The sequence below is a fragment of the Leifsonia sp. Root1293 genome (assembly GCF_001425325.1).
Taxonomy (GTDB): Bacteria; Actinomycetota; Actinomycetes; order Actinomycetales; family Microbacteriaceae; genus Orlajensenia.
Genome location: NZ_LMEH01000001.1, coordinates 1,485,534 through 1,541,064 on the forward strand (window position 1 = coordinate 1,485,534; position 55,531 = coordinate 1,541,064).

At 69.2% G+C, this 55,531-nt stretch carries 54 protein-coding genes, 1 tRNA gene, 2 pseudogenes and 1 riboswitch (2 of these 58 only partly in view); of the genes and pseudogenes, 20 read left to right on the top strand and 37 right to left on the bottom strand.

Going from position 1 to position 55,531, the window contains the following annotated elements; translation table 11 throughout:
* Positions 1-353: the start of an APC family permease gene (locus ASC59_RS06925; protein ID WP_235492601.1), read on the bottom strand. It extends 904 nt beyond the left edge of the window; the window shows 353 of its 1,257 coding nt (coding positions 1-353); it begins with the start codon at positions 351-353; its stop codon lies beyond the left edge, outside the window.
* 47 nt (positions 354-400) lie between these two features.
* Here ASC59_RS06925 and ASC59_RS06930 point away from each other — a divergent pair, with 47 nt between their 5' ends.
* A complete protein-coding gene (locus ASC59_RS06930) occupies positions 401-760 on the top strand; it encodes a hypothetical protein (protein ID WP_082513452.1) in 360 nt (119 codons plus the stop codon).
* Between the two features lie 57 nt (positions 761-817).
* On the opposite strand, the gene ASC59_RS06935 is transcribed toward ASC59_RS06930, so the two are convergent.
* A complete protein-coding gene (locus ASC59_RS06935) occupies positions 818-2,512 on the bottom strand; it encodes a long-chain-fatty-acid--CoA ligase (protein ID WP_235492699.1) in 1,695 nt (564 codons plus the stop codon).
* A gap of 142 nt (positions 2,513-2,654) precedes the next feature.
* Between ASC59_RS06935 and ASC59_RS06940 the strand changes: the two genes are divergently transcribed.
* A complete protein-coding gene (locus tag ASC59_RS06940) occupies positions 2,655-3,296 on the top strand; it encodes a hypothetical protein (protein ID WP_055820006.1) in 642 nt (213 codons plus the stop codon).
* 13 nt (positions 3,297-3,309) lie between these two features.
* On the opposite strand, the gene ASC59_RS06945 is transcribed toward ASC59_RS06940, so the two are convergent.
* The 3 genes from ASC59_RS06945 to ASC59_RS06955 all read right to left on the bottom strand — a co-directional run bounded on the left by ASC59_RS06945 (position 3,310) and on the right by ASC59_RS06955 (position 5,859).
* Positions 3,310-4,329 carry a ribose-phosphate diphosphokinase gene (locus ASC59_RS06945; RefSeq protein ID WP_442915074.1) on the bottom strand — a complete coding sequence of 340 codons (1,020 nt, stop codon included), beginning with the start codon at positions 4,327-4,329 and terminating at the stop codon, positions 3,310-3,312.
* A complete protein-coding gene (glmU, locus tag ASC59_RS06950) occupies positions 4,326-5,759 on the bottom strand; it encodes a bifunctional UDP-N-acetylglucosamine diphosphorylase/glucosamine-1-phosphate N-acetyltransferase GlmU (RefSeq protein WP_055820011.1) in 1,434 nt (477 codons plus the stop codon). Before glmU ends, ASC59_RS06945 begins: the two co-directional genes overlap by 4 nt.
* Positions 5,760-5,787: 28 nt before the next feature.
* Positions 5,788-5,859: transfer RNA gene (locus ASC59_RS06955), tRNA-Gln, on the bottom strand.
* 97 nt (positions 5,860-5,956) lie between these two features.
* Between ASC59_RS06955 and ASC59_RS06960 the strand changes: the two genes are divergently transcribed.
* Positions 5,957-6,448, top strand: coding sequence for a MarR family winged helix-turn-helix transcriptional regulator (locus ASC59_RS06960; protein WP_055820013.1), 492 nt, complete (start codon positions 5,957-5,959; stop codon positions 6,446-6,448).
* Here the strand turns inward: ASC59_RS06960 and ASC59_RS06965 are convergent.
* The gene (locus ASC59_RS06965; protein WP_235492602.1) at positions 6,429-7,214 is read right to left on the bottom strand and encodes a TMEM175 family protein; all 786 of its coding nucleotides are present in this window, start codon (positions 7,212-7,214) and stop codon (positions 6,429-6,431) included. The genes ASC59_RS06960 and ASC59_RS06965 overlap by 20 nt on opposite strands.
* Before the next feature lie 26 nt (positions 7,215-7,240).
* Here ASC59_RS06965 and ASC59_RS06970 point away from each other — a divergent pair, with 26 nt between their 5' ends.
* A complete protein-coding gene (locus tag ASC59_RS06970) occupies positions 7,241-7,759 on the top strand; it encodes a pyridoxine/pyridoxamine 5'-phosphate oxidase (protein WP_055822983.1) in 519 nt (172 codons plus the stop codon).
* A gap of 38 nt (positions 7,760-7,797) precedes the next feature.
* Here ASC59_RS06970 and ASC59_RS06975 read toward each other — a convergent pair whose 3' ends face one another.
* The 9 genes from ASC59_RS06975 to metG form a co-directional block, all read right to left on the bottom strand.
* On the bottom strand, positions 7,798-8,457 hold the full coding sequence (locus ASC59_RS06975) for a methionine ABC transporter permease (RefSeq protein ID WP_055820016.1): 660 nt from the start codon (positions 8,455-8,457) through the stop codon (positions 7,798-7,800).
* Positions 8,457-9,485, bottom strand: coding sequence for a methionine ABC transporter ATP-binding protein (locus ASC59_RS06980; protein WP_055820019.1), 1,029 nt, complete (start codon positions 9,483-9,485; stop codon positions 8,457-8,459). The genes ASC59_RS06975 and ASC59_RS06980 overlap by 1 nt, the downstream gene beginning before the upstream one ends.
* Positions 9,486-9,494: 9 nt before the next feature.
* A complete protein-coding gene (locus ASC59_RS06985; protein ID WP_157487944.1) occupies positions 9,495-10,403 on the bottom strand; it encodes a MetQ/NlpA family ABC transporter substrate-binding protein in 909 nt (302 codons plus the stop codon).
* Between the two features lie 91 nt (positions 10,404-10,494).
* Complete coding sequence (locus ASC59_RS06990) at positions 10,495-12,303, bottom strand: ABC-F family ATP-binding cassette domain-containing protein (RefSeq protein WP_055820025.1); 1,809 nt, start codon at positions 12,301-12,303, stop codon at positions 10,495-10,497.
* Between the two features lie 138 nt (positions 12,304-12,441).
* Positions 12,442-13,380, bottom strand: coding sequence for a hypothetical protein (locus ASC59_RS06995; RefSeq protein WP_055820027.1), 939 nt, complete (start codon positions 13,378-13,380; stop codon positions 12,442-12,444).
* A gap of 305 nt (positions 13,381-13,685) precedes the next feature.
* Entirely contained in the window at positions 13,686-14,621 is a 936-nt protein-coding gene (locus tag ASC59_RS07000) for a 4-(cytidine 5'-diphospho)-2-C-methyl-D-erythritol kinase (protein WP_055820031.1), read from the bottom strand.
* A gap of 32 nt (positions 14,622-14,653) precedes the next feature.
* A complete protein-coding gene (gene rsmA, locus ASC59_RS07005; RefSeq protein WP_055820033.1) occupies positions 14,654-15,523 on the bottom strand; it encodes a 16S rRNA (adenine(1518)-N(6)/adenine(1519)-N(6))-dimethyltransferase RsmA in 870 nt (289 codons plus the stop codon).
* On the bottom strand, positions 15,520-16,419 hold the full coding sequence (locus ASC59_RS07010; RefSeq protein WP_055822986.1) for a TatD family hydrolase: 900 nt from the start codon (positions 16,417-16,419) through the stop codon (positions 15,520-15,522). The genes rsmA and ASC59_RS07010 overlap by 4 nt, the downstream gene beginning before the upstream one ends.
* On the bottom strand, positions 16,412-17,974 hold the full coding sequence (gene metG / locus ASC59_RS07015; RefSeq protein WP_055822989.1) for a methionine--tRNA ligase: 1,563 nt from the start codon (positions 17,972-17,974) through the stop codon (positions 16,412-16,414). The genes ASC59_RS07010 and metG overlap by 8 nt, the downstream gene beginning before the upstream one ends.
* Positions 17,975-18,036: 62 nt before the next feature.
* Here metG and ASC59_RS07020 point away from each other — a divergent pair, with 62 nt between their 5' ends.
* The gene (locus tag ASC59_RS07020) at positions 18,037-19,173 is read left to right on the top strand and encodes an AI-2E family transporter (RefSeq protein ID WP_082513454.1); all 1,137 of its coding nucleotides are present in this window, start codon (positions 18,037-18,039) and stop codon (positions 19,171-19,173) included.
* A gap of 61 nt (positions 19,174-19,234) precedes the next feature.
* Here ASC59_RS07020 and ASC59_RS17595 read toward each other — a convergent pair.
* A pseudogene (locus ASC59_RS17595) lies at positions 19,235-20,122 on the bottom strand (NADP-dependent oxidoreductase); the annotation flags it as partial.
* A gap of 84 nt (positions 20,123-20,206) precedes the next feature.
* Positions 20,207-21,022, bottom strand: coding sequence for a 16S rRNA (cytidine(1402)-2'-O)-methyltransferase (gene rsmI / locus ASC59_RS07030; RefSeq protein ID WP_055820035.1), 816 nt, complete (start codon positions 21,020-21,022; stop codon positions 20,207-20,209).
* A 61-nt stretch (positions 21,023-21,083) separates the two neighbouring features.
* Between rsmI and ASC59_RS07035 the strand changes: the two genes are divergently transcribed.
* The 3 genes from ASC59_RS07035 to ASC59_RS07045 all read left to right on the top strand — a co-directional run bounded on the left by ASC59_RS07035 (position 21,084) and on the right by ASC59_RS07045 (position 25,072).
* Positions 21,084-22,787 carry a dolichyl-phosphate-mannose--protein mannosyltransferase gene (locus tag ASC59_RS07035; protein ID WP_200942347.1) on the top strand — a complete coding sequence of 568 codons (1,704 nt, stop codon included), beginning with the start codon at positions 21,084-21,086 and terminating at the stop codon, positions 22,785-22,787.
* A gap of 1 nt (position 22,788) precedes the next feature.
* Complete coding sequence (locus ASC59_RS07040; RefSeq protein ID WP_055820038.1) at positions 22,789-23,775, top strand: YeiH family protein; 987 nt, start codon at positions 22,789-22,791, stop codon at positions 23,773-23,775.
* Positions 23,776-23,965: 190 nt separating this feature from the next.
* A complete protein-coding gene (locus ASC59_RS07045; protein WP_235492603.1) occupies positions 23,966-25,072 on the top strand; it encodes a fatty acid desaturase family protein in 1,107 nt (368 codons plus the stop codon).
* 122 nt (positions 25,073-25,194) lie between these two features.
* On the opposite strand, the gene ASC59_RS07050 is transcribed toward ASC59_RS07045, so the two are convergent.
* From ASC59_RS07050 to ASC59_RS07065, 4 genes are all read right to left on the bottom strand, one after another.
* A complete protein-coding gene (locus tag ASC59_RS07050; RefSeq protein WP_055820043.1) occupies positions 25,195-25,512 on the bottom strand; it encodes a DMT family transporter in 318 nt (105 codons plus the stop codon).
* A gap of 14 nt (positions 25,513-25,526) precedes the next feature.
* A riboswitch (guanidine-III (ykkC-III) riboswitch) is annotated at positions 25,527-25,593 on the bottom strand.
* Between the two features lie 23 nt (positions 25,594-25,616).
* Positions 25,617-25,913 carry an antibiotic biosynthesis monooxygenase family protein gene (locus ASC59_RS07055; protein WP_055820046.1) on the bottom strand — a complete coding sequence of 99 codons (297 nt, stop codon included), beginning with the start codon at positions 25,911-25,913 and terminating at the stop codon, positions 25,617-25,619.
* Positions 25,910-26,221 carry a rhodanese-like domain-containing protein gene (locus tag ASC59_RS07060; RefSeq protein WP_055820048.1) on the bottom strand — a complete coding sequence of 104 codons (312 nt, stop codon included), beginning with the start codon at positions 26,219-26,221 and terminating at the stop codon, positions 25,910-25,912. The genes ASC59_RS07055 and ASC59_RS07060 overlap by 4 nt, the downstream gene beginning before the upstream one ends.
* A 67-nt stretch (positions 26,222-26,288) precedes the next feature.
* Entirely contained in the window at positions 26,289-27,638 is a 1,350-nt protein-coding gene (locus ASC59_RS07065) for an MFS transporter (protein ID WP_235492604.1), read from the bottom strand.
* A gap of 76 nt (positions 27,639-27,714) precedes the next feature.
* Here ASC59_RS07065 and ASC59_RS07070 point away from each other — a divergent pair, with 76 nt between their 5' ends.
* Genes ASC59_RS07070 through ASC59_RS07080 form a run of 3 tightly spaced genes read left to right on the top strand, consistent with a single transcriptional unit; the run spans position 27,715 to position 32,866 of the window.
* On the top strand, positions 27,715-29,007 hold the full coding sequence (locus tag ASC59_RS07070; RefSeq protein WP_055820052.1) for an O-acetylhomoserine aminocarboxypropyltransferase/cysteine synthase family protein: 1,293 nt from the start codon (positions 27,715-27,717) through the stop codon (positions 29,005-29,007).
* On the top strand, positions 29,007-29,606 hold the full coding sequence (locus ASC59_RS07075; protein WP_055820054.1) for a CoA-binding protein: 600 nt from the start codon (positions 29,007-29,009) through the stop codon (positions 29,604-29,606). Before ASC59_RS07070 ends, ASC59_RS07075 begins: the two co-directional genes overlap by 1 nt.
* A 26-nt stretch (positions 29,607-29,632) precedes the next feature.
* Positions 29,633-32,866: an ATP-binding protein gene (locus tag ASC59_RS07080; RefSeq protein WP_055820056.1), complete on the top strand. Its 3,234-nt coding sequence runs from the start codon at positions 29,633-29,635 to the stop codon at positions 32,864-32,866.
* A 103-nt stretch (positions 32,867-32,969) separates the two neighbouring features.
* On the opposite strand, the gene ASC59_RS07085 is transcribed toward ASC59_RS07080, so the two are convergent.
* Positions 32,970-33,815 (bottom strand): ABC transporter permease, encoded by an 846-nt coding sequence (locus ASC59_RS07085; protein WP_055820058.1) that lies wholly within the window; start codon positions 33,813-33,815, stop codon positions 32,970-32,972.
* Positions 33,812-34,822, bottom strand: a complete 1,011-nt coding sequence (locus tag ASC59_RS07090) for an ATP-binding cassette domain-containing protein (RefSeq protein ID WP_055820060.1) — start codon at positions 34,820-34,822, stop codon at positions 33,812-33,814. Before ASC59_RS07090 ends, ASC59_RS07085 begins: the two co-directional genes overlap by 4 nt.
* A gap of 116 nt (positions 34,823-34,938) precedes the next feature.
* Between ASC59_RS07090 and ASC59_RS07095 the strand changes: the two genes are divergently transcribed.
* Positions 34,939-36,312 (top strand): L-serine ammonia-lyase, encoded by a 1,374-nt coding sequence (locus ASC59_RS07095; RefSeq protein WP_055820065.1) that lies wholly within the window; start codon positions 34,939-34,941, stop codon positions 36,310-36,312.
* 22 nt (positions 36,313-36,334) lie between these two features.
* Positions 36,335-37,210 carry an aminoglycoside phosphotransferase family protein gene (locus ASC59_RS07100; protein ID WP_055820068.1) on the top strand — a complete coding sequence of 292 codons (876 nt, stop codon included), beginning with the start codon at positions 36,335-36,337 and terminating at the stop codon, positions 37,208-37,210.
* Here the strand turns inward: ASC59_RS07100 and ASC59_RS07105 are convergent.
* On the bottom strand, positions 37,202-37,513 hold the full coding sequence (locus tag ASC59_RS07105) for a hypothetical protein (RefSeq protein ID WP_157487945.1): 312 nt from the start codon (positions 37,511-37,513) through the stop codon (positions 37,202-37,204). The two genes, ASC59_RS07100 and ASC59_RS07105, sit on opposite strands and share 9 nt — an antisense overlap.
* 79 nt (positions 37,514-37,592) lie before the next feature.
* Here ASC59_RS07105 and ASC59_RS07110 point away from each other — a divergent pair, with 79 nt between their 5' ends.
* Entirely contained in the window at positions 37,593-38,486 is an 894-nt protein-coding gene (locus ASC59_RS07110; RefSeq protein ID WP_055820074.1) for a sulfurtransferase, read from the top strand.
* A 122-nt stretch (positions 38,487-38,608) separates the two neighbouring features.
* Here the strand turns inward: ASC59_RS07110 and ASC59_RS07115 are convergent, their stop codons facing one another.
* The 4 genes from ASC59_RS07115 to ASC59_RS07130 form a co-directional block, all read right to left on the bottom strand.
* Entirely contained in the window at positions 38,609-39,727 is a 1,119-nt protein-coding gene (locus ASC59_RS07115; RefSeq protein WP_055820076.1) for an FAD-dependent oxidoreductase, read from the bottom strand.
* Positions 39,720-40,433: a class I SAM-dependent methyltransferase gene (locus ASC59_RS07120; protein ID WP_235492605.1), complete on the bottom strand. Its 714-nt coding sequence runs from the start codon at positions 40,431-40,433 to the stop codon at positions 39,720-39,722. Before ASC59_RS07120 ends, ASC59_RS07115 begins: the two co-directional genes overlap by 8 nt.
* A 2-nt stretch (positions 40,434-40,435) precedes the next feature.
* Positions 40,436-41,563 (bottom strand): type III polyketide synthase, encoded by a 1,128-nt coding sequence (locus ASC59_RS07125; protein ID WP_055820078.1) that lies wholly within the window; start codon positions 41,561-41,563, stop codon positions 40,436-40,438.
* Positions 41,564-41,649: 86 nt separating this feature from the next.
* Entirely contained in the window at positions 41,650-42,126 is a 477-nt protein-coding gene (locus tag ASC59_RS07130) for a rhodanese-like domain-containing protein (protein ID WP_055820081.1), read from the bottom strand.
* A 145-nt stretch (positions 42,127-42,271) separates the two neighbouring features.
* Here ASC59_RS07130 and ASC59_RS07135 point away from each other — a divergent pair, with 145 nt between their 5' ends.
* Complete coding sequence (locus ASC59_RS07135) at positions 42,272-42,565, top strand: acylphosphatase (protein ID WP_235492606.1); 294 nt, start codon at positions 42,272-42,274, stop codon at positions 42,563-42,565.
* A gap of 153 nt (positions 42,566-42,718) precedes the next feature.
* Positions 42,719-43,141 (top strand): hypothetical protein, encoded by a 423-nt coding sequence (locus ASC59_RS07140; RefSeq protein ID WP_235492607.1) that lies wholly within the window; start codon positions 42,719-42,721, stop codon positions 43,139-43,141.
* Positions 43,142-43,156: 15 nt separating this feature from the next.
* On the opposite strand, the gene ASC59_RS07145 is transcribed toward ASC59_RS07140, so the two are convergent.
* The 3 genes from ASC59_RS07145 to ASC59_RS07155 form a co-directional block, all read right to left on the bottom strand.
* Entirely contained in the window at positions 43,157-43,453 is a 297-nt protein-coding gene (locus ASC59_RS07145; protein ID WP_157487946.1) for a hypothetical protein, read from the bottom strand.
* Between the two features lie 285 nt (positions 43,454-43,738).
* Entirely contained in the window at positions 43,739-45,046 is a 1,308-nt protein-coding gene (locus tag ASC59_RS07150) for a M18 family aminopeptidase (protein ID WP_055820093.1), read from the bottom strand.
* Between the two features lie 166 nt (positions 45,047-45,212).
* On the bottom strand, positions 45,213-45,881 hold the full coding sequence (locus ASC59_RS07155) for a pyridoxamine 5'-phosphate oxidase family protein (protein WP_055820096.1): 669 nt from the start codon (positions 45,879-45,881) through the stop codon (positions 45,213-45,215).
* A gap of 78 nt (positions 45,882-45,959) precedes the next feature.
* Here ASC59_RS07155 and pdxR point away from each other — a divergent pair, with 78 nt between their 5' ends.
* The gene (gene pdxR, locus ASC59_RS07160) at positions 45,960-47,444 is read left to right on the top strand and encodes a MocR-like pyridoxine biosynthesis transcription factor PdxR (RefSeq protein WP_055820099.1); all 1,485 of its coding nucleotides are present in this window, start codon (positions 45,960-45,962) and stop codon (positions 47,442-47,444) included.
* A gap of 42 nt (positions 47,445-47,486) precedes the next feature.
* Positions 47,487-47,915, top strand: coding sequence for a DUF1761 domain-containing protein (locus ASC59_RS07165; RefSeq protein ID WP_055820102.1), 429 nt, complete (start codon positions 47,487-47,489; stop codon positions 47,913-47,915).
* A gap of 118 nt (positions 47,916-48,033) precedes the next feature.
* Here ASC59_RS07165 and ASC59_RS07170 read toward each other — a convergent pair whose 3' ends face one another.
* Together ASC59_RS07170 and ASC59_RS07175 are read right to left on the bottom strand one after the other, a co-directional pair.
* Entirely contained in the window at positions 48,034-48,963 is a 930-nt protein-coding gene (locus tag ASC59_RS07170; protein ID WP_055820105.1) for a J domain-containing protein, read from the bottom strand.
* An 18-nt stretch (positions 48,964-48,981) separates the two neighbouring features.
* Positions 48,982-49,398: a hypothetical protein gene (locus tag ASC59_RS07175; RefSeq protein ID WP_055820108.1), complete on the bottom strand. Its 417-nt coding sequence runs from the start codon at positions 49,396-49,398 to the stop codon at positions 48,982-48,984.
* A 147-nt stretch (positions 49,399-49,545) separates the two neighbouring features.
* On the opposite strand from ASC59_RS07175, the gene ASC59_RS07180 reads away from it, so the two are divergent.
* Entirely contained in the window at positions 49,546-50,013 is a 468-nt protein-coding gene (locus ASC59_RS07180) for a LysM peptidoglycan-binding domain-containing protein (protein WP_056010112.1), read from the top strand.
* On the opposite strand, the pseudogene ASC59_RS07185 reads toward ASC59_RS07180, so the two are convergent.
* Both ASC59_RS07185 and ASC59_RS07190 read right to left on the bottom strand, forming a co-directional pair.
* A pseudogene (locus ASC59_RS07185) lies at positions 49,985-51,502 on the bottom strand (DUF7059 domain-containing protein); the annotation flags it as partial. The gene ASC59_RS07180 and the pseudogene ASC59_RS07185 sit on opposite strands and share 29 nt — an antisense overlap.
* A 33-nt stretch (positions 51,503-51,535) precedes the next feature.
* A complete protein-coding gene (locus tag ASC59_RS07190) occupies positions 51,536-51,754 on the bottom strand; it encodes a hypothetical protein (RefSeq protein WP_055820114.1) in 219 nt (72 codons plus the stop codon).
* A gap of 157 nt (positions 51,755-51,911) precedes the next feature.
* Here ASC59_RS07190 and ASC59_RS07195 point away from each other — a divergent pair, with 157 nt between their 5' ends.
* The gene (locus ASC59_RS07195; protein ID WP_055820117.1) at positions 51,912-52,862 is read left to right on the top strand and encodes a phosphodiesterase; all 951 of its coding nucleotides are present in this window, start codon (positions 51,912-51,914) and stop codon (positions 52,860-52,862) included.
* Here ASC59_RS07195 and ASC59_RS07200 read toward each other — a convergent pair.
* Positions 52,792-54,495, bottom strand: a complete 1,704-nt coding sequence (locus tag ASC59_RS07200; protein ID WP_082513462.1) for a stealth family protein — start codon at positions 54,493-54,495, stop codon at positions 52,792-52,794. The two genes, ASC59_RS07195 and ASC59_RS07200, sit on opposite strands and share 71 nt — an antisense overlap.
* A gap of 35 nt (positions 54,496-54,530) precedes the next feature.
* A protein-coding gene (locus ASC59_RS07205) for a helix-turn-helix transcriptional regulator (RefSeq protein WP_235492608.1) crosses the window boundary here: on the bottom strand, positions 54,531-55,531 show its final stretch. It continues 1,915 nt past the right edge of the window; 1,001 of the gene's 2,916 nt are visible here — the last part of the coding sequence; its start codon lies beyond the right edge, outside the window; it ends in the stop codon at positions 54,531-54,533.

Sequence of the window (55,531 nt, forward strand, 5' to 3'; positions counted from 1 at the left end):
GCCCTCGCCTGCGCCGGCCAGAGGTAGCTCCCGGCGATGAGCGCGATGGCCCCGGCCGACGCCGTCTTGCCCCAGACGAAGAGCCAGCCGGCGGTGAACCCCGTCCACGGCCCGATGGTGGCGCGGCCGAAGGCGTAGGCGCCGCCGGACACGGGGTGCGCCATGGCCAACTGCGCCGTGCTCAGCGCATTCAGCGAGGCGACGATGCCCGCGATCACGAGGCCGACGAGCAGTGCTCCCCCGGCTGCAGCGGCGGCGGGCGCCCAGACGTAGAAGACGCCGGCGCCGACCATCGAGGCAAGGCCGATCCCGACGGCCAGCCCCGTGCTGATTCGACGTTCCAGAACGCTCACCCGAGTGACCTTAGCGATCCCACGTGAACCTTTGTTATGGTCGCCCCATGACGACGCATCCGGAGCTGCTGGGCTCCGACGAGGACGACGACTCCGCGCGCCCGCTCCTCGGCGCCCGGCGCAGCCCCATGCTGCGCGCCGTGGTCTGGATCGGGATCGTCGCACTCGTGCTGCCGGGCATCCTGGTGACGTGGGGCGTCGCGCAGGGCACGGCGTCGCGGGCATGCGCCAGTTACGCCGCGTACCTGCGCCCCGATGCCGGCGGCTCCTCGGTCGGCTTCGAGCTGTTCGCCGCCGGCGGAGCCGGGTGGCAGTGCTACGCGGTGAGCACGAGCGGACCGAGGGAGTACCTCGGCTCGCTCGGCCTCATCCCGTCGGCTCCCCACGTCCGGCAACAGACCGCCTGACCGGCCAACCGGCATCCGCGCGGCCGACCGTGGCCGGAGCTGCATCGCGCTCGAGGGTCAGCCGTTCAGAAGTCGGTCGCGCACCTGGCGCCTGATGACCTTGCCGATGAGGGACTTGGGCAGTTCGTCGACGGCCACGACCCGCTTCGGAACCTTGTAGGCGGCCAACTCGGCGCGAGCCTGGTCGCGGATCGACTGCTCGTCGAGTTCGGCGCCCTCCCTCAGCACGACGGCGGCGACGACCTTCTCACCGCTGTGCTCGTCCGGCAGGCCGACGACGGCGGCGTCGAGCACGTCGGGGTGCATCCGCAGCGCCTCCTCGACCTCGCTCGGGGCCACGTTGAAGCCTCCGGTGATGATGAGCTCCTTGATGCGATCGACGATGCGCACGAAGCCGTCGGAGTCGAGCGCCACGATGTCGCCGGTGCGGAACCAGTCGGAGCCGCCGTCCGTGGCAGGAACGAACACGGCAGCGCTCTCGTCGGGCTTCTTCCAGTAGCCCGAGAAGACCTGAGGACCGCGCACGATCAGTTCGCCCTCCTCGTCGGTCCCCCTGTCCTGCGTCGGATCCTCCGGGTCGACGACCCGCACCTCGGTCGAGGAGAGCGGGAGGCCGACGGTTCCGGCCTTGCGGGTCGGCGCGACGGGATTGGCCATGAGCACGGGCGAGGTCTCCGAGAGTCCGTACCCCTCCACGAGGTAGCCGCCGGTGAGTGCCTCCCATGGTTCGACGACCTCGGCGGAGAGCGGCATCGCACCCGAGATGGCGATCTCGATGCCGGCGAGCGAGACGCCCTCGCTCTCGGCCGCCTTGCGCAGCCGTTCGTAGATCGGCGGCACGGCGGGGAGGAAGGTCGCCGGATGCTTCTTCATCACGGCCAGCACCAGGTCGGGGTCGAACTTCGGGAACAGCACCAGGCGGGACCCCATGCTCATGGCGAAGGTCAGGCAGAGCGTGAGCCCGTAGGCGTGGAACATCGGCAGCACGGCGTAGACCACGCTGGTGCCGCGCGCGATGGTGGGCACCCAGGCCCGCGACTGCGCGGCGTTCGCGGCCAGGTTGAGGTGCGTGAGGGTCGCCCCCTTCGGGCTTCCGGTGGTGCCGCTGGTGTACTGGATGAGGGCGACATCGCCGACGGATGGCGCCACGATGTGCTCGTCGATGGGCGCTGCCTTCAGCAGGTCCTCCCATGACGTCGTGCCGCGCACCTTCGTGGTCAGGGCGGCGCGTGACTCGCGCGCCCGGGCGACCGGCAGCTTGAGGGCCGTGCGGGTGAGGAACGGCATGGCCCGCGTCACGTCGATGGAGATGATGGTCTCGACAGCGACGTCCGACGGGAAGTCCTGGATGGTGGCGACGACCTTGTTCCAGGCGATGACGACCGTGGCACCGTGATCCTCGAACTGGTGCCGCAGTTCCCGCGGAGTGTAGAGCGGGTTGTGCTCGATGACGATGGCGCCGAGGCGCAGCACGGCATAGAAGGCGGCCACGTGCTGCGGGCAGTTCGGAAGCACGAGGGCGACGGTGTCGCCCTTCTGCACGCCGAGCAGGCGCAGCCCCTCGGCCGCCCGGTCGACCTGGGCACCGAGTTCGGCGTAGGTGGTCGTCCGCCCGAAGAACTCGAGGGCCACGTTGTCCGGATACTGGGTTACGGAAGCCGCGAGCATGTCGTACAGCGAGCCGTCCGGCAGATCGATGTCATGGGGCACGCCCTCGGCGTACGAGTCGAGCCAGGGGCGCGGGGTCGTGATCACCCCTTTACAGTAGCCGGGGACGCGCTCAGGCTGCCCTGCTACCCTCACCAGAAGGCCTATGACCCCCGAACGCATCCGTCCTCGTCCCTCGTCGCGGCACACCGCGACGAGACGTGCTGCGCCCGTTCGGGCCGAGCGGATGCATCACCGCAATCGCCTCGCGATTCCGGCCGCCCTGGCCGTCGTCGCCTGGGGCGCCGCCATGATGATGGCTCCCCCACCGCTGCCGAGCGCCGCCGAGACGGCTCGGACGACGGCGCAGTCGACCGCGGCGAAGCTGCCGGAGCAGTCGCTCACCGTCGACGGGACCGTTCCCGACATCTCCGTGGTGCGCGACGGCTACTCCGCCACCGACGGAGCGCAGACCCTCGCGGCCAACGGCACCAATCACGACTGGGCGAAACTCGTGCTCGTGTTCGCCGGGTGGCCGACCACCGAGAGCAACATCACCGTCATCACCCGCTGGATGCGCCAGGAGAACGGCGTGGACAACTGGTGGAACCGCAACAACCCTCTGAACAACGGCTGGGGCTCCGGCGGCGGCAGCGGCCTCGGCAGCTACGACTCCCTCGTGACGGCCGCTGAGAACTGCGCCGACGCCCTGCACCGCAACTCGGGCTACACGGCCATCGCAGCCGGCTTGGCGGCCTCGGCCCCGACGGGCGAGATCGAGGCTGCCATCTGGGCGTCGCCGTGGGCGTCGAGCCATTACGCGAACGGATCGCACTGGAGTTCGCGGCCGGTCGACGTCGTCAAGGCGCCGGCCGACGCCTGGGGCTGAGCGGACTCGCGGCCTAGGCTGCGCCGTCGAACATCGACGTGACCGACTCGTCGTTGAAGACGGCGTCGATCGCCTGAGCGAGAAGCGGCGCGATCGGGAGGATCGTGAGCTTGTCGAAGCGCTTGGCCTCCGGCACGGGCAGGGTGTCCGTGACGACGACCTCGTCGACGGCGTCGCTCTGCAGGATCTGCGTTGCGGGGTCGCTGAAGACGGCGTGGGTCGCGGCGACCACGACGCCGATGGCTCCAGCGGCCTTCAGGGCCTCGGCCGCCTTGACGATGGTGCGTCCGGTGTCGATCAGGTCGTCGACCAGCAGGCAGACGCGGCCGTTGACCTCACCGACGATCTCGTGCACCGAGACCTGGTTCGGCACCAGCGGGTCGCGGCGCTTGTGGATGATGGCGAGCGGAACGCCCAGCTTGTCGCTCCAGATGTCGGCGACGCGCACGCGGCCCATATCGGGCGAGACGACGGTGAGGGTCGCCGGGTCGAGCTTGGACTGGAAGTGCTCGAGCAGGACGGGCATGGCGAAGAGGTGGTCCACAGGCCCGTCGAAGAAGCCCTGGATCTGGGCGGCGTGCAGGTCGACGCTCATGATGCGGTCGGCGCCGGCTGCCTTGTACAGGTCGGCGACGAGCCTGGCGCTGATCGGCTCGCGGCCGCGGCCCTTCTTGTCCTGGCGGGCGTAGGGGTAGAACGGAGACACGACGGTGATGCGCTTCGCCGAGGCGCGCTTCAGGGCGTCCACCATGATGAGCTGCTCCATGAGCCACTCGTTGATGGGCGACGTGTGCGACTGGATGACGAAGGCGTCGCAGCCGCGCACGCTCTCGTCGAAGCGCGCGTAGATCTCGCCGTTGGCGAAGGTGCGGGCATCCGTCGGAATGAGTTCACTGCCCAGCTCCGCCGCGATGTCCTTCGCGAGCTGCGGGTGCGCTCGCCCCGACACCAGGACGAGGTGCTTCTGGCCGGTGATATTGATTCCGGACACTCGGACTCCGCTCTGTTCGACGGTACGGTGACCGCTGGTCATTCTGACCCCGGGTTGGCGGCCTGGGCCGCCGCATCGGCGGCCGTTCCGGGACGCTTCCGACTGACCCAGCCATCGAGGTTGCGCTGCTGCGCGACCGAGATGGCGAGGGCTCCGGGCGGGACGTCCTTGCGGACGACGGTTCCTGCGCCGGTGTACGCTCCGTCACCAATCCTAACGGGGGCGACGAAGACGCCGTGCGACCCGGTGCGAACGTGCGATCCCACTTCGGAGCGGTTCTTCTCGACGCCGTCGTAGTTGGCGAAGATCGAGCCGGCGCCGATGTTCGAGCCCTCTCCGATCGTGGCGTCGCCGACGTAGGAGAGGTGCGGCACCTTGCTGCCGACGCCGATGTTCGCGTTCTTGGTCTCGACGAAGGCGCCGATCTTGCCGTCGGCGCCGAGGATGGTGCCGGGGCGCAGGTAGGAGAACGGACCCACCGTGGCACCGGCCTCGATCACGCTGAGGGTCGCATCCGTTCGCTTGACCGTCGCACCCTCGCCCACCTCGGTGTCGACGAGGGTGGTGTCCGGGCCGATCACGGCCCCGGTGGCGATGACGGATGCTCCGAGGATCTGCGTTCCGGGCTTCACCGTGACGTCGGGCGCGAGCGTCGCCGTGACGTCGATCCACGTGGTCGCCGGGTCCTGGATGGTGACGCCGGCCAGCTGCCAGCCGCGCACGATGAGAGCGTTCAGCTGCAGGGCGGCCTCGGAGAGCTGGGCGCGATCGTTGATGCCGGCCACCAGCCAGGCGTCGTCGACGGGAACGGCCGCCACCTCGCTGCCTGCTGCGCGCAGGAGCCCGATCACGTCGGTCAGGTACTTCTCGCCCTGGGCGTTGTCCGTGGTCACGTTCGCGAGCTGGTCGCGCAGCTGGTTCACGCCGAAGACGTAGATGCCGGCGTTGGCCTCTCCGATGGCGCGCTCGGTCTCGCTGGCGTCCTTCTGCTCGACGATGCGGTCGAAGGCGCCGTCGTGCGTGCGCACGATGCGGCCGTAGCCGGTGACGTCGTGCGGGAACAGCGACATGACGCTCGCCGCGGCGGCGGCGGCCCTGTGTGCGGCGATGAAGCGGCCGAGGGTGTCGGCGTCGAGCAGCGGAACGTCTCCGTTCACGACGAGCACCTCGCCGGTGAATCCGTCGGGAAGGGCCTCGATCGCAAGCTCGACCGCACGCCCGGTGCCCGCCACCTCGTCCTGGTCGACGATCACGCTCTCGGGCATGTCGGCGCCGATCACGGCTGCGACGCGGTCGCGCTCGTAGCGCACGACGCTGATCACGTGGGCCGCATCGAGCTTGCGTGCCGTTGCGAGCACATGCGAGACGATCGGCATGCCGCCGAGCGGATGCAGCAGCTTCGGCAGCGACGATTTCATGCGCGTGCCCTGGCCGGCGGCGAGCACGACGATCGCAAGGTTCTGGTCGGTCATGGTGTCTCCCCTGGTGTGTTTCGAAGGGCTCCGCCGCCAGGACTCGAACCTGGACCTAACAGCTCCAAAGGCTGTCGTGCTGCCATTACACCACGGCGGACCACGCCTGACCGCAGGTCGAACGCGCCCTCCAGTCTGCCAGAACGCATGCCGTGGCCGTGACGCGACCGGCGGCATCCGAACGGGATAATGGAGCCATGCCGAGCAATGACGAGGTCGACCGCATCGTGGATGCGTGGGGACGCGAACGCCCCGATCTCGATTTCTCCCCCCTTCAGGTGCTCTCGCGTGTCGGCAGGCTCGCGAAGCACCTCGACCGGGAGCGTCGCAGCGCCTTCTCGCGCGCCGGTCTCGAGTCGTGGGAGTTCGACGTGCTCTCGGCGCTGCGCCGGGCCGGAGCGCCGTACCAGCTCTCCCCGAAGCAACTGCTGCAGCAGACGCTGGTCTCCAGCGGCACGATGACCAACCGCATCGACAGGCTCGTGGACCTCGGGCTCGTGACGCGTCAGACCGACCCGCGCGACGGCAGGGGCGTGCTCGTGGTGATGACCGCCGCCGGCCTCGATCAGGTCGACGCCGCCATCACGCAGCTCGTCGAAGCCGAGGCCGACCTCCTCGACACCCTGAGCGCATCGGACCAGGATCGGCTCGCCGGCCTGCTCCGCAAGCTCAGTCTCGACTTCGACTGAGTGCCGCTGCGGCTTCGACGGCCGCGATGGCGAGGTCCTCCTCCTCGATCCGTTCGTTCTCCGCCGTGCGCGCCTCGACCCTGATGGCCACGAGCCGCTCGCTCCGTCGCTGGTTGGGCAGAGGCAGCCGGGCCGTGATGACCGCGAGCGGGACGATGAGGATCCAGAAGTACATCGCCCACACGGGGTCGACGAACAATGCCACCGGGATCGACACCAGGAAGATCGCAGGCACGGGGAACTGGTTCCGCACGCTCAGGGCGTAGACGTCGAAGTCGACGTCGTCGCGGATGAGATCGTGCCGCCAGGCGTAGACCCAGATCCACAGCTGCACCAAGCTGATGCCGGCCACGTCGAGCGCGTACAGCGCGACGACGACGGGCAGTTGGTACATGGTCAGTGCGATGGTCGCGACCGGGAGCACGGCGATGAGGAACAGGAAGACCAGGTTGATGCGCAGCAGCGGGGTGTCGTAGCGATCGATGACGCTGAACTTGCGGTGATGGGTGATCCAGTTCACGCCGATGATGGTGAAGCTCAGCGCGTAGGCGCCGAAGACGCCGACGTTCTCCACCAGCACCCGCCCGATCTCGTCATCGGCCACCTCGGGGATGTGGATCTCCAGTACGAGCAGGGTCATCGCGATGGCCATGACGGCGTCGCTGAAGAACACCAGGCGCTCGGTGTTCGTGCCCTGCATGAGCAGGCGCCGGTAGCGGCTCTCCGCTCCGGTTCGGCGTGCGACGCGCTCGGTCCGATCAGCCATGGGCCGAGCATATTAGGGTGGCGAGCGTGAGTGAATCCGTCAGGAGAATGCTGCGAGCCCTTCCGGACTTCCCCGACGAGCTCCCCGAGTTCGATCCTGAGACGGCGCCGTCGGACCCCGTCGAACTGTTCATCGACTGGCTCGAAGCCGCTGTGGTCCGCGGCATCCGTCAGCCCCATGCCTTCTCGCTGGCGACGACGGATGCCTCCGGCCGGGTGTCGTCGCGCATGCTCATCCTCAAGGACATCGACGACGGCGGCTGGTGCTTCGCCACCTCCAGGCTGTCGCGGAAGGGTCGCGAACTGGTGGAGAACAGGGCGGTCGCCCTGAACTTCTTCTGGGCCGAACTGGGCCGCCAGGTGCGGGTCACCGGTGATGCCGTCGAGCTGTCAGCCGAGGTGTCGGCAGCGGACTGGGCGGCCCGACCCAGCGCCGACGGCGCCCCGAACCCCACGTGGCAGGTGTACTCGGTGCGTCCCCGTGAGATCGAGTTCTGGCAGGCCCGCCACGACCGCAACCACATCCGTCACCGCTACGACTTCTAGGCGAAGGCCGAGGCGCCCTGCGGCCGAACCGTGTCGGCTCAACGCCGCAGGGCCACCCGCGCGAGCTTGTTTCCGACGAACTGGGCGATCTGCACGAACACGACGATCAGCAGGACCGCGGCCCAGGTGACGACCGGCTCGAACTGCCGGTAGCCGTAGAGCTGGGCGAAGTAGCCGAGTCCGCCTCCGCCGATCAGACCGGCCACGGCCGACATGTCGACGATCGCCACGAAGATGAAGGTGTAGCCGAGGATGAGCGGCCCGAGGGCCTCGGGGATCACGATGGTCCCGAGGATGCGGTAGGGGCCGGCTCCCATGGAGCGGGCGGCCTCGATCACGCCCGGCGAGACCGTCACGAGATTCTGTTCCACGATGCGGGCGATGGCGAACGACGCCGCCAGCGACAGCGCGAAGATGACGGCGTTGATGCCGATGCCGGTGCCGATGATCATGCGGGACAGCGGCTGCACGGCGGCGATGAAGATGATGAACGGGATGGGCCGGAAGAAGTTGATGACCACGTTCAAAACCACGAAGATCGCCTTGTTGGGCAGCAGGCTTCCTGCGCGGGTGGCGTACAGGATGAGACCCATCAGCAGTCCGGCCGCACCACCGATGAGCAGGGTGATCGAGACCATGTAGAGGGTCTCGCCCGCCGCCTTCCAGAATTCGTCCTGGAGCTCGATGAGCGCATCCATCAGCGCACCTCCGTCACGTGCGTGCTCATGGCGATGCGGGCGATGGCGGAGTCGATCGCAGCATCGTCGCCGCGCAGGGCGAGGGTGAGGTGACCGAACGCCCGGCCCTGGATGTCGTTGATGCCGCCGTAGACCAGCTCGAAGGCCACTCCGGCGTTCACGATCTCGAGGAAGACCGCAGCCTGGTCGGCGTTGCCGTCTCTGAACGAGATCGTGACGATGCGTCCGACGTGCCGCTCCTGCAGCACGGACAGCTCGGCCGGCGACGGGATGCCTTTGATCACCGTCGACACGAAGCGTCGCGATGATGCGTTCTGCGGGTTCGAGAAGACGTCGAACACGTCGCCCTTCTCGATCACGCGACCGCCGTCCATGACCGCCACCTTGGTGGCGATCGACTGGATCACGTCCATCTCGTGGGTGATCACCACGATGGTGACCCCGAACTCGGTGTTCACGCGCTTCAGGAGCGCGAGCACCTCCTGCGTGGTCTCCGGATCGAGGGCGCTGGTCGCCTCGTCGGCCAGCAGGATGCGCGGCTCGGTCGCGAGTGCCCTGGCGACTCCGACACGCTGCTTCTGGCCGCCCGAGAGCTGGTCGGGATAGCTGCGCGCCTTCTCGCCGAGGCCCACGAAGTCGAGCAGCTCGTCGACCCTGGCCGCGATGCGGTCCTTGGGCCATCCGGCGACCCGCAGCGGGTAGGCGACGTTGTTCCACACGTTCTTGGCGTTGAAGAGGTTGAACTGCTGGAAGATCATGCCGATCCCGAGGCGGACGGAGCGCAGTTCACGCTCCGGCCGCCCCGAGATCTCCTCGCCGTCGATGACGACACTGCCCTCGGTCACGGGCTCCAGGGCGTTGATGAGACGCACGAGCGTGCTCTTGCCCGCCCCGGAGTACCCGATGATGCCGTAGACGTCGCCGGCCTCGATGTCGAGGGAGACGTCGTCGATGGCGACGATCCGTTCACCGCCCTTGTCGGGCGACGGATAGGTCTTGGTGACGTTGCGCAGACTGACGAGGCTCACGCGGTGAGCTCAGCCGTTCTTCCGGGTGTCGGCCTCGACGGTCTTGAGGGAGGCCTCGAGGTCGGCGACGGGGGTCTTCAGCGGAACAGCGGTTCCGCCGGACGCCTCGAGCAGGCCGTCCTGAACGGCCTGGGTGTCCTGGAAGATCTCGACCAGCTTGGCGTACGTCTTGTTGTCCTTGTCCTCGGCCTTGGCCGCGAAGATGTTGACGTATGGCAGCGCGGAGGCGTCGGCCGGGTCGTCCTGTGCGATCGCGTCGGACGCCTTCAGACCGGCATCCTCGACGTAGTCGTTGTTGATGATCGCCGCGGCGACGTCGGGCAGCGACGAGGGCGTGAGCGAGGCCTCGAGGGTCGTGACCTTCACCTTGGACTTGTCGGTGTCGATGTCGTTCAGGCCCGAGTAGATGCTGCCCCCGCCCTTCAGGCTGACGAGGCCGGCCGACTGCAGCACGAGCAGGCCGCGTGCGAGGTTGGCGTCGTCATCCGGGATCGCGACGGTGTCACCCTTCTTGATGTCCTCGACGGAGTCGTACTTCGTCGAGTACAGGCCGAGCGGGTAGATGGCCGTCGAGCCGATCGGTACCAGGTCCTCATCGGCCGACACGTTGTATCCCGCGAGGTAGACGATGTGCTGGAACTGGTTGAGGTCGAGCTCGCCCTCGGTGAGTGCCGGGTTGGGCTGCGCGTAGTCCGCGAAGTCGACGAGTTCGACGGTGATGCCCTCGTCTTCGGCCGCCTCGACGAAGGGCGCCCACTGCGGGTCGCTCTTGCCGACGACGCCGATGGTGACCGTCGTGTCGGCGTCGTCACCCGACGCGTTCGCGGATCCGGTGGCGCACCCCGAGAGGGCGAAGACGAGGGGGACGGCGGCGAGCGCCGCAACGATGGACAGTGACTTCTTGCTGCTGCGTGACATGTCTTCGACGTTAACCAGCGTGCTGGTCACAGGCGGAATCGGCTGGTCACACTTCGTCACGCCGACCGGCGGATCCCGATGCGTGCGGGCTTCAGCCCTCCAGAAGCTCCGAGACCTCGAGCCAGCGCACCTCGAGGTCGGCCACCGTCGACTCGAGCTTCTGCAGCTCGGCGGTGATGGCTCCGAGCCCGGAGTAGTCGCTCTGGTCGTGCACGGCGAGCTTCTCGTGCGCCGCCGCGATCTCGCCCTGGTACTTCTTGAGGCGCCGGTCGAGGGAGGAGAGCTCCTTCTCGGCGTTGCGCTTGTCGGCTCCGCCGAGGGCGGGCTTTCCCGACGTCGCCGCGGAGCCCGCTCCGGATGCCGCCGGCTTGCGGGCGGCATCCGCCGAGGCATCCGTCACTCCACGACGCAGCTCGAGGTACTGCTCGACGCCGCGGGGCAGGTGCCGGAAATGGCCGTCCATCACGGCGTACTGCTGGTCGGTCACGCGCTCGATCAGGTAGCGATCGTGACTCACGACGAGCAGCGTGCCCGGCCAGGAGTCGAGGAGGTCCTCGATGGCCGCCAGCATGTCGGTGTCGAGGTCGTTCGTCGGCTCGTCGAGGATGAGCACGTTCGGCTCGTCGAGCAGGATCAGCAGCAGTTGCAGACGACGCTTCTGGCCACCCGAGAGGTCCTTGATGGGCGTGGCCAGCTGCGCGCTCGTGAAGCCGAGACGTTCGAGCAGTTGCCCGGGGGTGAGCTCCTTGCCCCCGGCGACGTAGCTCGAGCGCTGGCGGCCGATGATCGTCGACACGCGCTCGTGCTGCACGTCCTTGAGCTCGGCGAGCTCCTGCGTGAGGCTCGCGATGCGCACGGTGGTGCCGCGCTTGACCTTGCCGCTGGTGGGCTTGACCGTGCCGGTGACGAGGCCGAGCAGGGTGGACTTTCCCGCGCCGTTGACGCCGAGGACGCCGGTGCGCTCCCCCGGCGCGATGCGCCACTCGATGTCCTTGAGGATCGTGCGGCCGTCGTAGACCACGCCGGCGTCGAGGATGTCGACGACGTCCTTGCCCAGGCGCGACGTCGCCATCTGCTTGAGCTCGACGGTGTCGCGGGGCGGCGGCTCGTTCTCGATCAGCTCGTTGGCCGCGTCGATGCGGAACTTGGGCTTCGCCGTGCGCGCAGGAGCACCGCGGCGCAGCCAGGCGAGCTCCTTGCGCATCAGGTTCTGGCGCTTGGCCTCGCTGGCCGCCGACATGCGGTCGCGTTCGACGCGCTGCAGGATGTAGGCCGCATAGCCGCCCTCGAACGGCTCGATGATCTGGTCGTGCACCTCCCAGGTGTAGTTGCACACCTCGTCGAGGAACCACCGATCGTGGGTGACGACGATGAGCCCGCCGGAGTTCTGGGCCCAGCGCTTGCGGAGGTGGCCGGCCAGCCAGGCGATGCCCTCGACGTCGAGGTGGTTGGTCGGCTCGTCGAGGAAGATCACGTCGTGGTCGGCGACCAGCAGGGCCGCGAGGCCGACACGGCGGCGCTGCCCGCCCGACAGGGTGCCGACGACGGCGTCCCACGGAACGTCGCCGAGGAGTCCGCCGATGACGTCGCGTGCCTGGGCGTCTCCGGCCCAGACATGCTCGTCGATGCCGCCGACGACAGCCTGGGCGACGGTGAGCGTCGGGTCGACGGTGTCGGACTGGTCGAGCATGCCGATGTCGACACCGCGTCGACGCGTGACACGGCCGTCGTCTGGCTCGATGCGGCCGGCGAGCAGGCGCAGCAGCGTCGACTTGCCGTCGCCGTTCTTTCCGACGACGCCGACGCGATCGCCCTCATTGAGGCCGACGGTGACGCCGTCGAAGATCACGCGGGTGGGGAATTCGAGTCGCAGCTTCTCGCCGCCGAGCAGGTGTGCCATATCCGCTCAACCCTACCCGCGTGGGCTGAGCGCTGATCGCCGACGACGGAGTTCGCGCAGGTGACCGTCACCGAACACGAAGATGTGGTGGGTCTCGGTCGCCACACACCCACATGAACTCCGTTCTCGACGCTGTTGTCAGCGCGTGGAGTCGGCTACGGGGTGCGCGCGCTGCAGGTGCAGCTGCACGCGGGCGAGGAACTCGGGCCACCCACGCGCGCTCAGGTCGTGCGCGGTCACCCGGATCACCGTCCAGCCCAGCTCGGCCAGCCGCTCACGGCGAAGGATGTCGTCCTCGAACTTCGCTCGATCGGTGCGGTGGTAGTCGCCTTCGTACTCGAACGCCAGCTTCAACCCGGGGTAGGCCAGGTCGACCATGATCCACCGCCCGGTGCTCGGGAGGAAGATCGGGAAGTTGATCGCGGGCTCGGGATGACCCTCCAGGACCAGGCCGACGCGCAGAAGGGATTCGGGCCGTGACAGGGGTCCCCACCGCACCAGCTCGACAGCCTGACGGAGACGACGGATGCCGCGGGTCGGCCCGAGTCGTGCAACCGCTGCCGCCAGCTCGTCGACCCCGCAGAGAGGCTGTGTCCGGGAGATGGGCTCGTCACCGGTGACGAGGAAGTCGCCGACGGCGACGAGGTCGCCGACGCTCAGCAGCGAGCCGAGCTGGCAGTACGCCACCGACGGCGATGCCACGCGCAGACCTCCGACGGAGGTCCACGCGAGCGGGGCTGTCGCCTCGTGCCACACCACTCCAGCGCGACGCGACGCTCGGTTCGGACGGCCGACCGTCACATGCAGGGGGCCGGACTCGACGGCTGCGGGCAGCGGTGCGCCGTGGATGGCCGCAGCGGTGGTGTGGCTGAACACCGCCGTGTCGGGAAGGACAGCGTGAAGCGCGGTCGCCCGCTCGCGCACCGTGGTCGCCGGGGTGCTGGAACGAACTCCACGGAACGGCTGCGAGAGGTCGGCGGACCGGAGCCGCGATGGTGACACCCCGCTCCTCAGCGCCTCGGCCGTGCTGAACGCACGAGCAGCGAACGATTCGGGGAGCGGGGAGCGGCGAGTCATCCGGCGATCATCGCCGCACGGCCGCGGCCGACAGCATCGCGAGCCCGATCGGTGCACCCGCCCGACCGTGTGGTTGCTGGGGAGGACGCACGTCACTCGTCGAGAGCGCAGCCCTAGTGGGTGCGTCGCACCAGCACAAACGTCAATCTCGGGTGCGACTTATCAGCCGAGAGCGCAGTTCTTGTGGGTGTCAGCGCTGGCTCACCCGCAACGACTCCGTACTCGGCGGGAGGGATGCGCGCGAACTCCGTTCTCGGCGCCGAGCGGGCGCGCGTGAACGGGCTCAGCGGGAGCGGTGCGACAGCTCAGTCGTGCAGCAGGCGCGCCCCGTGCACCGGCGCCGTCGCGCGCACGGCGGTGAGCCGGGCGGCCGAGAGAGCGACCTGCAACTCGAGGGCCGAGTCCGCGTCCTGGGCCAGAAAGGCGACAGTGGGGCCGGAGCCCGAGACGATGCCCGCGAGGGCGCCGTTCTCCTCGCCGAGTTCGAGGATGTGCCCGAGCCCGGGAGCCAGGTGCAGTGCTGCGGCCTGCAGGTCGTTCGAGAGGGCGTCGGCGAGCATGCGCGCATCACCGGCACGCAATGCCTGCAGCACCTCGGTGTCGACGGTGGGCGCCGTCTCCGCCGGCTGGATGTCGCGCGCGTTCCGGGTGCGGTGCCTGTCGAGCTCCTCGTACACGGCCGGGGTCGACATGCCGAACTCGGCGATCGCCAGCACCCAGTGGAACGTGCCCTTGGCCAGCGCGGGGCTGAGCTGGTCGCCGCGCCCCGTGCCGATGGCGGTGCCGCCCAGCAGCGCGAACGGAACGTCGGCCCCGAGCTTGGCGCCGAGCGTGATGAGCTCGTCGCGGGTGAGTTCCGTGCCCCACAGCGCGTCGCAGGCGAGCAGGGTGGCTGCGGCATCCGCCGACCCGCCGCCCATGCCGCCGGCGATGGGCACGTGCTTCTCGACCTCGAGTCGCACTCCCCCGCGGTACCCGGTCTTGCGGGCGAGCAACCGTGCAGCCTTGATGGCCAGGTTGCTGCCGTCGACGGCGAGTCCGGAGGTGTCGACGCTGCCGCTGAACGACACCGAGAAGTCGTCGGCCGGGTAGGCGCGCACGTCCTCGAACAATGACACCGCCTGGTACGCGGAGGCCACGTCGTGGTAGCCGTCGTCCTGACGCGCGCCGACCTTGAAGAAGACGTTGATCTTGCCGGGGGCCCGTGCGTGCGCGACAGGCGATGCGGCAGGCAGGGTCATGCTTCTAACCTAGCCCGGATGAGAGTGCCGGGTCAGTCCGTCAGGTGCGATGCGCGCGCGACGGCGAGGAAGTCGTGCACCGTCAGCTCCTCGCCTCTCGCCGTCGGCTTCACACCGGCGGCCTCCATGGCGGCGGATGCCGTGGCCGCGTCGCCGAGAACGCCCGAGAGCGACTGGCGCAGCATCTTGCGGCGCTGCTGGAACGCGCCGTCGACGAGGGCGAATGTGGCGAGGCGCTCAGCCTCGGTTCCGATGGCGTCGCTGCGCCGGTCGAAGCCCACCAGCACGGAGTCGACGTTCGGAACGGGCCAGAACACCTGCCGGCTGACAGTGCCCGCCGTGCGCCAGTCGCCGTACCAGGCGGCTTTCACGCTCGGGCTGCCGTAGATCTTCGAACCCGGCAGGGCGGCGATGCGGTGGCCGACCTCGGCCTGCACCATGACGATGCCCGCCGAGATCGATGGGAAGTGCTCGAGGAAGTGCAGCAGCACCGGCACCGAGATGTTGTACGGCAGGTTCGCGACCAGCCGCACGGGAGCTCCGGGCAGCTCGAGGATGCGCAGGGCATCCTGGTGCACGACCTCGAGGGCGGCATCCGGCTGCATCAGCGACACCGTCTTCGGCAACTGCTCGGCCAGCCGGCCGTCGATCTCGACGGCGATGACGGATGCACCGGCCTCGGTGAGTCCGAGGGTGAGCGAGCCGAGCCCCGGCCCGATCTCGACCACCTGCTCCCCGGCCCGAACCCCGGCGGTCTTGACGATCCGGCGCACGGTGTTGGCGTCGATGACGAAGTTCTGGCCGAGCTTCTTGGTGGGCGTGACACCCAGCAGTTCGGCGAGGTCGCGGATCTCCGCCGGCCCGAGGAGCCGGCCACCGACCGCGCTGTGTTCTCCGCTCATGCGAGTCCATCCCAGGTTCCGTAGACCCGCTCGGTGTTCGAGCTGATCTGGGCGGCGAGCACCGAGACGTCGGTGTCGAGGTAGCCGGCCATTGCCCGCAGCGTGTGCGGGATGAGGTACGGCGCGTTCGGTCGCCCGCGCAACGGCGTGGGCGTGAGGAAGGGGGCATCGGTCTCGACGAGCACGAGTTCGCGCGGGGCGACGGCGAGGGAATCGCGGAGGTTCTCAGCGTTCTTGAACGTGACGTTGCCCGCGAACGACAGGTACCAGCCGTTCTCGGCGCAGACCCTGGCCATCTCGGCGTCGCCGGAGTAGCAGTGGAACACCGTGCGGTCGGGGGCTCCCACTCGCAGCAGCGTGGCGATGACGGCGGCATGGGCGTCGCGATCGTGGATCTGCAGCGCGAGGCCGTGCCGTTTCGCGATGTCGATGTGGGCCTCGAAGGAGCGCTGCTGGGCGGCCCGTCCCTCCTCGCTCTCGGTGCGGAAGTAGTCGAGTCCGGTCTCGCCGACGGCGACCACCCTGGGTCGACCGGCGAGACTGTCGATCTCGCCGATGGCCTCGTCGAGTTCGCCTCGGAGGGCGTACTCGGCGGCTTCGTTGGGGTGGATCGCCACGGCGGCCAGCATCCGCGGCTCGATCGCGGCCGTCGCCGCCGACCAGCGCGACGTCTCGATGTCGCCACCGACCTGGATCACTCCGCGCACGCCGACGGATGCCGCACGATCGAGGTGCTCGCGATAGTCGAGCCCGTCCCCGTCGGCGATCTCGAGGTGGGTGTGGTTGTCGTAGACGCCGACAGCCAGCGGCTCGGGCAGCGGCGGGTAGTTCAGGTCGCGTCCGGCTGTCTGCTCGCGGACGCGCACGAAGGCGCCAGACGGCTCCTCGCTACTCACCACTCGCCTCGATGCGCGGGAACAGGGCCTCGAGCGGAGCGACGGATGCTCCACCGGTCCACTCCCAGGCACGGTCGATGCGCTGTTCGGCGACGGAGCCGTCTCCACCGAGGGCGGTCCAGAGCTTGGCCGTGGCCTTCGGGGTCACCGGCGAGAGCAGCACGGCGAGCGTGCCGAGTCCACGAACGACCGTGGCCAGCACGGTCTCGAGGCGGGCGCGGTTCGCCGGGTCCTTGGCGAGCGCCCACGGCTCCTGCTCGGTGATGTAGAGGTTGAGGGCATCGACGAGCTCCCAGATGGAGCTGATCGCCTCGTGGATGGCGAGGCGCGAGATGGCCTCGCCCGCGGCATCCGTCACCGATCGCTCGAGAGCCACGATGGACTCCTCCGCCGGTGTCAGCTCGCCCGCCGTCGGGATGACGCCGTCGCAGTAGCGCGTCACCATGGCGATCACCCGCGACGCGAGGTTGCCGAAGCCATTGGCGAGCTCGGCCTGGTAGCGGGCGGCGAGGTCCTCCCACGAGAACGAGCCGTCCTGTCCGAAGGAGATGGCACGCAGGAAGTAGTAGCGGAACGCGTCGGAGCCGAAGGTGTCGATGATCTGCGATGGCGCGATGCCGGTGAGCTTGGACTTGCTCATCTTCTCGCCGCCGACGAGCAGCCAGCCGTGGCCGAAGACCTGCTTGGGCACCTCGAGTCCTGCGGCGAGGAGCATGGCGGGCCAGATGACGGCGTGGAAGCGCAGGATGTCCTTGCCCACGATGTGCGTCGCCGGCCAGCGGCGCGCGAACTCCTCCTCGTCGGCGCCGTAGCCGACTGCCGTGATGTAGTTGAGCAGGGCGTCGAACCACACGTAGACGACGTGCGACTCGTCCCACGGGACCTTCACGCCCCAGTCGAACGAGGTGCGGGAGATGGAGAGGTCGGCGAGCCCGGACTTCACGAACGAGACGACCTCGTTGCGGGCGCTCTCGGGCTGGACGAAGTCGGGACGGTCCTCGTAGAGGGCGAGCAACTGGTCGGCGAACGCGCTCATGCGGAAGAAGTAGTTCTTCTCGTTGAGCAGTTCTACGGGCTTGGAGTGGATGGCGCAGACCTTCTGGCCCTCGTACTCACCCTCGCCGTCGAGCAGGTCGCCCGGCTGCTTGTACTCCTCGCAGCCGACGCAGTAGTAGCCCTGGAACTCGCCCGTGTAGATGTGGCCGGCGTCGTAGAGGTGCTGCAGGAACTTCTGCACGTTGACCTCGTGGCGCTCATCCGTCGTGCGGATGAAGTCGTCGTTCGACAGGTCGACGATCTCGAGCAGCGGCTTCCACGCCTCGGCGACGAGCTTGTCGACCCATTCCTTCGGCGTGACGCCGTTGGCCGTCGCCGTGCGCAGGATCTTCTGCCCGTGCTCGTCGGTTCCCGTGAGCGACCAGGTGTCGTCGCCGCTCTGGCGGTGCCAGCGCGCGAGCACGTCCGCGGCGACCTCCGTGTAGGCGTGCCCGATGTGGGGAACGTCGTTCACGTAGAAGATCGGCGTGGTGATGTAGAAGGAGGAGCCGTCGGACATGCTGACCATCCTATTCGGCGCGCCGAGGCCTCCCCGCCGTGTTACCGGGCGACGATGATGGCATGACGGATGCCCCTCCACCCCCGCCGCCGCCCGTCGGTCCCGTCGGCCTCGGCCTCGCTACGCGGGTGCTGATCACCCTCGCCGCAGCCGTGATCACCATCGCGGGCATGGCGAACGCCAAGGAGATCATCGGCCCGATCGTCCTCGCGGTCGTGCTGGTCATCATCGCCCACCCCGTGCGCGCCGTCCTGGAGCACAAGGGCTGGGCGCGGTGGGCGGCCACCACGGCCGTCATCGTGGTCGTCTACCTCATACTGATCGCGCTCGGCGTGCTGCTGGTGACGGCGCTCGCGCAGTTCGCGAGGCTCATCGCCGACAGCGCAGATGCCTTCAAGGACCAGGCCGCGATGCTCACCGACTGGGTCGCGACGCTCGGGCTCAGCGAGTCGCAGACCGAGGCCGTGACCGGCGCCGTCGATCCGTCGACGATCTTCAGCGTCGCACTGGCCATCGCGGAGTCGGCCCTCAGCTCGGTCACCGCCCTCGTGCTCGTCTTCGCCTACACGCTCTTCATGGCGGCGGATGCCGCCTACATCGCGCCGATCTTCGCCAGGTTCCGCACCACGCACGCCTCGGTGATCGCGGCGCTCACCGGGTACGCGCATGGCGTGAGGCAGTACATGGTGGTGAACGCGATCTTCGGCCTGATCGTGGCCGTGCTGGATGGGCTCATCCTCTGGGCGCTCGGGGTTCCCGGGGCCTTCATCTGGGCCGTGCTCGCGTTCATCACGAACTTCATCCCGAACATCGGCTTCGTGATCGGCGTCATCCCGCCGGCCGTCATGGCGCTCGTCACCGGCGGGTGGGGGCTGGCCCTCATCGTCGTCGCCGTCTACTGCGTGGTGAACGTGACGCTCCAGGTGCTGGTGCAGCCGCGCTTCGTCGCCGTTGCGGTGAACCTGGGCTTCACCGTCACGTTCGCATCCGTCATCTTCTGGAGCTTCGTGCTCGGCGCGCTCGGCGCCCTCCTCGCGGTGCCGCTGACGCTGCTGATCAGACTCCTGCTGCTGGACGCGGATCCCCGCGCCGGATGGGCACGAAGCCTCTCCGGTGTCCGAACACCGGAGGAAGAACCTCGACCGACTCCGTCGGCGGATGAGGAGTCGGAACTCCCAGCGTCGCATCCTGCTCCTTGAGGGCTGTCCCCTTCAGACGCTGGTTCTTGTACTCGACGAGGTTCATGCCGATGACGATCTTGCCGACGGCCTCGCGGCGGTCGAGCCTCCTGTAGGCATCCCCGACGTCGTCGAGGGAGAAGACGTCGGCGATCGGCATCCGCACGGCGTGCTGCTCCATGAGCTCGGCGACGACGAGGAGTTCGCGCAGGCTGCCCGCCGTGGCGCGCTGCACGCCGTAGTCGTCGACGGCGCCCCAGTCGAGCACCGTGCTGATGCGCCCGGTCGGAACGCCCAGCTCCACGGCTGTCTCGACACCGTCACCGCCGAAGAAGTCGATGAAGGCGTCGACCCCGTCGGGCGCGAGGGCTCGGATGCGGCTCGTCAGGTCGGGGCCGTAGTCGACGGGCGTCGCGCCGATCTGGCGCAGGTAGTCGGCGTTCCGCGGCGCTGCCGTCCCGATGACGCGAGCCCCGCGGCGTACCGCGAGCTGCACGACCAGGCACCCGACCCCGCCTGCCGCCGACGTCACGACGAGCGTGTCGCCGCGCCCGACCGCGGTGTCCTGCAGGGCGTCGAGAGCCGTGGTTCCTGCGACGTAGAGGCTGCCCGCGATCTCCCAGGCCACGCTGTGCGGCTTGTGCGCGAGCTGAGCGGCTGGCACGACCACGTGGGTGGCGTGCGATCCGCGTGCCACGTATCCCATCACCTCGTCGTTGACGCTGAAGTCGGTGACGCCGGGTCCGACGCCGACGACGATGCCCGCGAGATCCCGGCCCTGCCCTTCTGGGAACACGACGGGCCAGCGATCAGGAGACACCCCTGACCTGATGGCGCTCTCCACGGGATTGGTGCCGGCCGCGACGACCTGCACGAGAACCTCGCCGGCCTCGGGGACGGGCATCTCGATGTCGACGACCTCGAGAACCTCCGGTCCGCCGAACTCTGAGAAACGAACTGCTCGCGCCATTGCGCACCTCCGCTGATCCAGGTGGTGGTTCACCTCAAGAGTGCGCCTCCCCCGCTGGGAATGGCCGGTGAGTCACTAACCTGGTTAGCGAGCTGCGAGAGCACCCTCGTAGAGCTCGCGCTTCCCGAGGCCCGTCGAGAGGGCGACGGATGCCGTCGCGTCCTTCATCCGCTCTCCACCGGCGACCAGCGCCTGGACCTGACGGATGCCGTCCTCGAGACTGTGCACCCGTTTCGGCGCACCGGCCACGACGATGCAGATCTCCCCCTTCACTCCGTCGGCTGCCCACGCGGCGAGCTCCGAGGCCGATCCGCGACGGACCTCCTCGTAGAACTTGGTGAGCTCACGGCACACGACGACGGTGCGGTCGTCTCCGAACACGGCCGCGAGGTCGGTGAGGGCTGCGGCCAGTCGGTTCGGCGACTCGAAGAACACCATGGTGCGGCGCTCGTCGACCAGTTCACGGAACGTCGAGGTGCGATCTCCGTGCTTGCGCGGCAGGAAGCCCTCGAAGGTGAAGCGGTCGGTCGGCAGTCCCGAGACGGCGAGCGCAGCGAGCACGGCGCTCGGACCGGGGATGACAGTGACCTGCACGCCGGCCGCTGCCGCGGTCTCGACGAGATGGAATCCGGGATCCGAGACCGTCGGCATGCCTGCATCGCTCAGCACGAGCAGGTCGGCCTCGCGGCCGAGCTCGACGAGCTCAGCCGCCTTCAGGCGCTCGTTGTGGTCGTGCAGCGGGATGAGGCGCGGTCTGTTCTCGATGTGCAGTGCCGCCAGCAGTCGCTGCGTGACGCGGGTGTCCTCGGCGGCGATCACCTGGGCGGTTGCGAGGGCCTCGATGAGCCTGGCCGACGCGTCACCGAGATTGCCGATGGGAGTTCCGGCCAGGATGATCATGCCCCCAGTCTCTCGCACCCCCGGTGTCTGCGGCGCCGCCGCGCTCGTTTAGCATTGCGCCATGAGTGTCGACGCCCCGAGACCCGCCATGGACGACCTCATCGACGGCTCCGCCGGCGTGCAGGACACCGGTGAGGTCGATGTGCAGGACACCGACGAGGTCGACGCCGTGGAGCGCGACGAGCGGGAACTCGAGCGCGGCACGCGCCTCGACGCCTGGTGGGCGCGCGTGCTCTCCACCCCCGCACGACTGCGCCTCTGGTACTGGGGCGGTCCGCTCGCGGTGACCCTGCTGGCGGCGGTGCTGCGGCTCTGGAACCTCGGCCACCCGCACAGCCTCGTCTTCGACGAGACCTTCTACGTGAAGGACGCGTACACGCTGCTGCGCAACGGCGTCGAGAGCACCTGGCCCGATGACGCCGACGCGCAGTTCAACGCGGGCAACACCGACATCTACAATCCCGACGGCTCCTACGTGGTGCATCCGCCGCTCGGCAAGTGGATCATCGCCCTGGGACTGGCGGTCTTCGGCGCCGGCGACAGCTTCGGCTGGCGCATCGGCACCGCGGTCGTCGGCATCCTCGCCGTGTTCCTCATCACCGTCATCGCGCGCCGGCTGTTCCGCGGCTCCACCCTGATCGGCGTGATCGCCGGGTTCCTGTTCGCGATCGACGGCCACGCGATCGTCATGTCGCGGGTGGCCATCCTCGACAACTCGATCATGTTCTTCGCCCTGCTCGGCTTCGGCGCCATCCTGCTCGACCGGGGGTGGAACGAGAACCGGCTGGCCGCCTGGATGCAGCGGAAGCGCGAGAGCACCGGGAACCCCGACACCGGCAGCTGGGGCCCAGCCCTCTGGTGGCGACCCTGGCTGCTGGCCGCTGGCCTCGCCTTCGGCCTGGCCGCCAGCGTCAAATGGTCTGGTCTCTACTTCCTGGCCGGCTTCGGCCTCTACGTGATCGTGGTCGACATGCTGGCCCGACGGCGCGCCGGCGTCGCCTTCTGGGCGACCAGCGCTGTGCTCAAGCAGGGTCCGGTGTCGTTCCTGCTCATGGTCCCCGTGGCCGTCGTCACCTACTTCGTCGCCTGGACCGGCTGGTTCGTCACGGCCACCGGCTACTACAGGAACTGGGCGGACGAGCCGGGCAACGCCTGGACCGGCGCCCTGGCCTGGGTTCCCCGCTCGCTGCAGAGCTTCTGGCACTACGAGGCGGCCGCCTATCAGTGGAACATCTCGCTGGCCACGCCGCATCCGTACCAGGCCAATCCCTTCACCTGGTTGTTCATGATCCGACCGACGAGCATGTACTACCTCGGCACCACCTCGGAGAACGGATGCCCCACCGACGCGTGCTCTGATGCCATCACGTCGATCGGCAACCCGATCATCTGGTGGGCGGCGACCGCTGCCGTGCTCTACCTCGTCTACAGGCTCGCTCGCTACCGCGAGTGGCGCGTCGGACTGATCCTCATGGGCATCGCCGCCGGATACCTGCCCTGGCTGCTCTACTCCGGGCGCACCGTGTTCCAGTTCTACACGATCGCGTTCGAGCCCTACCTGATCCTCGCCTTGACGGCGGTGCTGGCGCTCATCCTCGGTCGACGGGACGACCCGACCTGGCGACGACAGCGCGGCATCGGCGTCGTGGCGGCGTTCCTCGGCGTCGCCGTACTGGTGTCGATCTTCTTCTGGCCGCTGTGGACCGGCGAGCGCATACCGTTCTGGTACTGGCAGCTGCACATCTGGCTGCCGAGCTGGCGCTAGCGTGGTCGCCCGCCTGCTGCCCGGCCTGTCCATCGCCGGAGCGGCCGCTCTTCTGGCGTGGGGCGTGCACGCGCTCCTGCCCGCCCTCCCGCTGCTGACGGCATCCGTGGCGCTCGGAATCCTGGTCGGGCAACTGCCGGCGTTCCGCGCGGCGCTCGACGGTACCCTCGCGCCCGGCCTCAAGGTCGCGGCGCGTCGCCTGCTCCGCATCGGAATCGTGCTGCTCGGCCTCAAACTCAGCCTCGGGGACATCGCCGGGCTCGGGGCCATCACCATCGCGACGACGGTTCTCATCGTCGTCCTGACCTTCCTCGGCACCCTCTGGCTCGGACGCGCGCTCGGACTGCCCGGCCACCAGCCGCTGCTGGTCGCCAGCGGCTTCTCCATCTGCGGGGCATCGGCCATCGGCGCCATGGGGGGCGTCGTCAAGGCCCGCGACGACGAACAGGCCACCCCCATCGCTCTGGTGACGCTGTGCGGAACCCTCGCCATCGCCGTGCTCCCGGCCCTGTGGCATCCGCTCGGACTCAGCGACCTGCAGTTCGGACACTGGGTCGGTGCCGGGGTGCACGATGTCGGCCAGGTCGTCGCCACAGCGCAGATCGCCGGCCCCGCCGCGCTCGCGGTCGCGGTGGTCGTGAAGCTCACCCGGGTGCTCCTGCTCGCCCCCATGGTCGCCGTCACCGCCGTCGTCGAGCGTCGACGCACCGCCGAGGCATCCGGACCGCGTCCGGCGGTCGTACCGCTCTTCATCGTGGGGTTCCTCGCGGCCGTGCTGGCGAACTCGTTCCTGACGATTCCGGATGCCGTCCTCGGAGCCGCCGACGTCGTGCAGACGGCGCTCCTGGCCATGGCGCTGTTCGCGCTCGGAGCGTCCATCCGCATCGCCACCCTGGCCAGGACGGGATGGCGTGCCCTGGTGGTCGGACTGACCTCGTGGGGGCTCATCGCCGGGCTCGCCTACGGAGCCGTTCTGCTGCCGTCATGACCCATGCCGGAAGGGCTCTTCTATCAAGTGACATATGCTCGCCACGGCATGTGATCCGCTGAAATAACCGGCCAATACCCAGCCTTCTCCCCTACGCTGAACAGCATCCGATCGCCGGTGATCCACCCGCGATGCGCGGCACCTGCCTCATCAATTCGACTGGGAAGTCACACCGATCGAAGGCAGTGATGTGTCAGAAGTAATCGCCGCACCCTCCTCCGGGGTCCGGATCATCCGCACGAAGCCCGGCGGAGACCGCTCCAACCCGACCACCGAGTACTCGGCCCTGCTGCATACCGTGCGCAACCTCGGACTCCTGCGTCGTCGCACCGGCTTCTACTGGATGGTCTTCGGCATCCTGCTCGCCGCTCTGGGCGGCGCCGTCACCGGCTTCATCCTTCTCGGCGACACGTGGTACCAGTTGCTCATGGCCGGTGCCCTCGGCATCATCCTCACGCAGTTCGCGTTCCTCGCCCACGAGGCATCCCACCGCCAGGTGTTCGAGTCCGGCAAGGCGAACGACACGGCCGGCCGCATCCTCGCGAACGCCTTCGTCGGCATCAGCTACTCGTGGTGGATGACCAAGCACTCGCGTCACCACGCCAACCCGAATGTCGTGGGCAAGGACCCCGACATCGACAACGACTTCATCGTCTTCCAGCCGGCCGAGGCCGCCAAGGTGGGCCGTCTGCAGGCCCTCGTCACGCGCAAGCAGGGCTGGTTCTTCTTCCCGCTCCTCATGCTCGAGGGCCTGAACCTCCACTTCCACGGACTGCGCACGGTCATGGGCCGCGGCAAGGTCGACAAGCGCTGGGTCGAGATCTCGATGATCGTCACCCGCCTGGCCGCCTACGTCGCCGTCATCTTCTTCTTCCTGCCGCTCGGCATGGCCTTCGCCTTCATCGGTGTGCAGCTCGCCGTCTTCGGCGTCTACATGGGTGCCTCCTTCGCCCCCAACCACAAGGGCATGCCGCAGCTCGCCCACGACAGCAAGGTCGACTTCCTGCGTCGTCAGGTGCTCACCTCACGCAACATCCGCGGTGACTGGCGCATGCTCACCTTCATGGGTGGCCTGAACTACCAGATCGAGCACCACCTGTTCCCGAACATGCCCCGCCCGCACCTCGCGAAGGCCGGCGAGATCGTGCGCGAGTACTGCCGCGACCACAACATCCTCTACACCGAGACCGGTCTGGTGCAGAGCTACGCCATCGTCGTCGACTACCTGAACAAGGTCGGGCTCGCCGCTCGCGACCCCTTCGACTGCCCGATGACGGCGCGCTTCCGCACGCACTAGCTCGGCGCGACCTGACGACAGGCCGGATCGGTTCGTTCCCTCGGGAACAGGCCGATCCGGCCTGTTCTCGTTGATCCGGCCTGCTCTCCGCACCCGGCCTGTTCTCCTCCGGCCGGCTGGGCTCAGTGGTCGACCAGCTTCAGCCCGACGACGCAGCCGACGAGCCCGATGATGAGCGCGAGCTTCACCCACGAGACCGAGGTGTCGCCCGAGATCATCGACCACCCCACGGTGAGGGCGGCTCCGATGCCGACCCAGACGGCGTAGGCCGTTCCGATGGGGATGCTGCGCATGGCCAGGGCGAGTCCACCCATGCTGGCGACGAGCGAGACACCGAAGACGACGGACGGCCAGAGCTTCGTGAAGCCCTCGGATCTGCCGAGGGCCGTTGCCCAGACGGCTTCGAGGACGCCCGAGACGATGAGAACGATCCATGCCATGACTGATCCACTCCTGTGGCCAGTCTTGTCGCGCTCCGGGTACTGATCCCTCGTCCGGGGTCGCGTGCTCTGCGACCTCGTCTCAGGCTAGCAACGGTGCCTGATCAGGCTCTGTGCACCTCGGCGAAGTGCTCGACCACCGGGAACGGGTCGTAGAACGGATGCAGCAGCTGCGCCCACCGACCGTATGCCTCCGAGCCGCGGAAGCCGACCTCGTGCGCCTCCACCGAATCCCAGTGCACGAGCAGCAGGTACGAGCTGGGCGACTCGACCCCGCGCGACAACGACAGCCTCTGGAAGCCCGGCATCCGTTCGATGATGGTGCGCGCCTCGGCGAACGCGGACTCGAACTCGCTCTCGCGCCCGGGCCGCACGGGCAGTACGACGTGCTCGAGGATCATGCGACCGGTCCGCGCTCGACGGCCAGGCCGGCACGTTCCCATCCGACGATGCCGCCGTCGACGTTCACGACGTCGTAGCCGCGCTGGTCGAGGTAGTTCGCCACCTGGGAGCTTCGACCTCCGACCGCGCACAGGACGTAGACCGTCTCATCGAGCGGAACCTCCTGGAGTCGCTCCATGAACGCGCTCATCGGGATGTTGACCGACCCGGCGATGCGCACGGCCGCCACCTCGTCCACCTCGCGCACGTCGATGATCGAGCCGACGGTGTCGAGGGCGGAGAGCTCGGCCGGAGTGATGGATTGCATGGATCGAATCTACCCGCGCCGCGAGCCGTCATCCGCCGGGGTCGACCCCACACCGCCCGCCGGAGCGCTACAGCGTCGGCGTGCGGGCGTCGTAGGCGCGGAAGCTCGGGGTCAGCCGAAGCAGCACGCCGATGAGCGCCATGATGAGCAGACCGCCGAGCACGGGCGGGAACCACAGAGCCACCAGCGACGCGAGGATGCCGGCATAGAGGTCGCCGATGCGTGGTCCCCCTGTCACGACGACGGTGAAGACGCCCTGCAGGCGCCCGCGCATCTCGTCGGGCGCTGCCGTGAGGAGGATGGTCGAACGGAAGATGGCGCTGACCTCGTCGGATGCGCCGGTGCCGGCGAGCGCCACACCGGCGATGGCGAGTGCCACCCAGTTCACCTGCGACAGATCGGGGCCGACGGGGCCGAACCAGCCCGTCTGCATCGCAGCGATCACGAGGCCGAACAGAAGGATGAAGGCTCCGTAGACCGTGATCGCCCGCCCGATGGCCACGCCGTACCGGTGCACGTGGGCCACGGGTCCGCTGAACAGCCCGGTCGCGAAGGTGCCGACGGCGGCGGCGGCCGTGAGGATGCCGACGGTCACAGGTCCTCCGCCGATCACCACCGCTCCGACGGCAGGCAACAGCACGAACGGTCGGCCGAACGACATCGCCACGATGTCGACGAGGAAGCTCATCCTGATGTTCGGCGCCCGCCGCAGGAACGCGTAGCCGTCGCGCAGCGACTGCAGGCCCGGCCGCACGGTCTGGGTGAGGGGCAGGAGCTTCGGCAGCGACAGGATGCCGAGGAACCCGGCCGTGAACAGGACGGCGTCGACGGCGAAGGTGATCGGGAACCCGGCCACGGCGACGAGCACTCCGGCGAGCGCGGGACCGAGCGTCAGCTGGAGCCCGGACGAGATGCCGTTGAGGGCGCTGGCGCGCGACACCAGGTGCTCCGGCAGGATGCGCGGGTAGACCGAGAACCGCGTCGCGCTGGTGATGGTCGCCGCCACCGCGTTGAGTGTCGTGAAGACGTAGAACGGCCAGACCTCGATCCGGGTTCCGGATGCCGCGAGCACAGCATCCGTCGCCGACAGCGCGACGAGGGCGATCGTCGCGATCCACCCGGCAACGGCCGACACGATCAGCACCATGCGACGGTCGAAGGCGTCGGCGAGCATGCCGCCCCAGAGGCCGGCCACGATCATCGGGAGCAGCGCGATGCCGCCGACGAGTGCGACGGCCAGAGTGGAGGCCGTGATGTCGTAGATCTGCAGACCGACGGCCACGATGGTGAGCTGGGCTCCGATGCCGGACACCGCGGCTCCGATCCACAGCCTGGCGAAGGCGGGAGACTCCTTCAGGGGTGCGAGGTCGACGAAGCGACGTCGCTGGGCGGCTGGGGCGTGTTCTGGCGCGGTCACTGCATTCGATCGTATGCGTTTCGGCGCGTTACGCCGCTCCCCATGCCCCGCCGGCCGGCACGGGTAGCGTTGCCGCATGGCAGATCGCGAGTACGGCTTCAAGACGCGTGCAATCCACGCAGGCAACATCCCCGACGCAGTGACGGGAGCCAGGGCCCTGCCCATCTACCAGTCCACGGCCTTCGTCTTCGACGACACCTCGGACGCCGCAGCACGATTCGCCCTGCAGAAGTACGGCAACATCTACTCGCGCCTCGCCAACCCGACGGTCGCCAGCTTCGAGGAGCGGGTGGCCAGCCTCGAGGGCGGGCTCGGCGCCGTGGCGACGGCATCCGGTCTCTCGGCGCAGTACATCACCTTCGCGAGCCTCGTGGGCGCCGGCGACCACATCGTCGCCTCGGCCAACCTCTACGGCGGTTCGATCACCCAGTTGGACGTGACGCTGCGCCGCTTCGGAGTCGAGACCACCTTCGTGCAGTCCTCGGACCCGGCCGACTACGCCGCGGCCATCACCGACAAGACCAAGGTGCTGTTCGCCGAGACCATCGCCAACCCCTCGGGCGAGATCGCCGACCTCGAGGGCCTCGCCGACGTCGCTCACGCCCACGGCATCCCGTTCATCGTCGACTCGACCATCGCGACCCCGTACCTCAACCGCCCGATCGAGTGGGGAGCGGATGTCGTCACTCATTCCGCCACGAAGTTCCTGGGCGGCCACGGCACCACACTGGGCGGCGTCGTCGTCGAGAGCGGCCGCTTCTCCTGGCATTCCGAGAAGTTCCCGCTGTTCGGGCAGCCCGTTCCGAGCTACGGCGGGCTGGAGTGGTCCGGCAATTTCGGCGAGTACGCCTTCCTGACGAGACTGCGTGCGGAACAGCTGCGCGACATCGGCCCCTCACTCTCGGCCCAGGCCGCGTTCCAGCTGGCGCAGGGTGTCGAGACGCTGCCGTACAGGGTGCAGGCGCACGTCGACAACGCTCGGGTCGTTGCCGAGTGGCTCGACGCCGACCCGCGCATCGAGGCGGTCAACTGGGCGGGCCTTGATGCCCATCCGCACCACGACCGTGCCCTCAAGTACCTGCCGAAGGGCCCCGGTTCCGTCTTCAGCTTCGAGGTCAAGGGCGGCCGCCCGGTCGGCCAGAAGCTCATCGAGGGCGTCGATCTCGCCAGCCACGTGGCCAACATCGGCGACGCGAAGACGCTGATCATCCACCCCGCGTCGACCACCCACGCCCAGCTGAGCGAGCAGCAGCTCGTCGACGCCGGCGTGCTACCCGGCATCGTGCGCATCAGCGTCGGCATCGAGGATGTCGAGGACATCATCTACGATCTGGACCAGGCATTGACCAGCGCCACGGAGGGCAAGTGATGAGCACAGTCGTCGAAGCATCCGACGCCAACGACACCGAGACGGTTCGCCTCGTGAACGGGCTGAGCTGCGACCTCCCGGCGGACTCGCCGCTCGCGAAGCTGCTGAAATCGCAGCGCACGTGGGTCGGACCCGACGCGAAGGAGCGCCTGCGCATCCTGCGCGGCGCCAAGACCGTCGCCATCGTCGGCGCCTCCCCCAACCCCGCCCGCTCCAGCTTCTTCGTGGGCACCTACCTGCAGCAGTCGAGCGACTACAAGCTCTACTTCGTGAACCCGAACGCCACCGAGATCCTGGGAGAGAAGGCCTACCCCGACCTGGCCTCGTTGCCCGAGGTGCCCGACATCGTCGTGGTCTTCCGACGCGGCAGCGACATCCCGAGCGTCATCGACGATGTCGTCGCGGTCGGCGCCAAGACCATCTGGGTCCAACTGGGCATCTGGAACCAGGATGCGGCCTACTACGGCGAGGCCCGGGGCCTCACCGTGGTCATGGATCGCTGCATCAAGGTCGAGCACGCCCGCTTCGGTGGCGGCCTGCACCTGCTCGGCTTCGACACCGGTCAGATCTCGAGTCGCCGGGCAGCGGTCGGGCGTTAGAGGGGTCGGCAACTAAGCTCGGCAGAGTGCTGAAAGCCCTCGCTGAGACACCGCGGGTCGCGGTTCTCGGACCCGTGCTCGTCGAGGGTCGCGATGGCACTCCGATCGAGCCGCCAGGAGCCATGGCGAGGGCACTCGTCGCGGTGCTCGCAGGGGAGACGGGGCGCCCGGCCGGCAGCCCGGTGAGCGTCGAGACGATCACCGACGAACTGTGGGGCGATGTTCCGCCGAGGAACGCCAAGGCGGCCCTCCAGACCCTCGTCTCGAGGCTGCGCGCCGTGGCCGCCGACGGCCTCGTCGTGTCGACGGCCCGGGGCTACGCCCTGGCCGTCTCCGACGAGCAGACCGACTCCGGACAGGCGCGGCTGCTCGGGCGCCAGGCGACGCTGGTGGCCACCGCCGACCCCGCGGCAGCCGTCGCCCATCTCGACCGGGCGCTCGCCCTCTGGCGCGGTGAACCCGGTACCGACCTCCCGGACTCCCCCGTGCGCGACGCGCTGATCGAGGATGCCGCCTCGACCCGTGACGGCCTGCTCGATCTCCGAGCGCGCTGCCTCGTCGACGCCGGCGAGCCGGAACGGGCTCTGCGCGAGCTGGAGAAACTGGCCAAGGCGCATCCGTTCGACGAGAGCCTGCACCTGACGCACCTGCGCGCGCTGGCGGCAGCGGGAAGGCGCCAGGAGGCCATCGCGGCCTTCGCCGCCTTCCGCACGCTGCTGCGCGAGGAGTTCGGATCGTCACCGTCTCCGGAACTGGTCGCCGTCAACACACAGCTGCTCCAGGACGATTCCGCTCCGAGCCCGGGGCGGGACACCCGCGTGCGCATCGGTCTGCGTGCCGCTCCGAACGAGCTTCTCGGGCGGGAGCACGACATCGAGGCCGTGCAGCGGCTGCTCGACCGTGCGCGCCTCGTCACCGTGCTCGGAGCCGGGGGCCTCGGCAAGACCCGACTGGCCCAGGAGCTCGGAGCACGCTCGGCCTCCCCCGGCGTCGTCTTCGTCGAACTCGCGAGCGTGCGGACGGATGCCGACGTCACCCTGGCGCTCGCCTCGACCCTCGGCATCCGGGAGCTCTCCCCCGGCCAGAAGCTCGTCGACGCCGCGCCGCGCCCCGACGTGCGCGAGCGCATCATCGCCCAGCTCGGCGAGCGCCCGACCCTGCTCATCGTCGACAACTGCGAACAGGTGGTCGACGGCGCCGCCCTCTGGGTGGCGGAGCTGCTCGCCTCCCTGCCGCGCCTGCGGGTGCTCGCCACGAGTCGCAGCCCGCTGCTGATCGGCGCCGAGCAGGTCTACGCACTCGAGTCGCTGCCGGCCCGGGATGCATCCGGCGAGCCGGGGCCGGCGGTGCGCCTGTTCACCGAGCGCGCTCGCGCCGCCCGGCCATCGGTCGCCCTGCCGCCCGACGCCGTCGCTCGGCTCTGCACACGTCTGGACGGCCTGCCTCTCGCCATCGAGCTGGCAGCCGCCCGGGTGCGATCGATGTCGGTCGAGCAGATCGAGTCGCGGCTCGAGAACCGTTTCGCGTTGCTCACCAGTGGCGACAGATCCGCTCCCGAGCGGCATCGCACCCTGCAGGCCGTCATCGAGTGGAGCTGGACGCTGCTGAGACCGCAGGAGCAGCGGGCGCTCCGGCGACTGTCGCTCTTCGTCGACGGCTTCGGTCTCGAGGCTGCGGTGCAGGTGACGGGCGAGGATGCCGCCGACCTCCTCGACGCCCTCGTCATCCAGTCGTTGCTCGCCGTCAGCGACGACGCCGTCACGGGACAACCGCGCTACCGCATGCTCGAGACCGTGCGCGAGTTCGGCCAGGTCGCCCTCGCCGATGCAGACGACACGGCGTCGGCTCGTGACGCCGTCTTCTCCTGGGCTGAGGCGTTCAGCACTCGGGCCATGGGCGATGCGATGGGCGCCCGACAGGTCGCCATGTTCCACCACGTGGCCGTGGAACAGGACAACCTGGTCGCCGTGCTGCGCGAAGCCATCGCGCTCCGCGACGGACGCGTCGTGCTGAGCGTCTTCGCCCTGCTCGGCTACTACTGGAGCGTGCGCGGCGCCCACACCGAGGTGTTCTCCTTCACCACGGCGGTGCTCGACGCCACCGCCGGTCACCGTCCCGATGCGAAGCACGCGAATGCCGCCGCGTTCGCGTACATCATGCTGACAGGCACCAACTTCGTCATCGGCAACCGTGAGGGCTTCAGGGCGAGGTCGCGCCTCCGCGCGGTTACGACGAGTGGAGCCGACCTCCAGCCGTGGCTCACCGCGACGGCGGGCTTCCTGCTCGCGTTCCCCGACATGCACCGCGCGTCAGACCTCCTCGCCGGGATGGCGGCATCCCACGACGTTCCGTCCGCCCTGATCGGCAGCATCATCTCGGCGCAGATCGCGGAGAACGACGGCGATCCCGAGGCCGCGCGCATCGCGGCCCGGCGCGCCTACGAGCTGTCTCAGACCTCGGGCGACGTCTGGATCGGGTCGATGGCGGCCATGTCGCTCGCGCAGCTGGCCAGCCAGTCCGCTCACGCCGAGGAGGTGCTCGTGTGGGTCGATCGAGCCCGCGCCGGCATGGAGCAGCTCGAGGTCGTGCAGGACCTCCAGCAGATCAACTGGATCCTCGGCGGCAGCCTGCTCGCCCTCGGTCGGCTCGACGACGCCCGCACCCTCTTCGACGACATGGTCACGAACGAGCTCACCATCGACGACGGCCTCGAGATGGTGTCGGTGGGCGAGTTCGGGCATGCCGAGCTCGCGCGGATCGAGGGACGGTCGGCGGATGCCGCAGAACGCTACCTCCGGGCGATCGCGTCCTTCGCGACCCCGGCGTCACGGGCCTCGCCCTGGTTCTACATGACGTTGTCTGCGCGGGTCTCCTCCGCCGTCATCGACGGCGACCAGGACGCAGCGGACATCGCCCGCTGGGCCGCCCGCCTGCGTGCGAGGATCCTCGCGTTGCACCGCGCCCGGCCCGACTACGTCGACAAGCCCGTGCTCGCGGCATCCGTGCTCGGATGGTCGGCGTGGGCGATGACGCAGCCCGGCCTCGCCGGACGCGGCCTCGAGTTGTTCGCCCTCGCCGAGGCGCTGCACGCGCGCCAGGACCTCCCCGCACTGCAGCTCGCACCCCACCTCGAGGCCGCCCGGCGACGGTTCGGCGATGGCGCAGTCCGCGCTGCCCAGGATGCCGCCGCCGGCCTCACGCTCGACGGCCGCGCCGCCCGCGCCTACGAGCTGATGGCCCTCCCCGTCCCCGCGGCGTAGAACCGCCGAGTCGCCCGTCTTCGTCGCCACGACGGGCCCCGAAGGGCGGGATGGCGACGAAGACGGGCGACTCGGCGACGGAGACGGGAGACGGGGCGGGAGGTCAGGCCTTGGCCATGTACGCCTTCACGGTGAGCGGTGCGAACACCGCGACGATCACGGCTGCGCCGAGCAGGGAGATCCAGGCGTCGCCTCCGAACGTTCCGGTGTCGAACAGTTCGCGCACCGCCGTGACGAGATGCGACACCGGATTGATGTTCACGAACCACTGCAGCCAGTCGGGCATGGTGTCCGCCGGGACGAAGGCGTTCGAGAGGAACGTCAACGGGAACAGCACGAGCATCGAGATGCCCTGCACGCTCGACGCGGTACGCGCGATCACCCCGAAGAAGGCGAAGATCCAGCTGATGGCCCACGAGCAGACGATCACCAGGAGGGCTCCGCCGACGACGCCACCGGCGCCGCCCTCAGGACGCAGTCCCATGATGAAGCCCATCGTGATGGTGAGCGTCGTGGCGATGAGGTAGCGCACGGTGTCGGCGAGCAGCGCACCCGAGAGCGGCGCTATGCGGGCGATCGGGAGGGAGCGGAACCTGTCGAACACTCCCTTGTCCATGTCCTCCCGCAACTGCACGCCGGTCACGACCGAGGTGGTGATCACCGTCTGCACCAGGATGCCGGGGATGATGATCGGCAGGTAGCTCGCCACATCGCCCGCGATGGCACCGCCGAAGATGTAGGTGAACATCAGCGTGAAGATGATCGGCTGCAGGGTCACGTCGAAGAGCTGCTCGGGCGTGCGCCGGATCTTCAACAGCCCGCGATAGGCCATCGTGACGGTGTGGGAGATGGTCTCGGGAATCGAGACCCGGTTCTTCAGGGTGCGCTGCGCACCCGGTGTGATCGGCGACGCGGTGGTCGCCTTCGGGGAAAGCGTTGTGGTGGTCATGCGCGGCTCCCTTCGAGCTCGGCGTCTGCAGCGGCTTCGGAGTCGTCGGATTCGACGCCGTGACCGGTGAGGGTGAGGAATACCTCGTCGAGTGTCGGCTTCTGCACGCTCATCTCTGCGAGGTGGATGCCCTCGTCGCGGAGCGTCACGAGCAGTTCGGCGACGAGATCGGGGTTGTTCATGGGGGCGGTGATGCGGCCGGCCTCGGGCGAGACCGTGGCTGCGACTCCGAGGACGCGCTGGATGGCGACGCGCACGTCGTCGGCATCCGTCGGGCTCGCGAGCCTGAGCTCGAGCGTGGATTCGCCGACCGACGCCTTGAGTTCGTTCGCCGTGCCCTCAGCGACGACGCGACCGCGGTCGATGACGGCGATGCGGTCGGCCAGCTGGTCGGCCTCGTCGAGGTACTGCGTGGTGAGCAGCACGGTCGAGCCGGAGGACACCAGCCGGCGGATGGTCTCCCACATCTGGATGCGGGTGCGAGGGTCGAGCCCGGTGGTCGGCTCGTCGAGGAAGATGAGCGGCGGTTGCGAGATCAGGCTGGCTGCCAGGTCGAGGCGCCGGCGCATGCCTCCCGAGAAGTTCTTGAGCGGTCGCCTCGCGGCATCCGTGAGCCCGAACTCCTCGAGGAGCTCGGTGGACTTGCGTCGTGATGCCGCACCGCTCAAGCCGTGGAGGCGCGAGAACAGGTAGAGGTTCTCGGTGGCCGACAGGGTCTCGTCGACGGAGGCGTACTGGCCCGTGACGCCGATGAGCTGACGGACGACCTGCGACTCGCGCTGCACGTCGTGTCCGAAGATGCGGGCGCTGCCGCCGTCAGGGCGGAGCAGGGTGGCGAGCATGCTGATCGTGGTGGTCTTGCCGGCGCCATTGGGGCCGAGCACGCCGTAGACGGTGCCCGTCGCGACGCGGAGGTCCACTCCGTCGACGGCACGGTTGGTACCGAAGGTCTTGACCAGGGAATCGGCCTCGACGGCCCAATCGCTGGTGGGTGCTGAATGTGTCATGACTCGATGGTGCGACAGCCCGCTTTCACGGCGATCACAGGCTGCTTACACCCGCTCACAGCTGCTCACTCGCGCACGGAGAGGGCGGCATCCGCAACACGGCGTAAGTTGGAGGAGTGACAGCGTACGTCTCGGCCCTCGACCTCTTCTCGATCGGGATCGGCCCCTCCAGTTCCCACACGGTGGGCCCGATGCGGGCCGCACTGCACTTCGCCGACTCCCTCTTGTCGTCTGGCGCACTCGATCGCGTGACGCGTATCACCTGCACGCTCTACGGCTCACTCGGCGCGACCGGCATCGGCCACGGCACACCCGACGCCATCGTCGCCGGGCTCGCCGGGCTCCTCCCCGAGACCTGCGATCCCGAGGCCGTGCACGGAAGCTGGCGCGATTCGCGCATCGCGGTCAACGGCACCCACGAGATCGACTTCGCCCGCGACGACATCTCCTTCGCTCCGTTCACGCGGCTGCCGGCGCATCCGAACGCGATGACCCTGCAGGCCTGGGGAGCGGCGGACGTCCTCCCCGTCGCCGAGGAGACCTACTACTCCGTCGGCGGTGGCTTCATCCGCCGCGAGGGCGAGGAGGCCGCGCCCGTGCTCTCGGGAACCATGGCCCAGCCGTATCCGTTCTCCTCCTCGGCGATGCTTCTGGCTCTCTGCGAGCAGACGGGCTTGAGCATCGCGCAGATCGCCCGGGCGAACGAAGAGGCGATGCACGGAGCCGAGGTGCTCGACGCCGGGCTCGATCTCATCTGGTCGTCGATGCTGCAGTGCGTGGCCGCCGGCCTCGCCGCCGAGGGCGTGCTTCCCGGAGGCCTCGGCGTCAAGCGCCGCGCCTCGGCCGTGCGCGCGCAGCTCGAGGCTTACGAGCAGAGCGGCGACACCGCCCGACGCGACACCACCACCGAGTGGCTGCACGCCTTCGCCCTGGCCGTGAACGAGGAGAACGCCTCGGGCGGCCGGGTGGTCACGGCGCCGACCAATGGCGCGGCGGGCATCATCCCCGCCGTCGCGCACTACTACCTCCGCTTCACTCCGTCCGCGTCGCAGGAGGGCATCCGCGACTTCCTGCTCACGGCCGCCGTGATCGGCTCGCTCGTGAAGGCGAACGCATCGATCTCGGGTGCGGAGGGCGGCTGCCAGGCGGAGGTCGGCTCTGCCTGCGCCATGGCGTCCGGGGCCCTCTGCGCCGTGCTCGGCGGCACTCCGCAGCAGATCGAGAACGCGGCCGAGATCGCCATCGAGCACCACCTCGGCCTCACCTGCGATCCGGTCGGCGGCCTCGTGCAGGTGCCGTGCATCGAGCGCAATGCCATCGCATCGTCCACGGCCGTCTCCGCGGCGCGCCTCGCCCTGCACGGCGACGGCAGCCACATCGTCTCGCTCGACACCGTCATCGAGACGATGCGCCAGACAGGCCTCGACATGAAGACGAAGTACAAGGAGACGAGCCGAGGAGGACTCGCCGTCAACGTCATCGAGTGCTGAGCCTTCGATGACGGGCCGGCGGATGCACGCCAACCAACTCCCGGTCGACGCCGACCTCGTGCGCCGCCTCCTCGCCGAGCAGTATCCGGCCTGGGCGTCTCTCCCGGTGTCTCCGCTGGCCACCGGAACCGTCAACGCCATGTTCAGGCTCAGCGATGACAAGGTGGTGCGACTGCCCTTCCTCGAGCGCGCGGCAGCAGACATCCTGTTCGAACAGCGCTGGCTGCCCGTGCTCGGAACTGCACTCCCCGTGCGCCTTCCCCGAGTTCTCGCTGTGGGTGCAGCATCGCTGGACTATCCGTGCCCGTGGCTGGTCCTCGACTGGCTGCCGGGCCACACCCCGATGCCGGGGATGCTCGGGCCGGGTCTCGCCGACAGCCTGGTCGGCGACCTCGCCGGGTTGCTGGCGGCGCTCAGGCGCATAGACACCGCCGATGCACCGCCCGGCTACCGCAGCGGCACGTTCCACGGCCTCGATGACGCCGTGCGCAGCAGTGTCGCGGCTGTAGACGACCTCGTCGACGCCGCTCCCCTCATCAGCCTCTGGGACGACTCGCTGGCCGCCGCACCGTGGTCCGAGCCCGCCGTCTGGACCCATGGCGACCTCCTCAGCGGCAACCTGCTCGTCGACGACGGCAGGCTCATCGGCGTGCTCGACCTCGCCTGCGCCGGAGTGGGCGACCCGGCATGCGACCTGCTCGCCGCGTGGAGCATCCTGCCGCCGGATGCCCGTTCCCGGCTCCGCGTCGTCCTCGACGTCGATGACGACACCTGGCGTCGGGGGCGGGGGTGGGCCATAGCCCAGGCGTCGATCGCGCTCGCCTACTACCGCGACACGTTCCCGGTGATGGCCGAGACGTCGCTGCACATGCTGCGCGAGGTCGCAGCGTCAGTCTGAGCCCGTGCTCCCCGTGCTCCCCGTGCGCCTCCCGACGATGAATCCGGCGCTGAAGGCCACGACGATCAACCCGACGACGAGGGCGAGCACTCCCCACATCGTCGTGGGCGTGAGCAACGGAGACGGCAGGAAGACGGTCTCCGCGAGCGGTTGGTAGGCGGCCCACCCGAACGTCGGCACGGGCGCGGGAACCAGCAGGGCGATCATGCCCGCGACGGCGACGATTCCGCCGGCGATGCCCACGGCCGACCAGAGCCGGAACCAGCCGGGAGGCGTCGTCGACTGCTGGCTCGGCTGGGTCATGCGCCCAGCGTAGCGCCACGTGTGACGCAGCATTGCTGACCCGATCGCGCGGCACGGTGGGCCGGGTTAGCGTGGCGGCATGTCAGCTCCCGCAGCAGCCAACCTCACCTCAGCCCAGTGGCTCGCCGACCATCTCGGCGCAGAGGACCTCGTCGTGCTCGACGCCACAGTGCTCGATGTCGCCTCGCCTGCAGGCGGTCGCGCGTGGCTCAGCGGCTACGACCAGTACCTCGTCGATGGACACATCCCGGGCGCCCTGTTCGCCGAGGTGCTCGAGGAGTTCTCCGACCAGGCCGGTCGGTTCGCCTTCACCAGACCCGGTGCCGAGCAGTTCGCCGCGGCCGTGGCAGCCCTCGGCATCGGCGTCGACTCCACCGTCGTCGTCTACGACACCTCGATCGGGCAGTGGGCTTCGCGGCTGTGGTGGCTGTTCCGCTCATTCGGGTTCGAGAAGGTCTCGGTGCTCGATGGCGGACTGACGAACTGGCGCGCAGGCGACCGGCCGCTCGAATTCGGGCATGTCCCCGCCGGGTCGGTGGCTCCGGATGCCGCCTTCGAAGCGACGGTGCTCCCGGGGTTCTGGGCCGACAAGGCCGACGTCGAGGCCGTGGTGGCCGGTCATCACGACGCCACCCTCGTGTGCTCCCTCCCGCCGAGCGACTTCGCGGGACAGACCGGGACCCGACCGCGCCGCGGCCACATCCCCGGCAGCGTCAACGTGCCGTCGGGACGTCTCGTGCAGCGCGATGACCGCACGCTGGTGCGCGCCGAGGCCCTCACCGAGCGACTCGCACCGGCGACGGAGTCCGGCACTCCCGTCATCCTGTACTGCGGTGCCGGCATCGCAGCCGCCCTCGGTGCGCTCGCCCTCACCCTCGACGGCCGCACCGACGTCGCCGTCTACGACGGGTCGCTGGGTGAGTGGTCGGCCGACTCCGAGGCGCCGTTGGTCACGACGAGCGCGACCGCGTAACCACCGCTGGTCGAGGAGGCCGCGAGTGGAGCGAGCAGCCGTATCGAGACCACACGAGCGCGGCAATCCGTGGTCTCGATACGCGTGCTCCTCCGTCGCTCGCTACTCGACCATCGCGGGCCTCACAACCACCGCATCGTGAACGCCCGCGCCACCAGCGCGCGCGTCGGCGGCACGGCGAGCGATCGCACCAGCGCATTCCGACCGCGCAGCCGCACGCCGGAGACCGGCTTGCCCATGCCCATGTTGAAGGCGGCCTGACGCGAGGCGATCGCCGCCGATCGCCGGCGCACCCGGTCGTAGGACTCGAGCCCCGAGTGGTCCCCGTTCAGCGCTGCCACGATCGCAGGCGCCAGCGCCCTGGCGTCGAGCCATCCGAGGTTCATGCCCTGCCCGCCGATCGGGCTGATCTCGTGGGCGGCATCCCCCACCAGCGCCACGCGCCCGACGACCATGCGCGACGCCAGGTGCTGCCGAACCGAGAAGGCGCTCACGGAGCCGCCGCCGGGCGCTGATCGCTCGCCGGTGCGTTCGGCGATGAGCTCGGCCAGCTCGGCACTCGTCGCCCCGGTCCAGGCGCGGTCCGTCATGGCCACCCAGCGGCGCTCCCCCTGCGGCAACGGGAACGACTCCACGACTCCGCCGCGCTCGAAGAACAGCAGCGCGCGGTCGGGGTGCCCCGTGTCGTCGGGGAAGTCGGCCATGACGTAGTCCACCCTGTCGCCGCGGGGAATCCACTCGATGCCGGATGCCGCCCGCACGGCGCTGCGCGTCCCGTCGGCGCCGATCACGATCGAGGCTCCGACCCTGCTGCCGTCCTCGAGCACGACCTCTGCGCCGGCGTCATGCTGCAGCACCCCTGTCACCCGCGCGCCGCGCGTCACGGCATCCGGTGCCAGCTCGGCGAGTCTCTCGCGGAGCAGCGCCTCCGTCTCGCGCTGCGGCAGCGACAGGACGAACGGATACCTGGCACCGGCCTCGGCGAAGTCGAGGCTGCCGAGCACCCGGCCGTCGCACCGCACCTCTCCCCGGGTGATCGGAACGCCGCGCCTGATCGCCTCTCCTGCGACGCCGGCGGATTCGAGCACGCGCACGGCCGGCGGATGGATGCCGATCGCCCTCGAGTGGGCCGAGCCCTCTGTGCGGCCCTCGAGCACCACGACGTCGACGTTCCTCTGCGCCAGCAGGATGGCGAGCAGGAGCCCGACGGGTCCTCCGCCGACGATGACGACGTCAGGCATCCGAGGTTCCCGGCGCGGCCATCCCGTATTCGAGCACGTACCCGAACGGGCTTCGCGGCACGGCGCGCCATCCCTCCGGCACCACCGCGTCGAGCTCCGCCGGGGTGAACGACCGACGCACCGACGTCATGCCGTCGGGCCGGATGTAGGAGTCCCGGAAGAACGGGGCCGTGAGCATGCCGAATCCGGCATATGCCACGAACGAGCGGGTGATGTCGGCGTGCAGTGCACGCGGAGCGAGCCGTTCGCTGTCGAGAAGCAACCCTCCGAGCTGTTCTCCGGTCAGGTGGTGGAGCATGTGGTTCGACACCACCAGGTCGAAGGTCTCACCGGCCGCCACCAGCTCGGAGCTGAACGCCCGTCGAAAGCTCACTCCGCGCATCGGCGGAAGGGCGTTGGCGAAGGCGTCGGCCCGCGGGTCGGGGTCGATGCCCGTCACCCGCACTCGCAGTCCGTCGCGCGCCGCCCAGTGCGCGAGTGCCCGGGTGAGATCCCCTCCGCCGGAGCCGATGTCGAGCACGTTCGTGATCAGCGTCGTCGAGAGCAGGGGACGGATGCTCCGTCGGTAGATGCCGCGCCACCCCGAGAACACGGCGTTGACCGCGGCGAACTGCTCGTAGGTGTTCTCGAGCAGCCGAGGATCGCAGTCCGGGGCGTCCATGAGCTCGGTGAGCTCGGTCTCCCGTCGGCTCAGGTCGAGCGTCACCGCTATCCCTCGAGCACCGTGAACAGACCGGTCTCCACCGTCAGTCCGGGTCCGAAGGCCATCCCGAGCACACGATCGCCGTGAGCGGAGCCGTTGTCGAGGATGTTGCGCAGCACGAAGGCGATCGTCGCGCTCGACATGTTGCCGAAGTCGCGGAGAGTCTCCCGGGCCGGGACGAGTTGCGCCTCGCTCAGCGCCAGCTTCGATTCGACCTTGTCGAGGATGCTGCGACCGCCCGGATGGATCGCCCAGTGCGCGACGGCCGCAGCGGGATCGGCGACGAGGTGGGGTTCCGGCGCGAGCAACGGAGCGATCGCGCTCTCGATGTGCTCGTCGATGATGTGAGGCACATAGGTGGAGAGGATCATCTCGAAGCCGTTGTCGCCGATCTTCCAGGCCATGTCGGCCTCACCGACGGGGGTGATGACGGTCTCGAAGCGGTCGAGCCCGAGAACCACCTCGCCCGGCGCCGGCATCCGGCTGCTGACGATCCCCGCCCCTGCTCCGTCGGCGAACAGCGACGACGCCACGATCGTGTCTGGGTCGTTCGAGGAGCGCAGGTGCAGCGTGCAGAGTTCGGCCGTGACGACCAGCACCACGGCGTCGGCGTCGGCGTCGACCAACTGCTTCGCCAGGCGCAGCGCGGGCATGGTGGCGTAGCAGCCCATGAATCCGAGGTGGAATCGCTGCACGGCCAGGTCGAGGCCGAGCTCGCGCACCAGCATGTAGTCGGGCCCCGGCGCGTAGAAGCCCGTGCAGCTCACCGTGATGACGTGGGTGACGTCGGATGCCGCCACGTCGTCGAGCGCGTCGAGAGCCAGTCGCCCCGCCTCGACGTAGAGCTTGGTCGCCTCGCGGATGTAGACCTCGTTGCGAGCCTTGGTGCCCGGCATGAGCAGCTCGCCACTGGCCGGATCGAAGAACTCGCGGTCGCCGTCGTAGTCGTCGAAGGTGAGTTCCTCGATGACCGTGTGCCGGGTCTCGATCCCCGAGACGTTGAACGAGGTCGGCACGATGCGCTGGGCGAGGCGGGAGAGGCCGGGCTGGGCCGCGAAGACGTCGCGCACCTGGTCCTGGATGAGCACTGTGTGGGGAACCGCGGTGCTGAGTCCGCGCAGGGTGACTGTCATGGGCCAGTCTAGGCACGGCGCGGACCAGCGCGTCGAGACCTTGCGGTCGACTCGCAGGAAGCCTAGGCGTGCTCAGCAGTCGCAGCTCAGCAGTCGCAGGAGATCCAGGCGACGGATGCGGTGGACCCGGTCGATCGCGGCCCGACCAGCTCGTCGACCTCGCGGCGCACGGTGCCGATGGCGGTCTCCACCGGGTAGCCCTCGCGGGCCCAGTACTCGAACCCGCCGATCATGAGCTTCGCCTCGTAGCCGAGCAGGGCCAGCGCGAGGGCCGCCTTGTCGCCGCCGTTGCAGCCGGGGCTCCAGCAGTAGACGACGAAGCGGGTGCCGGCCGGGTAGCGTGTCGGAACCTCCTCGGTGATGCGTGCCGTGGGCAGGTGCACGGCCCCGGCCGCGTGGCCCTGGTCCCAGGCGAGCTGGCTGCGGGTGTCGATCAACACGAAGTCGGCGCCGTCCTGCAGTTCGGCGAAGACGTCGCTGGCGTCGGTCTCCAGGGCCAGCTTGGCGCGGAAGTGCGCGACGGCGAGTGCCGCGGATGTGACCTGCTGTTCGGTGATCGTCATGTCCCCAGAGTGCCGGATGCCGCGTTCGCACCGCCCATGCCCGGCTGCCGACGATGCACGACTTCGCGCCAGTCTTGCCGGGTCGCGAGAGGGGGTCGCCTGCGCCTGCTTGACAGGGCGTTCCGCCCCGGGGTAACCATGCACGATGGCTGCTCACCCCGGAGACCCCATGAAGGCGAGGCATGTCGTGGTGCACGGCGGCGTGCAGGGCGTCGGCTTCCGATGGTTCGCCCGCGAGGAGGCCACGAGACTCGGAGTCACGGGCTGGGTGCGCAACAACGCCGACGGCACTGTCGAAGCGGTCATCGAGGGAACGGATGCCGCCCTCGAGGCGATGCTCGCCTGGCTGCGGGCCGGCCCGCCGGAGGCATCCGTCACGACCGTGGACGTCACCGATGCCGTCCCGACCGCATCGGAGGGATTCCGCATCGAGCGCTGAGCCGCAGCGGCGGTGTTTCCGCCGGGTGAACAGATCGAACCGCCCGCTGACAGGAACCGCCTGCGTCCGTAGGATTCGAGGAGAACGTGGAATGCCGCCTGCAAGCGTCAACACCCGTCGGCGCTCGGCGACCACAGTCTGGGGAGAGCGCTGATGATGGACATGACCATGCAGATGATGGAGATGCACGTCGCCGAGTCTTCGATGCCCGGAATGGACAGGAAGCTCATGGCCGAGTGCATCGAGGCCTGTTCGGCTTGCGAACAGGCGTGCACCATGTGCGCCAGTTGCATGATGGGCGATGGCACGGCGATGCACATGGAGATGTGCATGAACACCGCCGACATGTGCAACACGATGATGCGGATGATGCTGCGTCCGAGCGGCATGATGATGGACTCGATGATGCGGATGCTCGACGCCACCATGGTGCAGTGCCGGATGTGCGCCGACGAGTGCATGAAGCACGCCGACATGCACGAGGACTGCCGCGTGTGCGCTGAGGCCTGCCGTCAGGCCGCCATGGCCTGCGAGAAGATGATGGACTCGATGCAGACGATGATGGCCGACAGCTAGAGGCCTCCTGCGCTGCTAGACAGCAGCGACGAGCAGGCTGAATCGCGCCTCACCCAAGGCGAGGACATCGTAGACGGCGTGCAGGGCGATGGGCTGCCCGATGTTCACCGACGAGGTGAGGTCCTCGTGGTGCCACGCCCACACGCGCTCGCCGGTGTCGAACAGGTCGACGGCGATCCAGCCGTCGGCGTCGACGTGCGCCACGAAGGCATCGCGCCACTTGCTCGGAGTCGCATTCGCGGCCCGCTCCCGGATCGGACTGATCGCGTGGCCGGCCCCCTGGGTGGCGCAGGCCGGCGAGACGCATGTCATGACCTGCTGCATTCCAGGCTCCCGATTCGACATCACGTTCCTCCGTTCCCCTGCTCCGGCCGACGCCGTCCGTCGGGCTGGTTCTTCGAGGGTAGGCAGAGGCTGCGACGGAGTCACCCGCCCCCGTCACACGCCGAAACACGCTGGGCCGGCGGAACGTCGCGAAACTCCAGAGCGCCGGTCCGCGGCGCGACGGCTCCTCCCCCCTGCGCCAGTTCGCGGGGGTCTGCGCCACCCGAAGTGGCGCGCCGCCCGCGAATTGGCGCAGCGCCCGGGAACCGCGGCCTACGCCCCCGCGAAGAACGCCGTCACGGCTGCGGCGAGCGCCGCCGCATCGTCGACGTGCACGAGTTCGCGGGCAGAGTGCATCGAGAGCAGCGGGGCACCGACGTCGACGACCCGGATGCCGAGTCGCGTCGCCGTGATCGGGCCGATCGTCGATCCGCACGGAATCGCGTTGTTGGAGACGAACTCCTGGAACGGCACGCCGGCCGACGCGCAGAGCCGCGCCCAGAGGGCGGCTCCGGCGGCATCCGTCGCGTAGCGCTGGTTCGCGTTGATCTTGAGCAGCGGTCCGCCTCCGGGCACGGGCCGGTTCACCGGATCGTGCCGCTCGGCGTAGTTCGGGTGCACGGCGTGACCCGCATCGGCGGAGACGCACCAGGAGGAGGCCAGGGTGCGCAGTCGGTCGGACGGCGACGCTCCGAGCCCGTCCCCGATGCGCGCGAGCACATCGGCGAGGAAGGGGCCGGCAGCCCCCGAGCGCGACTCCGAGCCCAGCTCCTCGTGATCGAAGGCCGCGAGCACGCTGATGTGGTCGGTGGCAGGTGCGTCGGAGGATGCGGCGGCGAGCAGCGCCGTCAGCCCCGCGAACACACTGGTCAGATTGTCCATGCGGCCGGCTGCGAACAGGGTGTCGTCGAGTCCGAACCGAGCCGGCGTCGCGGTGTCGGCGGTCATGATGTCGTAGCCCGCGATGTCGGATGCCGCCACTCCGGCCAGCCCCGCGAGGTGCTCGAGCAGCGCATCCTGAGTGCCCTGCGCGGCCGGGTCCCCTCCCACCCCCCACACGGGCTGCGTGTGCCGCTGCTTGTCGAGCTTGAGCCCGTCGTTGTTGACGCCGCGGTCGAGGTGGATCGCCAGCTGCGGGATGCGCAGGAAGGGTCCGGTGCGCACCAGGTGCTCTGCGCCATCCGTCGTCACGATGCGGCCGGCGAGCTCGAGCTCACGGTCGAGCCAGGAGTTCAGCAGCGGGCCGCCGTAGACCTCGACTCCGGCCTGCAGCCATCCGTTGATCTCGATGGTCGGCCGGGGCTTGAGCTTGAAACCCGGCGAGTCGGTGTGCGCCCCCAGGATGCGGAACGGGCTCAGGGGCCCGGCCCCCTCCGGTACGACCCAGGCGATGGCGGCACCGTCGCGCACGACGACGTAGCTTCCGGCGGATGACGGCCAGGCCGCGCTCTCGTCGAGTTCGACCGCTCCGGCTGCGACGAGCCGATCGGCCGTCTCCCTGGCGGCGTGGTACGACGACGGCCCCGCCTGGATGAACCCGGCGAGGCCGTCGATGTATTCGGTGGTGCGAGTGTCGGACATGGTTCCATCCAAGCACCCGCTGAGGTGGATCGTCGTCAGAGGGGCGCGCGGCCGACTCGTCAGCGGAACACCGTCGGCGTGCGTCGGTGGCCATCACGGCGCACGTCGACGATCGCCGCGACGACGCCCCACAGCGCTATGGCACCGAGAGCCAGGAGAGGGAACATCACGCACCTCCTCCCGCTGCCCTGGCCGCACGGACGGCCACGGACTCGGCAACGGCGATGCCCGGGTCGAGCACCGACGACCTCCGTGGCTCGCCCCACGTCCTGGTCAGGGGAAGGACACCGGTCCAGATCGACGCGTCCCCGTCGTCGCCAGCCGACGGATCGCCGGCGCGTGCCTTCATCGCGAAGTCGGAGATCGGGATGCGCAGCACCTGGGTCGCTGCGAGTTCGCGCCGAGTCGATGTCGGGACCTCGGCAGACCGGCCGGGCATGAGCTTGGCCGTGATCACATCGAGTGCGCCCTCCTTCTCGTGCTCCTCCAGCACGACCGGAACCCCGTAGACCACGGCGCTCCGGTAGTTCATGCTGCTGTCGTAGAGCGTGTCCGCGTAGACCAGCCCGTCGAGGATAGCCACGCTCACCGCGAGCCGGCTCTCCGATCCCGCAGATCGCAGGGCGAGGCCGGCGCCGGTCGAGCAGTGCACCAGCAGGGAGTCGCCGTCCCGCGCGAAGGCCATCGGGATGACGAGCGGACCGGCCGGCGTCGCGGCTGCGACGTGGGCGATGACGGCCTCGTCGAGCACGGCGTCGAGCGCGTCGCGATCGGTCACCTGGCGGTCGGAGAGGCGGCGGATGCGGGTGTTCGGCTGAGTGTCTGTCGTCGTCATGCTGCTAGTGTCGTCTCGCAACTGGTACTGGCAGTAGTCCAGTGCATCACAATTGCACCAGACCAGAGGGGACGACCCGTGAGCGATCTCGTTCTCGCCATCGATCGAGCGGATGCCACTCCCCTCGCCGCGCAGATCGTCGAGGCACTTCGCGCCGCCGTGCTCGCCGGTGCACTCGCTCCCGGAGACGCCGTGCCGTCCTCGCGCTCCCTCGCCGCGTCGCTCGGCGTCTCGCGTGGGGTCGTGGTCACCGCCTACGACCAGCTCGCCGGCGAGGGCTACCTCGACGTCTCGCCCGGCGCCGTCGCCCGGGTGGCCACTGTCGACAGCCCCCGGGTGAACGCCAGGCCCGCGACCCCGAAGCCGAGCGTCACCGGCGAGGCCGCCTCGCGCCGCGTCGACATGCGCCCCGGCTTCCCCTCGACGGCTCGCCTCGACGAGCGCGCCTGGCGCTCCGCCTGGCGTCGGGCAGCGGCGCAACCCGTACCGACACGGCAGGCCGACGACTTCGGAACCGCGAACCTGCGGGAGCAGATCGCCGACCACGTGCGACAGGCCAGAGGAGTGGCCTGCGACGCCGCCGACATCCTCGTGACCGCCGGCACGAGCGAGGCGGTCATGCTGCTGGCGCTCGCGCTGGTCGAGCTGCATCCGCAGGTCGCTTCCGTCGCACCGGGGCTGACCGGCCAGACGGCGCAGGACCGACCGGCCGTCGCCATGGAGGACCCCGGCTACCCGTCTTCACGGCGCGCGCTCGAGCGGTTCGGCTGCACCGTCGTTCCGGTCGCGGTCGACGACGACGGCATGCGGATGGACCTGCTCACGGCCCTCGACCCCGCGCCGAGCGCCGTGCTGCTCACGCCCAGCCACCAGTACCCCCTCGGTGGACGCCTGCCGGTCTCGGCCCGGCTCGAGGCCCTCGCCTGGGCCGAGCAGCACGACGCCCTCGTCATCGAGGACGACTACGACAGCGAATTCAGGCACGGCGCCGCCACGTTGCCGGCGCTCACCACGCTCGACCGGTCGGAGAGCGTCGCCCTCATCGGCAGCTTCTCGAAGGTGCTGACCCCGTGGTTGCGCCTCGGCTACATCGTGCTGCCGCGCAGGCCAGAGCTGCACGCCGCGCTCCACGGCATCCGTGCGGATGTGACCGCCCCCATCGCCGGCATCGCACAGGAGGCCATGGCCTCCCTGCTCGCCAGTGGTGCCGTGCGCCGGCACATCGCCGCGGTGCGTCGCGACTACACGCACCGGCGTGGCCTCGTCATCGCCGCGCTCGGCGATGTGTGTGCCGCGGGATCCACCGCTCGTCTCCGCGGTCTCGAGGGAGGACTGCACGCCGTCGTGGAGTTCTCGACTCCGGATGCCGCCCGCCGGGCGAGCGCCGCGGCCGCCGCGGCGGGCGTGGCCGTCGCCGACCTCTCCGACTACTCCGCCCGACCGGCGGCATCGCCCCGGCACGGCATCGTCTTCGGCTACGCGGCACCCACGGACCTCGAGCTGGCGCACGGCCTGGCGGCGTTGCGGACGGCGATCGCGGCCGAGGCGCGGCGCGGGGAATAGACTGCGGCCACAGCACCGCAGCGCTCGCGAAAGGACGCCGTCATGGTTCCCGAGATCAACTACTGGGCCGTCATCCTCGCCACGCTCTCGAGCATGATCGTGGGATCCATCTGGTACACCCCGAAGGTGTTCGGCAACTACTGGATGAAGCAGTCCGGAGTGACGCCGTCCGGCAACTCCGCCGACGCCATCGGTCCGATCGTCGTGACCCTGTTCGTGAGCTTCATCACAGCGTGGGTGCTGGCCGGAGCGGCCTACATCGCGTTCGAGTTCTACGGCGGCAGCTTCTTCTGGAACACGGTCTTCACGGCGGGTATCCTGTGGGCCGGTTTCACAGCGGCCCGCTTCATCACCCATGACGCCTTCGACAAGCGCCCGAGCGGCCTCACCATCCTCAACATCGCTCACGAACTCGTGACCGTCCTCGTGATGGCGATCATCATCGGCGCCTGGGTTCCGGCCGGGGTCTGAGCGGCGCCTCGGCGCGATCGTCGGCTCGTCGCGCCCGGAGCGCCCGGAGCGCCCGGAGCGATCAAGGCGATCAGGGCGATCGGCGCGCGGCAGTCATTCCGGCACGCCCGCAACCACCTCAGACGTGCCGGACGCTCTCCTGCAGACGGGTACGCACCTCGAACAGCTCGGTGCCGTTGATGCGCGCCGCTCCGGGCAGACCGTCGCGCAGCACGCCCGGCAGGCGCGACTGCTCCACGAGGGCCGTCACCGCGCCTCGCGAGTGGCCGAGGACTTCCAGTGACTGCGCCGGGGCGCCATCGGGCACCACGATGACGAGACCGGTGAACTTCACCCTGGCCCGTCTGGCCACCGCCTTCGCCCTGGTGGCGAGGTCGTGCATCGGCCGCTCACCGCCGAGGGCCTGACCGATGACCTCACCGCGCTTGACCTTGACCGGGTCGCCCCAGTCCTCGCTCTGGATCGCGAACAGTCCACTCGGGCCGAGCACGATGTGGTCGATCTTCGGCGGGACATGCGGGCCGGCGGCATCCGTCGCCACGTCATGCCAGATCGTGAAGCCGATGCCGAGTGTGGACAACTGGCGTGCTGTCGCCTCCTCGGCGAGGGCGTTCGCCAGCAGGTGGCGGATCTCCCGCGGAGCCCGGCGCACCAGCTGGGGGTCGTAGAGGTCGGGAACCGTCTCGCCGCGGCCGATCCACTCGCGCATGTGATCGAGGAAGAACTCGCGCGACCAGCCACCGGGATGACCGAAGGACCTGGCCGTCGGACGGGAATCCGTGCGAGGACGTTCCTGAGGGGTCGACCAGACCGGTGGCGCATCCACCGACTCGAAGGGGCGTGCCCGGTCGTAGGCTGCGCGCGCCTCGGGGGTTCCGACCTTCTCCCAGGCCAGCTGCACGGCATGGAACCGTTCCGCGGTTCCGCCGGCGTCGGGATGCGTCTGACGGAGCAGGGTGCGGAACGCACGCTTCAGTTCACGGTCGGTTGCAGACGGACTGACGCCGAGCACCTCATAGGGTGTCGCCGAGATCGGACTGTCGGGCATTGATCGAGGCTAACCCACTTACAGGTAGTCATCGGGCGCGAACCATCTCGTGCCGTCGCGGTGGCTGATCACCTGCGCACGGATGCGCACATCGACCTCGGAACACGCTGAGGCGAGCTCCCGCGCCCATGCCCGATCAGCCTCGGTGGTCGTGGCTCGCAGCCGGCGCTCCCACACCACGATGATCTGCGCGGCGCCGGTCTCGTCGACGACGTCGGCGATGCGCGCCGCCAGCATCTCGGCGTGCCCTCCGTATGGAGCCGCCGGATGGTCGGCCATCGGAATGACGAGGGGCAGCTGACGGTCGTCGGCGTCCACGAACAGCAGCCACAGCTGCCGTCGCACGGCCTTGCCGATGAGCGCGTCCACACGCTCGAGCACCTGTTCGTCAGTCGTGATGGGCTGTCGTGTCGCTTCGTCTGCGCTGAGAGTCATGCGGACCAGCGTGCTCCGGCCCTTCGCGAACCGCAGGTCACACGGCCAATCGGTGCACCCCACTCGGGGCATCGACATCTGGGGAGGAGCCGGTAGAGTCGTGCAGGATGCGCCGGGGTGGAGCATCCGTTCCACCGGGGGGACCGCATGATCGCAAGCCGCACCGTCGTCGCGACGACATTCGCACTGACCGTCGCCGCAGCCCTCGTGGCGTGCAGCACCCCTGAACCGCCAGCGCCACCCGTCACCGTCGTCGTGACCGTCACGCCGAAGGCCACCCCCACGCCGACACCGACGCCCGCTGCAGACCCTCCGGCGCCGCAGCCCAGCTTCGAGGTCGTCGTCCCCGTGCCGAACGCCCCGGCCCCCGAGGTCGTCGAGGGCCCGGCCTCCGACCTGGGCGCCCGCGACGGGGCGACGGCGGCTCCCGAGACCGACGGCAACGGAGCGCTCGTCAGCTATACGGTCGTTGCCGGGGACAGCTTCTTCGACATCGCCCAGCGCTTCGACCTGCCGCAGCAGCAGTTACTGCGCATGAACCCGAACATCCCCGATTTCGGCGAGGACATCTACATCGGCACCGTCATCAATCTCGATTGGACGAAGACGGGCTGAGGATCCCGTCGAGCACGAGTTCCCGCACGGCGGGGAGCAGATCCGCGGTCAGAGCTGCCTCGTCGACCTCGAGCAACTGGGCGAGGGCCGCACAGATCGCCCCGACGGACAGCTCGCCGTCGCACGCGCCGATCAGGGCGGCGAGCGCCGTGTCGAGACTGACGGTGCGGCCGAAGCCTCCGCCCTGGCGCACCAGCATCGCCGTCGGGTTCTCGTCTCCCGGCCAGTAGTGCCGCTCTTCGGTGATGTCTCCGGCCACGCTCAGTCGAGCGGCCGACAGGGCCGCGTCGTCGGTGCCGGCCAGCCAGTCGCTCGCGGCGATGCCCTCCTCGAGATGCGCGCCGACGCCCCGAGGTTCGGTGTCGCCGAGGGGTCCGTGCTGCTGTTCGGTGCGCCTCAGAGTGACGGATGACTGCGGCTTCCGCAGCACCACGTAGCCGAAACCGACGCCCGATACTCCCCGGTCCGCGAAGTCGTCGAGCCAGGCCGCGTACAGCCGGTCGAAGTCCGGCGTCGACGGGGTCGTGCCGCCGTCGCGGATCCACGTCTCGGCGTAGAGGGGAGCGCTCAGCACCTCACGCTCCACGATCCAGTAGTCCAGGTGCACCGAGTCGAGCCAGGCGCGGACGCGCGGAAGGCCGTCGTCTCCGTCGTGGTACTCCCAGTTGCCGAGCAACTGGGCTGTACCGCCGGGGGCCAGATGGTCGGCGACGCCGGTGAGCACGGCCTCCACCAGCGCGTCACCGACCATTCCGCCGTCCCGGTACTCGTACGAGGGCACTCCGTCGACACGCGGGGTGATGACGAACGGCGGGTTCGACACGATGCGGTCGAATCGCTCTCCCGCCACAGGCTCGAAGAGGCTGCCCAGCCGGAACTCGATGTTCTCGACTCCATTGAGAGCGGCGTTCATGGCGGCGATCTCGAGGGCCCGGCGCGAGATGTCGGTGGCGACGACCCTGCGGGAGTGCCGCGCCGCGTGCAGGGCCTGGATGCCGCATCCGGTGCCGAGATCCAGCACGGACTCGACCGGAGCCTGGAACATGAGTCCGCTCAGCGTGAGCGATGCTCCGCCGACACCGAGCACGTGGTCTTCGGGAAGTGCGCCACCGGTGGCGAGTTCGCCGAGGTCGGAGGCGATCCACAAGGATCCTGCGCCGGCCGTGTCCTCGAAGGAGTACGGACGCAGGTCGAGCGCGGCGCTGGCCTTCTCGCCCACGATGCTGACGAAGCCGAGATCCACTGCCCCCTGGATTCCCAGCGCAGGGAAGGCGACGCCCAGCTCGGCGATGGTGACAGCGCGACCGAGCACGAAGAGGTCGGCGAGGACGGCGACAGCCGGGAGGGCGGAGCGCTCCGCCCGGAGCGCATCGAGTGCTCGACGGGCGGGAACACGGTGATCGCGGTGCAGGGCGTCTGCTGCATCCGGCCCCCAGAGACCGGCGAGGGCCGGCACCGTGTAGCCGGCGGCGGAGAGGTCGGAGCGGAGGAGTTCGAGGGGGGGTCACTCCCCTATTGAACCTCAGCCGTGAACGAGGTGAGTGCCGTGCCCCTCAGCCTGGTGACGCTCGACGCGTGCGGGAACGAGCACCCAGACCCGGAGCCTGGCCCGGAACAGGCGGCGCGATTCGCGCCGCGCGGCGACAGCCCGCCGACGACGGACCTCGAGTTCTCGGATGACGGCGACGTCGTCGGCAGTGCGGAAGACGGTCTGGGCTGTGTACTGGCTGAGCGCTGGCATTCCTCCAGCGTGCTCCGCGCTCCGGCACATCGGCTCGGGGCGCACCCGCCGAGGCCTCGGGGCGGGTCCCGAGATGCCGTGAGGAATTCTCGCTCCGGCATCCGACATGCTGGGCCATATTCACCGCCCGTTCAGTATCGTCTGCTTTGGTGTCCCTGTGATCCCCAGAACGGCCGAACACCCGCGGCCCGACCATTTCATCCTCCACATCAGCGACACGCACCTCCTCGCCGGCAACGGCAGGTTGTACGGGAGCGTCGACAGCGAACGTCACCTGCGTGACCTGTTCGCCTCGCTCGAAGCGTCAGGAGGGCGCCCCGAGGCCATCGTCTTCACCGGCGACCTCGCCGACAAGGGCGAACCCGACGCGTACAGCCGCATCCGTGCCATCGTGGATCCCGTGGCCGAGCGGCTCGGTTCCCGGGTCATCTGGGTGATGGGCAACCATGACGACAGGGCCGCGTTCCGTGCCGGCCTGCTCGACGAGGAGCCCTCGACAGCTCCCGTGGATGCCGTCACCTGGCTCGGCGACCTGCGCATCATCACGCTCGACACCAGCGTTCCCGGTCATCACCACGGCGAGGTCTCGGGCGCGCAGCTCGACTGGCTCGCCGCCGAGCTCGCGACCATCGCCCCCGACGGGACGATCCTCGCCATGCACCACCCGCCCGTTCCGTCTGTACTCGATCTCGCGGTCTCGGTCGAACTGCGCGACCAGATCGACCTCGCCGAAGTTCTCGCCGGCAGCGACGTGCGCAGCATCATCGCGGGGCACCTGCACTACTCGTCGATGGCGACTTTCGTCGGAATCCCCGTCTCCGTCGCGTCAGCGAGCTGCTACACGCAGGACCTCACCGTGCCGGTCGGCGGCACCCGGCCCCGTGACGGCGCCCGGGCCTTCAACCTCGTGCACGTGTACCCGACGACGGTGCTGCACTCGGTGGTGCCGCTCGGCGAGTTCCCGGCACTCGACTTCGTCGACGCTCAGGAGACCGAGCGGAGGCTCGAATCCGTCGGCATCCGCATCTCTGAGCCCGTCAGGCCCCTGGTGCAGCAGAACGCACACCGTCCAGCGCCGCCGACGACGCCGATCCCGATTCTGGTGTGACCTTCTCCCACGGGGCGGGGAACGGGAAGTAGCGCTCGAGGAAGTCCGTCACCGCTGCGGTTCGCTCCTCGACCGAGATCTCGGGCTTCGAACCGTCGTTGAGGCAGAACATGTCCTGGTCGCGACGCTTGAGCAAACGCGCCATCTGGTCGGGAGCCATGGCGAGAGTGGTCTCGATGTACTTGACCCTCGCCTGGGTCTGCACGACGGCACGACCGGTCATGAGCGAGTAGTAGTGGTAGAGCGAGTTCGTCACGGAGATGTCCGTCGCCGAGCGGAACCGGCTGGCAGCGGTCCTGGCGAATTCCTCGGGGAACTCCTCGGTCTCCATGAGGCGCATGACGCTCGCGCGGAGCGGGGCGGCACAGTGCTCGAGGTGGCGCGTGGTGACCTTGCCGAAACGGTCGTGCAGCAGGCGCCGATTGACGCGCGCCGCGTTCTCGAATCCGCTGCGGGTCGGGTCGTTCTCGCCGAGCCCGATGCGGGTCGGCGCCTCGACGAACTTCGTGATGCCGCCCGGGGAGAAGAACAGGTCGGGCGAGAGCGGGCGCCCGAAGAACATGTCGTCGTTGGAGTAGAGGAAGTGCTCGGCGATGCCGGGGATGTTGTGCAGCTGGCTCTCGACGGCGTGCGAGTTGTGCGTGGGCAGCACCGTCGGGTCGGCGAAGAAGTCCTCGCTGCGCATGATGGTGACCTGCGGATGCTCGGCGAGCCACTCGGGAGCCGGCGAGTCCGTCGCGATGAAGATGCGCCGCACCCAGGGGGCGAACATGTAGACGCTGCGCAACGCGTACTTGAGTTCGTCGATCTGGCGGTAGCGCGCCTCGTTGTCGTCGCCGTCGCCGACGACGTAGGCCTGCATCCGCTTGGCACGCTCGCGCACGAAGTCGGCGCTCGATCCGTCGACCCACGAGAACACCATGTCGATCTCGAAGTCGATGTCGCTCGCGTGCGTCGCGAACATGTTCTCGAGGGTGCGCCAGCGACGGCCGTAGAGCTCCACCGAGTCCTCGACGGCCTCCGACCGCGGCATCCGCTCGCGCATGAGGCTGTTGGGACGCGGGGCGACGATCTCCTCATCGCCGAACTTCCAGAACTCGAGCTGGAAGGCCGTCTCGGCGCCGTAGCGGAGGCGTCCGATCGGTTCGACTCTGGGTCGATAGAGCCTGAAGACGGCTGCCTTGCGCTTGGCTGACAGGGATCCGTCGGCGACGAGCACGTCTCGAAGGCCATCGTGATCGACGGTCTGCGAGTAGAACGGCTCGGTGGCGAAGGCCGTGGCGAGTGCCGCGCACACCTCGCGTCGGCTGCGACGGTCGACCGCGATGACGGGGCGATCGCCGTCTCCGCGCACGAGGAGGAACTCGATGCCGGCGGCGATCAGCGCGTCGCGCACGGCGATGAGATCTTCGATCATCGACTCGCGGGGCGTGAAGTGACCCGACGCGAGCGCATACTGGCCCTTGCGCAGCACGAGGTCGTCGCGGCCGAAGCGGCTGCGGCCGTCTGGGGCTCCGATGAGCAGGGGCTCCGGCAGTGATGACAGCGATCCACGACGTCGTTTCGGGGTCGGCTGGCGGCCGAATGCGACGGGTCGCTCGACCCGGTCTCCCGTATGTGCTTGCTCGGTCATATGGACCCGCCTCCCCTCGTCTGACTCCCTTGATCCTAAGCGAGGGAACGGAAGTGCTCCGTCAGTGGGTCGCCCGCACTGGCGAGGAAGACCGCCTCGGTGCGGGTCGCTGCGCCGAGCTTGCGCAGGATCGCCGAGACGTGCACGCTCGCCGTCTTGCCGCTGATGAAGAGCTCGGCGCCGATCTCGCGATTGCTGAGACCGCGGGCGACGAGCTCCAGCACCTGTCGCTCCCGGGGCGTGAGCGGTTCGGCGCCGGGATCCGTCGCCTCGGTACGCGTCTCCGACTGCGCATCGGTGCTCAGCCGCGCCCGACGTGCCACCGCGCGGGCCAGGTCGCCGACGAGACCGATTCCGAAGTGATCGGCTTCGGTGACAGCCGATCGCAGGCTCTCGTGCGCGCCGGATCTGTCGCCGGCGGCGATCTGGGCCTCGGCGAGCCTGAGGGCGGCGTACGGGCCGAGGTGCACGGGGCCGCCCTCCGCCGCCGTGCGAGCTCGAAGCCAGAGGGCGGGATCGAGACCGGTGCCCGGTGAGCCGCCCAGCTCGGCGTCGACGAACGCGGACCACACGACGGCGGTCGGCCACCACGCGAGCGCGGCCGAAGCGAGCCGCAGATCGGCGGCAGCGGCGTCGAGATCGACCGGGGACGCCGCCTTCGCCTCGGAACGACGGATGCCGGCCAGCGCGCGTGCCGCGACGGCGAGCAGCGGAAGGTCGTAGCCGGGAATGCTGCGGTGCTCGGGACGGAAGACGACGCTCGCCTCCTGCCACGCCCTCTCGTCGTCTCCCTCGGCGATGGCGAGTTCTGCGGCGAGGCGGGCGATGCCGAGCCGGGTCTGCATCTCGACCTCGACGAGCGAGGCGATCGACGGGGCCAGCGACCTGTACATCGCGGCCGCACCGCTGACATCGCCCCGCCAGAGCATCCCCCACATGCGCGCACGCTGCAGGTACACCCTGAAGGCGAACGGCGGATCGAGCGAGAGCCCCCGCTCGATCAGCTCGTCGGCGCGGTCCCACTCGCCCAGCGCGT

Coding starts and splice junctions, on each gene's coding strand:
- ASC59_RS07170 (WP_055820105.1), bottom strand. CDS start 48,963: ATGCCCGACAGTCCGATCTCGGCGACACCCTATGAGGTGCTCGGCGTC.
- ASC59_RS07090 (WP_055820060.1), bottom strand. CDS start 34,822: ATGACACATTCAGCACCCACCAGCGATTGGGCCGTCGAGGCCGATTCC.
- ASC59_RS07050 (WP_055820043.1), bottom strand. CDS start 25,512: ATGGCATGGATCGTTCTCATCGTCTCGGGCGTCCTCGAAGCCGTCTGG.
- glmU (WP_055820011.1), bottom strand. CDS start 5,759: ATGACCGACCAGAACCTTGCGATCGTCGTGCTCGCCGCCGGCCAGGGC.
- ASC59_RS06940 (WP_055820006.1), top strand. CDS start 2,655: ATGCATCACCGCAATCGCCTCGCGATTCCGGCCGCCCTGGCCGTCGTC.
- rsmI (WP_055820035.1), bottom strand. CDS start 21,022: ATGATCATCCTGGCCGGAACTCCCATCGGCAATCTCGGTGACGCGTCG.
- ASC59_RS07175 (WP_055820108.1), bottom strand. CDS start 49,398: ATGACTCTCAGCGCAGACGAAGCGACACGACAGCCCATCACGACTGAC.
- ASC59_RS07085 (WP_055820058.1), bottom strand. CDS start 33,815: ATGACCACCACAACGCTTTCCCCGAAGGCGACCACCGCGTCGCCGATC.
- ASC59_RS07190 (WP_055820114.1), bottom strand. CDS start 51,754: ATGCCAGCGCTCAGCCAGTACACAGCCCAGACCGTCTTCCGCACTGCC.
- ASC59_RS07165 (WP_055820102.1), top strand. CDS start 47,487: ATGGTTCCCGAGATCAACTACTGGGCCGTCATCCTCGCCACGCTCTCG.
- ASC59_RS07110 (WP_055820074.1), top strand. CDS start 37,593: ATGTCAGCTCCCGCAGCAGCCAACCTCACCTCAGCCCAGTGGCTCGCC.
- ASC59_RS07000 (WP_055820031.1), bottom strand. CDS start 14,621: ATGACCCTGCCTGCCGCATCGCCTGTCGCGCACGCACGGGCCCCCGGC.
- ASC59_RS06975 (WP_055820016.1), bottom strand. CDS start 8,457: ATGGATGCGCTCATCGAGCTCCAGGACGAATTCTGGAAGGCGGCGGGC.
- ASC59_RS06930 (WP_082513452.1), top strand. CDS start 401: ATGACGACGCATCCGGAGCTGCTGGGCTCCGACGAGGACGACGACTCC.
- metG (WP_055822989.1), bottom strand. CDS start 17,974: ATGTCCGACGGCTCCTCCTTCTACATCACCACGCCGATCTTCTACGTG.
- ASC59_RS06960 (WP_055820013.1), top strand. CDS start 5,957: ATGCCGAGCAATGACGAGGTCGACCGCATCGTGGATGCGTGGGGACGC.
- ASC59_RS07140 (WP_235492607.1), top strand. CDS start 42,719: ATGATGGACATGACCATGCAGATGATGGAGATGCACGTCGCCGAGTCT.
- ASC59_RS06945 (WP_442915074.1), bottom strand. CDS start 4,329: ATGACCAGCGGTCACCGTACCGTCGAACAGAGCGGAGTCCGAGTGTCC.
- ASC59_RS07150 (WP_055820093.1), bottom strand. CDS start 45,046: ATGTCCGACACTCGCACCACCGAATACATCGACGGCCTCGCCGGGTTC.
- ASC59_RS06985 (WP_157487944.1), bottom strand. CDS start 10,403: ATGTCACGCAGCAGCAAGAAGTCACTGTCCATCGTTGCGGCGCTCGCC.
- ASC59_RS07155 (WP_055820096.1), bottom strand. CDS start 45,881: ATGACGACGACAGACACTCAGCCGAACACCCGCATCCGCCGCCTCTCC.
- ASC59_RS07035 (WP_200942347.1), top strand. CDS start 21,084: ATGAGTGTCGACGCCCCGAGACCCGCCATGGACGACCTCATCGACGGC.
- ASC59_RS07145 (WP_157487946.1), bottom strand. CDS start 43,453: ATGACATGCGTCTCGCCGGCCTGCGCCACCCAGGGGGCCGGCCACGCG.
- ASC59_RS07130 (WP_055820081.1), bottom strand. CDS start 42,126: ATGACGATCACCGAACAGCAGGTCACATCCGCGGCACTCGCCGTCGCG.
- ASC59_RS07180 (WP_056010112.1), top strand. CDS start 49,546: ATGATCGCAAGCCGCACCGTCGTCGCGACGACATTCGCACTGACCGTC.
- ASC59_RS06965 (WP_235492602.1), bottom strand. CDS start 7,214: ATGGCTGATCGGACCGAGCGCGTCGCACGCCGAACCGGAGCGGAGAGC.
- ASC59_RS07075 (WP_055820054.1), top strand. CDS start 29,007: ATGAGCACAGTCGTCGAAGCATCCGACGCCAACGACACCGAGACGGTT.
- ASC59_RS06990 (WP_055820025.1), bottom strand. CDS start 12,303: ATGGCACACCTGCTCGGCGGCGAGAAGCTGCGACTCGAATTCCCCACC.
- ASC59_RS07020 (WP_082513454.1), top strand. CDS start 18,037: ATGACGGATGCCCCTCCACCCCCGCCGCCGCCCGTCGGTCCCGTCGGC.
- ASC59_RS07105 (WP_157487945.1), bottom strand. CDS start 37,513: ATGACCCAGCCGAGCCAGCAGTCGACGACGCCTCCCGGCTGGTTCCGG.
- ASC59_RS07060 (WP_055820048.1), bottom strand. CDS start 26,221: ATGCAATCCATCACTCCGGCCGAGCTCTCCGCCCTCGACACCGTCGGC.
- ASC59_RS07100 (WP_055820068.1), top strand. CDS start 36,335: ATGCACGCCAACCAACTCCCGGTCGACGCCGACCTCGTGCGCCGCCTC.
- ASC59_RS07125 (WP_055820078.1), bottom strand. CDS start 41,563: ATGACAGTCACCCTGCGCGGACTCAGCACCGCGGTTCCCCACACAGTG.
- ASC59_RS07055 (WP_055820046.1), bottom strand. CDS start 25,913: ATGATCCTCGAGCACGTCGTACTGCCCGTGCGGCCCGGGCGCGAGAGC.
- ASC59_RS07135 (WP_235492606.1), top strand. CDS start 42,272: ATGGCTGCTCACCCCGGAGACCCCATGAAGGCGAGGCATGTCGTGGTG.
- ASC59_RS06995 (WP_055820027.1), bottom strand. CDS start 13,380: ATGACTCGCCGCTCCCCGCTCCCCGAATCGTTCGCTGCTCGTGCGTTC.
- rsmA (WP_055820033.1), bottom strand. CDS start 15,523: ATGAGCGGAGAACACAGCGCGGTCGGTGGCCGGCTCCTCGGGCCGGCG.
- ASC59_RS07070 (WP_055820052.1), top strand. CDS start 27,715: ATGGCAGATCGCGAGTACGGCTTCAAGACGCGTGCAATCCACGCAGGC.
- ASC59_RS07200 (WP_082513462.1), bottom strand. CDS start 54,495: ATGACCGAGCAAGCACATACGGGAGACCGGGTCGAGCGACCCGTCGCA.
- ASC59_RS07115 (WP_055820076.1), bottom strand. CDS start 39,727: ATGCCTGACGTCGTCATCGTCGGCGGAGGACCCGTCGGGCTCCTGCTC.